The sequence below is a fragment of the Shewanella sp. 4_MG-2023 genome (assembly GCF_030548015.1).
Classification (GTDB): domain Bacteria; phylum Pseudomonadota; class Gammaproteobacteria; order Enterobacterales; family Shewanellaceae; genus Shewanella.
Genome location: NZ_JAUORL010000035.1, coordinates 1 through 48801 on the forward strand (window position 1 = coordinate 1; position 48801 = coordinate 48801).

General features: G+C 41.7%; 40 protein-coding genes and 2 pseudogenes. 20 read left to right on the plus strand and 22 right to left on the minus strand.

Features of this window, described 5'->3' with window-relative positions; translation table 11 throughout:
- Positions 1-83: 83 nt before the first annotated feature.
- Positions 84-260, plus strand: a pseudogene (locus tag Q4546_RS16320) (NAD-dependent malic enzyme); the annotation flags it as partial.
- An 89-nt stretch (positions 261-349) separates the two neighbouring features.
- Here the strand turns inward: Q4546_RS16320 and Q4546_RS16325 are convergent.
- The 5 genes from Q4546_RS16325 to Q4546_RS16345 all read right to left on the minus strand — a co-directional run bounded on the left by Q4546_RS16325 (position 350) and on the right by Q4546_RS16345 (position 6234).
- On the minus strand, positions 350-1288 hold the full coding sequence (locus tag Q4546_RS16325) for a Dyp-type peroxidase (RefSeq protein WP_102438520.1): 939 nt from the start codon (positions 1286-1288) through the stop codon (positions 350-352).
- 109 nt (positions 1289-1397) lie between these two features.
- The gene (locus tag Q4546_RS16330) at positions 1398-2426 is read right to left on the minus strand and encodes an ABC transporter ATP-binding protein (RefSeq protein WP_102438521.1); all 1029 of its coding nucleotides are present in this window, start codon (positions 2424-2426) and stop codon (positions 1398-1400) included.
- Position 2427: 1 nt separating this feature from the next.
- Complete coding sequence (locus Q4546_RS16335; protein WP_102438523.1) at positions 2428-4059, minus strand: iron ABC transporter permease; 1632 nt, start codon at positions 4057-4059, stop codon at positions 2428-2430.
- A 55-nt stretch (positions 4060-4114) separates the two neighbouring features.
- A complete protein-coding gene (locus Q4546_RS16340; RefSeq protein ID WP_102438525.1) occupies positions 4115-5134 on the minus strand; it encodes a Fe(3+) ABC transporter substrate-binding protein in 1020 nt (339 codons plus the stop codon).
- Between the two features lie 350 nt (positions 5135-5484).
- Positions 5485-6234: a ferredoxin--NADP reductase gene (locus tag Q4546_RS16345; protein WP_102438527.1), complete on the minus strand. Its 750-nt coding sequence runs from the start codon at positions 6232-6234 to the stop codon at positions 5485-5487.
- Between the two features lie 317 nt (positions 6235-6551).
- Between Q4546_RS16345 and Q4546_RS16350 the strand changes: the two are divergent.
- Positions 6552-8032, plus strand: a pseudogene (locus Q4546_RS16350) (FMN-binding glutamate synthase family protein).
- Positions 8033-8186: 154 nt separating this feature from the next.
- On the plus strand, positions 8187-8387 hold the full coding sequence (locus tag Q4546_RS16355; RefSeq protein WP_241900970.1) for a hypothetical protein: 201 nt from the start codon (positions 8187-8189) through the stop codon (positions 8385-8387).
- A 219-nt stretch (positions 8388-8606) separates the two neighbouring features.
- Here Q4546_RS16355 and Q4546_RS16360 read toward each other — a convergent pair whose 3' ends face one another.
- Both Q4546_RS16360 and Q4546_RS16365 read right to left on the minus strand, forming a co-directional pair.
- A complete protein-coding gene (locus Q4546_RS16360) occupies positions 8607-8855 on the minus strand; it encodes a hypothetical protein (RefSeq protein WP_102438533.1) in 249 nt (82 codons plus the stop codon).
- Between the two features lie 138 nt (positions 8856-8993).
- Positions 8994-10781, minus strand: a complete 1788-nt coding sequence (locus Q4546_RS16365; protein ID WP_102475321.1) for an ABC transporter ATP-binding protein/permease — start codon at positions 10779-10781, stop codon at positions 8994-8996.
- A 369-nt stretch (positions 10782-11150) separates the two neighbouring features.
- Between Q4546_RS16365 and Q4546_RS16370 the strand changes: the two genes are divergently transcribed.
- Complete coding sequence (locus Q4546_RS16370; RefSeq protein WP_102438537.1) at positions 11151-11324, plus strand: hypothetical protein; 174 nt, start codon at positions 11151-11153, stop codon at positions 11322-11324.
- Positions 11325-11366: 42 nt separating this feature from the next.
- On the opposite strand, the gene aroG is transcribed toward Q4546_RS16370, so the two are convergent.
- The 6 genes from aroG to Q4546_RS16400 all read right to left on the minus strand — a co-directional run bounded on the left by aroG (position 11367) and on the right by Q4546_RS16400 (position 17850).
- On the minus strand, positions 11367-12419 hold the full coding sequence (aroG, locus tag Q4546_RS16375; RefSeq protein WP_102438539.1) for a 3-deoxy-7-phosphoheptulonate synthase AroG: 1053 nt from the start codon (positions 12417-12419) through the stop codon (positions 11367-11369).
- A 339-nt stretch (positions 12420-12758) separates the two neighbouring features.
- Positions 12759-13997 (minus strand): lipopolysaccharide assembly protein LapB, encoded by a 1239-nt coding sequence (locus Q4546_RS16380; protein ID WP_241900971.1) that lies wholly within the window; start codon positions 13995-13997, stop codon positions 12759-12761.
- Between the two features lie 110 nt (positions 13998-14107).
- On the minus strand, positions 14108-14428 hold the full coding sequence (locus tag Q4546_RS16385; RefSeq protein ID WP_241900972.1) for a hypothetical protein: 321 nt from the start codon (positions 14426-14428) through the stop codon (positions 14108-14110).
- A gap of 119 nt (positions 14429-14547) precedes the next feature.
- Complete coding sequence (locus tag Q4546_RS16390) at positions 14548-15798, minus strand: ammonium transporter (protein ID WP_102438541.1); 1251 nt, start codon at positions 15796-15798, stop codon at positions 14548-14550.
- Between the two features lie 10 nt (positions 15799-15808).
- On the minus strand, positions 15809-16147 hold the full coding sequence (locus tag Q4546_RS16395; RefSeq protein ID WP_076539720.1) for a P-II family nitrogen regulator: 339 nt from the start codon (positions 16145-16147) through the stop codon (positions 15809-15811).
- 362 nt (positions 16148-16509) lie between these two features.
- A complete protein-coding gene (locus Q4546_RS16400; protein ID WP_303446626.1) occupies positions 16510-17850 on the minus strand; it encodes a polymer-forming cytoskeletal protein in 1341 nt (446 codons plus the stop codon).
- 233 nt (positions 17851-18083) lie between these two features.
- Here Q4546_RS16400 and Q4546_RS16405 point away from each other — a divergent pair, with 233 nt between their 5' ends.
- On the plus strand, positions 18084-18725 hold the full coding sequence (locus tag Q4546_RS16405; protein WP_303446627.1) for a response regulator transcription factor: 642 nt from the start codon (positions 18084-18086) through the stop codon (positions 18723-18725).
- A 176-nt stretch (positions 18726-18901) separates the two neighbouring features.
- Here the strand turns inward: Q4546_RS16405 and Q4546_RS16410 are convergent, their stop codons facing one another.
- Positions 18902-19180, minus strand: coding sequence for a DUF3081 family protein (locus Q4546_RS16410; protein WP_102438547.1), 279 nt, complete (start codon positions 19178-19180; stop codon positions 18902-18904).
- 289 nt (positions 19181-19469) lie between these two features.
- On the minus strand, positions 19470-22325 hold the full coding sequence (glnE, locus tag Q4546_RS16415) for a bifunctional [glutamate--ammonia ligase]-adenylyl-L-tyrosine phosphorylase/[glutamate--ammonia-ligase] adenylyltransferase (protein WP_303446628.1): 2856 nt from the start codon (positions 22323-22325) through the stop codon (positions 19470-19472).
- Between the two features lie 249 nt (positions 22326-22574).
- Here glnE and Q4546_RS16420 point away from each other — a divergent pair, with 249 nt between their 5' ends.
- The 8 genes from Q4546_RS16420 (at position 22575) to Q4546_RS16455 (ending at position 29398) form a co-directional block, all read left to right on the plus strand.
- Entirely contained in the window at positions 22575-23546 is a 972-nt protein-coding gene (locus Q4546_RS16420) for a hypothetical protein (protein ID WP_102438551.1), read from the plus strand.
- A 9-nt stretch (positions 23547-23555) separates the two neighbouring features.
- Complete coding sequence (locus tag Q4546_RS16425; RefSeq protein WP_102438553.1) at positions 23556-24455, plus strand: DUF350 domain-containing protein; 900 nt, start codon at positions 23556-23558, stop codon at positions 24453-24455.
- A 4-nt stretch (positions 24456-24459) separates the two neighbouring features.
- Entirely contained in the window at positions 24460-26235 is a 1776-nt protein-coding gene (locus tag Q4546_RS16430; protein WP_303446629.1) for a polyamine aminopropyltransferase, read from the plus strand.
- 81 nt (positions 26236-26316) lie between these two features.
- Entirely contained in the window at positions 26317-26730 is a 414-nt protein-coding gene (locus Q4546_RS16435) for a YjfI family protein (protein ID WP_076539733.1), read from the plus strand.
- Between the two features lie 11 nt (positions 26731-26741).
- Positions 26742-27431, plus strand: a complete 690-nt coding sequence (locus Q4546_RS16440; protein ID WP_076539734.1) for a PspA/IM30 family protein — start codon at positions 26742-26744, stop codon at positions 27429-27431.
- A 6-nt stretch (positions 27432-27437) separates the two neighbouring features.
- Entirely contained in the window at positions 27438-28094 is a 657-nt protein-coding gene (locus Q4546_RS16445) for a hypothetical protein (protein ID WP_102438557.1), read from the plus strand.
- 31 nt (positions 28095-28125) lie between these two features.
- Entirely contained in the window at positions 28126-28449 is a 324-nt protein-coding gene (locus tag Q4546_RS16450; protein WP_102438559.1) for a hypothetical protein, read from the plus strand.
- Positions 28450-28576: 127 nt separating this feature from the next.
- Positions 28577-29398 (plus strand): ion transporter, encoded by an 822-nt coding sequence (locus tag Q4546_RS16455; protein ID WP_102438590.1) that lies wholly within the window; start codon positions 28577-28579, stop codon positions 29396-29398.
- An 83-nt stretch (positions 29399-29481) separates the two neighbouring features.
- On the opposite strand, the gene Q4546_RS16460 is transcribed toward Q4546_RS16455, so the two are convergent.
- Positions 29482-30963: an inorganic triphosphatase gene (locus Q4546_RS16460; protein ID WP_303446630.1), complete on the minus strand. Its 1482-nt coding sequence runs from the start codon at positions 30961-30963 to the stop codon at positions 29482-29484.
- Between the two features lie 224 nt (positions 30964-31187).
- Between Q4546_RS16460 and Q4546_RS16465 the strand changes: the two genes are divergently transcribed.
- From Q4546_RS16465 to putA, 4 genes are all read left to right on the plus strand, one after another.
- Positions 31188-31871 carry a TIGR00153 family protein gene (locus Q4546_RS16465; protein WP_102438563.1) on the plus strand — a complete coding sequence of 228 codons (684 nt, stop codon included), beginning with the start codon at positions 31188-31190 and terminating at the stop codon, positions 31869-31871.
- A gap of 25 nt (positions 31872-31896) precedes the next feature.
- Positions 31897-33165 carry an inorganic phosphate transporter gene (locus tag Q4546_RS16470; protein WP_303446631.1) on the plus strand — a complete coding sequence of 423 codons (1269 nt, stop codon included), beginning with the start codon at positions 31897-31899 and terminating at the stop codon, positions 33163-33165.
- Positions 33166-33431: 266 nt separating this feature from the next.
- The gene (locus tag Q4546_RS16475; RefSeq protein ID WP_241903522.1) at positions 33432-34001 is read left to right on the plus strand and encodes a TIGR04211 family SH3 domain-containing protein; all 570 of its coding nucleotides are present in this window, start codon (positions 33432-33434) and stop codon (positions 33999-34001) included.
- 309 nt (positions 34002-34310) lie between these two features.
- Complete coding sequence (putA, locus tag Q4546_RS16480) at positions 34311-37499, plus strand: bifunctional proline dehydrogenase/L-glutamate gamma-semialdehyde dehydrogenase PutA (protein ID WP_303446632.1); 3189 nt, start codon at positions 34311-34313, stop codon at positions 37497-37499.
- A gap of 197 nt (positions 37500-37696) precedes the next feature.
- Here putA and Q4546_RS16485 read toward each other — a convergent pair whose 3' ends face one another.
- From Q4546_RS16485 to Q4546_RS16500, 4 genes are all read right to left on the minus strand, one after another.
- Positions 37697-38533, minus strand: a complete 837-nt coding sequence (locus tag Q4546_RS16485; protein ID WP_076540465.1) for a formate/nitrite transporter family protein — start codon at positions 38531-38533, stop codon at positions 37697-37699.
- Between the two features lie 327 nt (positions 38534-38860).
- Positions 38861-39751: a cation diffusion facilitator family transporter gene (locus tag Q4546_RS16490; RefSeq protein ID WP_303446633.1), complete on the minus strand. Its 891-nt coding sequence runs from the start codon at positions 39749-39751 to the stop codon at positions 38861-38863.
- A 308-nt stretch (positions 39752-40059) separates the two neighbouring features.
- Complete coding sequence (locus Q4546_RS16495) at positions 40060-40944, minus strand: LysR family transcriptional regulator (RefSeq protein WP_303446634.1); 885 nt, start codon at positions 40942-40944, stop codon at positions 40060-40062.
- A 249-nt stretch (positions 40945-41193) separates the two neighbouring features.
- Positions 41194-41475 (minus strand): hypothetical protein, encoded by a 282-nt coding sequence (locus Q4546_RS16500; protein WP_347230778.1) that lies wholly within the window; start codon positions 41473-41475, stop codon positions 41194-41196.
- 315 nt (positions 41476-41790) lie between these two features.
- Here Q4546_RS16500 and Q4546_RS16505 point away from each other — a divergent pair, with 315 nt between their 5' ends.
- From Q4546_RS16505 to Q4546_RS16515, 3 genes are all read left to right on the plus strand, one after another.
- Positions 41791-43143, plus strand: a complete 1353-nt coding sequence (locus tag Q4546_RS16505; RefSeq protein WP_368506623.1) for a Na+/H+ antiporter NhaC family protein — start codon at positions 41791-41793, stop codon at positions 43141-43143.
- Positions 43144-43332: 189 nt separating this feature from the next.
- On the plus strand, positions 43333-43977 hold the full coding sequence (locus tag Q4546_RS16510) for a hypothetical protein (RefSeq protein ID WP_133149374.1): 645 nt from the start codon (positions 43333-43335) through the stop codon (positions 43975-43977).
- 2 nt (positions 43978-43979) lie between these two features.
- The gene (locus Q4546_RS16515) at positions 43980-44693 is read left to right on the plus strand and encodes a pseudouridine synthase (RefSeq protein WP_368506622.1); all 714 of its coding nucleotides are present in this window, start codon (positions 43980-43982) and stop codon (positions 44691-44693) included.
- Between the two features lie 11 nt (positions 44694-44704).
- On the opposite strand, the gene Q4546_RS16520 is transcribed toward Q4546_RS16515, so the two are convergent.
- Positions 44705-46861, minus strand: a complete 2157-nt coding sequence (locus Q4546_RS16520; protein ID WP_303446636.1) for a S46 family peptidase — start codon at positions 46859-46861, stop codon at positions 44705-44707.
- Positions 46862-47068: 207 nt separating this feature from the next.
- On the minus strand, positions 47069-48274 hold the full coding sequence (locus Q4546_RS16525) for an amino acid permease (protein ID WP_303446637.1): 1206 nt from the start codon (positions 48272-48274) through the stop codon (positions 47069-47071).
- Positions 48275-48801: the final 527 nt, after the last annotated feature.

Consider the following 48801-nt stretch of genomic DNA (forward strand, 5'->3'; position numbering starts at 1 on the left):
GTCCAGATGAATTACTGCAACAACAAATTGAAAGTAATTTCTGGGAACCTGAATATCGCCGTTACAAACGCACCGCGTTCTAACTACTGCCAAGACGGGAAGACATTCAGCAAGTGAGCAAATATATTGCTTTTGCAGTGGCTAAAAAAGCTATCGAGCAAGAATTAGCCCTACCTTGTCCAGATGAATTACTGCAACAACAAATTGAAAGTAATTTCTGGGAACCTGAATATCGCCGTTACAAACGCACCGCGCTCTAACAGATAACAGACCAAAAAAAGCAATGCTGAGGCATTGCTTTTTTTATCGATAATTAACCTGCTACAGTCGGCTAATTTGTTATTTGCGTTTAATCATTGGCAAAACGGGCTAAAAAATCTAGCGAAGGCGCGAAGAATGATGAGCCGGTTAATGCCTTAGTAAACTGCATCAAATGATCATGATTACCATGGCCGTCACCATGCACCATACTGCGAAGCATTTCTTCAAAGTTGGTCGGCGTGCGACAGGTTGAAATAAACATTAACCCTTGTTCTTTAAGCGACCCAAATGGCATGCTCTGACGCAATATCTCCATTGAGTTACCTTGGGCATCTTTTAAATTAACTCGCTTAATATGGCTGGTTAACGGCTTATCTTCAGAGGCGTATTCAATATCATCTTGCTTGGTACGACCAATGATATCTTCTTGTTTTTTATTCGGTAAACGATTCCATTTACTTAAGTTGTGGGCATACTTTTGCACATGAATATAACTGCCACCTTTAAAGCTGGCATCCTCATCATCAACTAAAGCCACTTGCTGACGATTACGGCCTTTCGGGTTTTCGGTGCCATCAACAAAACCAGTTAAGTCACGGCTATCCATAAAGCGGAAGCCACGCTCTTCTTCAATCAGCTCAACCAAGCCTTCAAACATTTGGTTGATTTCATTGGCCACTAGATGAAGGATGTCGTAACGATCGCAACGAATATGCACAAATAAATCATATTCAATGGCAGGCGCATCACGATTTTCAGCTTGCATCGCTGGGAATGGACGCAAATGTTTAGGACGTTGTTCACTATAAAGTGAATCCCAATAGTTAGCGCCAATAGCTACAAAGCCATTAAAGGCACTATCTGCATATTGATCTGTGAGCTCATAGATGTATTGAGCAACATTGGCTAAACAAGGGCGTAATTGAGCTTCAACAGCGTCATTTGCATTAAACATCAAATAGACGCTATGCAAATTACCTTCGGCACAAACCCCTAACTGTTCGCGAGGCATATTCTGATTTTCCATGTTGGAATCAATCACCTTTATCAAATATAAGAGAGCATAATTGTAAGGTAATTGAGCAATTAATTCCTTGTGCTCAAGCTCAATTTTTTAACAACTTTGATACGCATCACTAAAAAATAACCAGTGAATGTGGCGAGATTGATAAATTGACTTTCAGACCTAAGGTCAGTTCAGTTAATTGGCTTCTAACTTCGAGCGTTTGTTGTCCTACCTTAACCCAATAATGACAAATTGTACCTAGAAAACGACGCTCAATAATTTCACCATGGCCTTGAGAAGCAGGTTGTAGATCAATCTGTTGCGGTCTAAGTAGCAACTGGCCTTGATAGTTAGCAGCTTGAGATAACTCAGAGGTACTTTCAATTAATCCCAGAATAGATGACACTTGCTGCTGATTTTTCACCATCACAGATAAATAATTACCCGCACCAAGAAAATCAGCCACATAACGCTCTTTAGGGTGAGCATAGAGGGTTTCAGCTAAACCGTGTTGTACAATGGCGCCATCTTTAAACAATGCCAGCTTATCAGCAAACACAAAGGCCTCATCTTTACTGTGGGTCACAAACACCGCACTGACATTACGCTGTTTTAATATTTGCCTGATCTCTAACATCATTTCATTTCGTACTTGGGCATCAATGTTAGAAAACGGTTCATCAAGTAATAATAATTCAGGCTCATAGGCTAATGCACGAGCAATAGATACCCGTTGCTGTTGTCCACCTGATAACTCATGGGGGTAACGCGACTCTAGCCCTTCAAGCTTGACCAGTTGTAGCATCTCTTCAAGCCGGGCTTTACGTTGACTATTATCCAGCCCATTGACCCCAAATAACACATTCTCACTGACAGTTAAGTGCGGAAATAAGGCATAGTCTTGGAAAATCATTCCAATGCCGCGATGTTCACTGGCAACAAACGTGTTGTCACCACTTAAACACTCACCATTTATTGAAATACAGCCCTGGCTGATGGCCTGTAAACCTGCAATAGCACGTAATAAGGTGGTTTTTCCGCAACCACTTGGGCCAAGCAGTGCAACGATTTCACCTTGTTCTAAAGTGAGATCGAGCCCTTTAAGAATCACCTGTCCTTGGTAGTCACTTTTTACATTTTGAATGGTCAATGTGGACATATTAGCTCTCTTGCTCCAATGAACGGTTTAGATAAATCAATGGCACTAACCCAACTAACACAATCACGATAGCAGCCAAAGCGCCATGTTCGAGTTGTTCATCGGAGACAAACTGGAATACATAGGTGGCGAGGTTTTCAAAACCAATGGGCCTTAACAATAGCGCTGCGGGTAGCTCTTTCATGCTTTCAATAAACACTAATAATGCCCCTGCAAAAATGCCTTTGCGTAGCAGCGGTAAATGCACTCGCCATAATAACTTAGTCGGCTTTTGCCCCATGGTAATACTGGCCATATCCAAGGAAGGCGAAATACGTTTATAGCTGTTTTCAATGCTGCCAATAGATATCGCCACAAAGCGAACGCAAAAAGCAAAAATTAGCGCGATAACGCTACCGGTAAATAACAATCCTGGGCCGCGCGCACCAAAATAGTCATAGACATCATTTATAGCAAAATCTAAATACGTTAATGGCACCAACACGCCAATAGCCAGCACTGTGCCTGGTATGGCATAGCCTGTGCTACTTAATCGTGAAGGTAATAGGTCTGCCCGACGGGGGCTTACGCGCCTAACAAACATCAACACTAATGCCAGTAGCACACATATAAAACTCACGACGAGGGCAATATACAAACTGTTGAAACTGTATTGCCAAAACTGGCTGTTCCAGCTCTGGTCAAAGTAGTCGATGGCGTAGCCGCTTAATACAATAAAAGGTAATAAAAACGCGAGACCAATCAGCAGGCTACAATAGCCAAAGGCGAGCCAAGCTTTAACACCTTTTAGCTGGTATCTGTCTGATTCAGTTAACCTAGACTGCTTTTGATATAACTCTTGTTTGCGTCTGGCAAATCGCTCAAAACCCACCATGGCAAAAATCACCAGCAACATAATGGCTGATAATTTTGCTGCTGCCGATAAGCTGCCATAACCCAGCCAAGTGTCGTATACCGCAGTGGTTAAGGTTGGCACCGCAAAGTAACTCACTGTAGCAAAATCGGCAGCGGTTTCCATTGCCACTAATGCCATCCCTACTGCAAGTGCCGGCCTTGCCATTGGCAGGCCTAAACGCCAAAAGCTTTTCCACGGGCTACAGCCCATAATTCTAGAGGCGTGCAATAGGCTGGAAGATTGCTCCATAAAAGCCGTTCTGGCTAATAAATAGATATAAGGAAATAACACCAATGACAGCATAATTGCTGCGCCGGTTAGGCTGCGAATATCAGGGAAATAATAATCTTGCGGGGACGTCCAGCCAAACACTTGCCTTAGCAACTTTTGTACAGGACCGGCGTAATCAAGCATGTCGGTATACACATACGCGACAATATAAGCAGGCATTGCCAGTGGCAATAGCAGCGCCCATTGAAAGTAACGTCTAGCAGGGAAATGACAACGAGCTACCAACCAAGCGGCTGGCACTGCAATCACTAAGGAACCGACACAGACCTTCAGCATCAGCAATAGGCTGTTACTAATATAGGTCGGTAAAACGGTGTCAATTAAGTGACTAAAAACAGCTTCGTCAGGGAGTGTAGCTTGTACTAAAAGTGCAAAAAGCGGCAAAATTAATATTACCGCAATTGCATAACCAGCGAACGACCAGCCTCTGGTTAAGCCTAAGATCATAAATACTTTCCAGTCTATGCCGCGTTATCGGTTAACGCGGCGAAATAAAGCATCCTTACAGATCAAATTTTACTTCATCAATTAGCTTCACTGCCGCTTGATGGTTTTCTGCTAGCTTAAAGATTGGAAGACTATCTGCATTGAAGTCCCCCCAAGAGGCTACCATGTCAGAAGGGGCAACATCGGCTTTTACCGGATATTCCATGTTGACTTCTGCGTAAAGACTTTGAGCTACATTAGATGATAAAAATTCCATCAATTTTATAGCATTATCTTTGTTTGGGGCAAACTTAGCTAGTGCCATACCTGAAACATTTATATGGGCACCGCGGTTATCTTGGTTAGGAAAGTTGATTTCCACTGATTCAGCCCAGCTTTTTTGCTTAGGGTCCTTAATCATCTTACCAAAGTAATAACTGTTACCTAAGGCGATATCACATAAACCTTCGTTTACCGCTTTAACTTGCGCGCGATCATTGCCTTGTGGTTTACGAGCTAAATTGGCTTTAAGCCCTTCTAACCACGTTTTGGTTTCAGCTTCACCGTGATGGGCAATCATTGAAGCAACCAGGGCAATGTTATAAGGGTGCTTGAAACTACGAGTACAGATTTTGCCTTTATATTGCTCAGAGGCTAAATCTTCATAATTAATATCTAGCTTACCTAAACGCTCTTTTGAAGAATAAACATTACGTACCCGCATGGTTAATGCGTACCAATCGTTACTCGGTGAGCGGTATTGGGCCGGGATATTGTGATTTAAAGTCTCGCTATTCACATCAACAACTAATTTTTTATCAACGAGTTCCATTAAACGAGAAAAGTCAGAGGTTAACACTAGATCTGCAGGAGATAAGCGCCCTTCACGAGCAATACGCTCAGCGATGCCATCTTTGGCAAAAACCACATTCACCTTGATGCCAGTCTGTTCGGTAAATTGCGCTAAAATGGGTTCTACTAGAAAAGCTTGACGATAAGAATAGATAGTAAGATCTTCAGCAGCGGTTGCTGAAATTGAACTTAGTGACGATACTGCTGCTAATCCTAACAGTGCCAGACGCTTAAACGACTTCATTCCAAATTCTCCTTGGCGTTGCGTTACTTTTTATCAGCATAATGGCCCCGTACAGGGGGACTTTCATAATACTAACGAGTAACTGCTTATAGAAATGATAACAGTTATCAATTGCGATAAGGGTAATAGATCACTATCTAAGGAGCAAGTATTGTTTAAGGATATAAGCTAACTAAGATTAAAATATATTTTTTAAATGTACTGCATTAATTACAGCTTCTGCGCTTTTCGCAGCAAGCGAATAAACAGTTTAGCCATTGATAATGCGAGTTACAGCAATGTTACTGCCGAAATACTAACAAGCTACAGCTCGCTAGTTACTCGCTAACGAAAGTCTATTTAAAAGCAGGCTACCAATATTTTTCGACGGTAATTTGCCCTGGTGCTCGACGTAGATTCTTCACTAACCCCTTTTCTATTAGTACCGTTTGCGCATCAGAAATCATTCCTGGATTACCACAAATAAGTACTTGTGAGTTATCTTGCGACAAGGTAACTCCAGCCGCTTGTTCAATGAGACCGCTACTTAACCCATCAGGGATACGACAAGATAAGCCGTCTTTATATTCTTCACGAGTGACAATAGGTATCAGTTCAAATTTTTCGGGATATTGTTGCTGCAGCGCTTGTAATTGGGGTAAATAAGCCAAGTCTGCAATCATCCGCACACCGTACACCAGCACCACTTTTTCAAACCGTTGCCACGGCTCTGCTGTTTCCATAATCGATATAAAAGGCCCCACGGCAGTGCCAGTTGCCAAAAACCACAAATCAGGGCCTTGAAGTGCCCCTGAGGGGATTTCATCTAAAGTCATAAAGCCTGATGCCTTGGTGGTTACTTCGATGTTATCGCCAATTTTAAGTGCCTGTAAATCTGGAGATAACTGACCATCTTCAACAGCGACGGCCAGCACTTCGACATAATCTTTACCGGGTGGGTTAACGATAGAGTAGGCTCTAGCAATGCGCTTATCGTCACGCATCTGACTCAGTTTAATAAACTGACCGGCAATAAATGGCTCAACATCGGCGCGAATACGCAGCGAAAACAACTTGTCATTCCAATCTATACGTTCAATTACAGTACCAGTTGTCCACATAGGGTAATTCCTTGATTTTAGATCTGCTATTTATCTACTGGCAGGGTCTTTAAACAACATTTGGCTAGACCTTACTGTATTAAACTATAGGTTTGATCAACGCCTTCGGCAATAGCTGGGTAAAACTGTTTTAATAGCAATCAAACTCTATCGCTTACTTATACTTAGCTAGAACAAGGTCAAATTTTTTGTCATAAATATCCCCCATCAGCCATACTGAGGATAGTCATAAATCTGCATATCTGGTTAAAATAAACGCAGATAATCACAGGCTAGCGTCAAATTTGCAGCAAACAGATCATTTTTAAGGAACAAAAATGCAGAAGAATTGGTTTATTTGGGGATTAGAAGTTTTTACGGGATTATTTCTTGCGTTTATCGCACTGTTCTTTATCGCGATAATTTATATGTATCTCGCAGATAAATTACAAACCAAGCAAGCGATTAGGCATAACTATCCAGTTATTGGCAGATTTAGATACTTATTTGAAAAACAGGGTGAATTTTTCAGGCAGTATTTTTTTGCCCAAGATCGAGAAGAATTGCCCTTTAATCGCGCCGAACGCAGTTGGGTTTATCGCGCTGCCAAAGGCATAAACCGCACCATTGCCTTTGGCTCAACCCAAAGCCACGATAAAACTGGCAGCATTATGTTTTTAAATGCGGCCTTTCCTAAATACGATTCTGATGAACATAATGACGCTGTCATCACCATTGGTACAAACTGTACTCATCCCTATGCGACAGCGAAAGTATGCCATATATCTGCGATGAGTTTTGGTGCGCTCTCGCGCCCAGCGATTACTGCGCTATCCCATGGCGCGGCCCAAGCGGGTTGCTGGTTAAATACTGGCGAAGGCGGATTAAGTGAACATCACCTTAAAGGTAACTGTGACTTAGTATTTCAAATTGGTACCGCCAAATATGGTGTACGTAATGAGCAAGGGTTATTGGATGATCAAAAACTTGAGCAAATCGCAGCCCATGATCAGGTAAAAATGTTTGAGATTAAGTTAAGCCAAGGCGCAAAACCCGGTAAAGGCGGGATCCTACCTGGCCTTAAGGTCACCAGTGAGATCGCCGCCATTAGAGGCATTCCTGTTGGGGAAGACTCAATAAGCCCCAATGGCCATCCTGAATTTAATCAGGTCGGCGATATTCTGGATATGGTCGCGCATATCCGTAATATCACCGGTAAACCCACAGGTATCAAAGCCGTCGTTGGAGACGAGCAATGGCTCATTAATTTATGTGAAGAAATACTGCTACGAGGCATTGAACACGCGCCGGATTTTTTACTTTAGACAGCTCAGAAGGCGGTACTGGCGCTGCGCCGCAGGCATTAATGGACCATGTGGGTTTACCGCTTAAAGAAAGCCTGCCAATTTTAGTTAACCTGTTAAAACACAAAGGCCTCAAACAACGCATAAAAATTATTGCCAGCGGTAAAATGGTGCTGCCCTCGCAAGTGGCGTGGGCACTGGCAACGGGGGCAGACTTTATTGCCTCAGCGAGAGGTAATATGTTTGCTTTAGGCTGCATTCAAGCATTGCAATGCAACAAAGACACCTGTCCAACGGGTATCACGACCCATAACAAAAAATTACAGCAAGGCTTAGATCCGCGCAATAAGTCGGCAAGAGTGGCAAGCTACAATCGCTCACTGCATTATGATTTAAAGGTTATTGCTCATTCTTGTGGGGTGAGTGAGCCAAGACAATTAACCCGCCATCATGCGAGAATAGTCACTGACAGTGGCGTATCTATTTCATTAGATAAGTTTTATCGGCAATACTGATTTGGACGCACATGATCCGCAGCACTTATACCAGTAGCCGTATTATAGCTATTAGACTTATCGCTAATTAATTGGCCAGATCTAATTTTGAACTAAGCCTCATTTAGGTATAAAATCGTGACTTAGAGCAAGCTTTTATCAAAAGGGTTTACATTTGAAAGTATCACATTCATTAATGACGCCAATGATGTCTGCAAAGACAATATCATTAACCTGTAATAACTGCGAAAGGATGTCAGAAATTGAAGGTGAGAAAATCTGTTTTAACCAAGGCGAAATCAGACGATTAACCCTTGATGCTAACGCAGAGTCAATCATTAAAATGGTTTGTAATAGTTGGTCTAAAAACGCTTAATAAGCCGTTAATAAATCGCACTATTTAAGTCTTTGCTATAACAGTGGTGAGCGCTAAAAGCATTCCCTTAATAGGCTAAATCCACCAAAGGTCAATAACAGATTATAGTTAGCAGAAAAAGCAATTAGATTGCTTTTTCTGGCTTGGAAACTTGTGGTAATTTAAGCTTGATGGCTATTTAGCTACTATATTCGCAGCTAAACATGACTAGTCGGTGATTTAAATAAAAACATCTTCGGCACTATCATCGGCTTTTAGTAAACTATCTTCACTGTTATTGTCATTGATTTTAGCCAAGGTTAAACCGCGAGTGGTAACAATCAATCCTGCGCACAACTCATCATAAACAGTTTGTAGTTCATCTTGATTCATTTCTCGATTTTCAAGCGTTGCCATAATTGCAAACCAATCAGTAGTCACTTTATGTTGTGTACCTTCTAAGGCTGCTATTAAAGAAATGTTTTGCACCCACGACCTCCATACCTAGATTTAATTACCAACTAACTTCCTACTTACCTATACGAACTCAATCCTTTCAAGGCAATTAATACTAATTATACACAAAAACGCCACTATCAAAGAGATAAAACTGCTAACAGCCACTTATCAGAGGGAGAGCGCCTGCTCATTTTGAATTTTCCATAGTTTGGCATAGACCCCATTAAGCGCTAACAAGGTGTTATGGGTCCCTTGTTCAGCCACCATTCCATCTTTAAGTACCACAATTTTATCGGCATCAATAATGGTGGATAATCGATGTGCCACCACCAAACTCGTATGACCTTTAGCAGCATCTTTTATCGCCGTTAATATTGCTTGCTCTGATTTACTGTCCAAAGATGATGTCGCTTCATCAAAGACTAGTATCGGCGCAGCTTTTAATATTGCTCTGGCAATGGAAACGCGCTGCTTTTCTCCGCCAGAAAGTTTAAGACCGCGCTCGCCGACTTTAGTATCCCAGCGCTGTGGTAATGACTCAATAAACTCAGTTAAATTCGCCAGCGCTACTGCACTTTTAACTTCAGCTTCAGTCGCATCAGGGCGACCATATTGGATATTTTGAAAAATGCTATCGTTAAACAAAACAGTATCTTGAGGGACGATTGCAATAGATTGCCGCAGCGCTTGTTGCGATAGGCCTCTAACATCTGTGCCATCGATACTAATAGCGCCAGAGTTTACATCATAAAAGCGAAACAACAGTTTTATTAAAGTAGATTTTCCGGCGCCGCTTTCACCCACCACTGCGACTTTTTGTCCCGCTGGTACAGTGAAGCTCACCCCTTTAAGAATGGGTCTGTTATCGTAATTAAAGTTCACATCATGAAATGACAACGCGCCAATCGTTGGCGAGATATCTGTGGCATTCGCTTTATCATTAATGCTGGGCACTTTATCCAATAAATCAAACATCCGCTCAATATTAGCCAGTGCCCCGCGTATTTCACGATACACAAAACCCAAGAAATTTAACGGGATAAACAGCTGCATCATAAAAGCATTAATTAATACAAAATCACCTAAGCTCATATTACCTGCGGTAACTTCTGAAGCGGCTAGCCACATCATCGCCGTCATCGCCACAGCGATGATTAACGCTTGGCCCGCATTTAAAGCAAATAATGATAGACGGTTTTTACGTTTTGCGACCTCCCACTGCTCTAGTGCAGAATCATAGCGATTTGACTCATATTGCTCATTATTAAAGTATTTAACTGTTTCATAATTTAATAAGCTGTCGATGGCGCGAGTATTCGATAAAGAGTCAGCCCTTGCAGCATCCCTAACATAGCCGGTGCGCCACTCAGTGGCCACAATTGAATAACCAATATAAGCAACCACGGCAACCAAGGTAATAAGCGCAAAGCCAACACCGTAGTTATAAAGGAAAATGCCAACCACTAAAGCAATTTCTAATAATGTCGGCACAATATTGAACACCATAAAGCGCATCAGAAAACTCACACCACTGGTGCCGCGCTCAATATCTCTTGATAACCCGCCGGTTCGTCTGTCTAAATGAAAATCAAGATCTAGGCGGTGCAAATGCTCAAATACGCTCAAGCCTAAACGGCGAATGGCTCTTTCAGTCACCCGACCAAACAAGGTGTCACGAATTTCGCCAATGACTACATTTAAAAAGCGCACCCCGCCATATGCAAGCACTAATGCAATAGGCACAGCAACAATAGCTGCGGTGCGTTGGCCATCTAAACTGTCGACTAAGTCTTTTAAAATAAATGGCAAACCAACACTAGCAAGTTTGGCAATGACCAAACACAACATCGCCAAAAAGATGCGACCTTTAAACTCAAATAAGTAGGGCACTAATAACCCAACGACTTTCCAATTAAGCTTGCCTACTGGTCCATCAAAATACGCCGACGGTCTCATTCATTACCACCAATGATTAAATTTAAGAATGTTTATTTCGAAACTAGCTTTTACTTTTGCCACCACACTAAGTTAACACTTAGTCGCCAATTTAGTGTGACTTGATTTGAGCAAGACTAAAGAATTTGTTTTAAGCAGCCAAAATTAAATCATCATAGCGTTTATTATCGACGCTAATAGCACTTTAGACTTACAGATATTATCATTTGCTAGTATCAAAGGTTATTTTTTAGCAAAAAAACACAAAATATTGCAAAATCAGCTTGGTTTACAGTTCTGCAACGAAAAAGAATTTGCTACTCTTTACTCGTTACTTGTTAGCGATTTCCATTAATCATTCACCTTTATTCCCAGTTCAAAGGACGCAATATGTTAGACGCAGCAAAAACGCAGGCTCCACCAATGCAATTAATTCAAACTTGGGTGTGGATGATGATTGAGTCTGGTAACCCTGAGCTTCAGGATAAGGGAAGAAATAATCTTATTTCTGCTTTTGGTAGCCTTGCAAAAGCCAATGAATATTTAGCTAATAGCAATAATTAAGGCGCTAAAAAGCGCCTTAATTATTGGAGACAAGCTGCACTGTTAGCCGCGGCGATTTAATACGCTTTGATTTAACGTGGCTAATAGCTTTTCAGTATCACTCCAGCCAATACATGCATCAGTTATGCTTTGGCCGTAACACAACTCCTTGCCGACCACGAGATCTTGGCGGCCTTCTTCAATGTTGCTTTCAACCATCACCCCAAAAATATTGTGATTGCCTTGGCTAATTTGCCCAGCAACATCTTCAGCCACTAGCATCTGTTTATTAAAGTCTTTACTGCTGTTAGCGTGGCTAAAATCAATCATAATGTTAGCAGGCAATTTGGCGTTCTCTAATTGAGTTTCAATAGCACTAACATGAGGTTGGCTATAATTAGGCTCTTTACCGCCGCGCAGAATAATATGGCAATCTGGATTACCTTTCGTGGATACAATAGCTGAGTGACCAAACTTGGTGACTGACAAAAAGTGGTGCGGAGCACTTGCTGCACCAATCGCGTCAATCGCCACTTTAATGGTGCCATCAGTACCATTTTTAAAGCCTACAGGGCTCGATAAACCTGAAGCAAGCTCACGGTGCACTTGTGACTCTGTAGTACGGGCACCGATGGCTCCCCAACACATCATATCTGCCACATATTGCGGCGTGATCATATCAAGAAACTCACCGGCGGCTGGTATGCCAGATTCATTCAAATCGACCAATAATTTACGCGCTGTTCGTAGGCCGTCATTAAGCTTAAAGCTATTGTCCATGTAAGGATCATTGATCAGCCCTTTCCAACCTACCGTAGTACGAGGCTTTTCGAAGTAAACACGCATTACAATTTCTAGTTGATCTTTAAATTGCTCACGTAGAGCAATTAAACGCTTGCCATAATCTAAAGCTGCGACGGGATCATGTATTGAACAAGGGCCAATAACAACAAGTAAGCGATCATCTTGTTTGTTTAAAATTCTATGAATGCTATCTCGTGCATTAAACACTGTTGCTGATGCTGCTTCTGACGCCGGAAATCGCTCTAAAATAGCAATTGGGGGCAATAATTCTTTTATCTCATCAATTCTAACGTCATCATTTTTGTAATACATAGTTTATACAACTCCAGCAAACAGTTATTTATGCCAACGTTAAACGTTGAGCAGTAAAGCATTACGGACAGCTTTATATTTCAAACACTAGCATACAATAAAACATCCAATCTACGGTTTTATCAAATTATTCAATTTAAATTACTGTTATTAAATAGCTTTCATATTCAAAATATAAAATATCTAATAAATTCATTCATTTCTAAAATTATCTTCAATTCAATTCGCTTTAATCTTGAGTCTGTTCCTTCGATTATTGCTATCAAAATATATCAAGCAATAAAAAACCACTTGCAGCTAACACGCTGTAAGTGGCTAAAGTAACTAGGCCTTATTATATTAATGGCGCATCATAGCTTGCAGCTTACCTTTATAACGATCTTGATTGGTCTCATCATGGCTAAGATCTAGCGCCTTTTGCATGGTTTTCTTGGCACGTCTTTGATCGCCTGTTGCCCAGTAGGCACGGGACAAACCAAAATAAAACTCATGGCGGTAATCCGCCCGTTCAACCGCACGTTTGTACCACACTAAGGCTTCTTGATATTGCTTTTCAAAATACGCCTCTTGGGCCATATCAAAGTAATAGAATGGGTTATTAATGCGGGCTAATTCAAGAATTTTATGAACCTGTTTCCACTCTTCTAGTCGCTCTTGCTCACCTAATATTAATGCAAGATTATACAGGGTAGTGATATTTTTAGGTTCTAACTGAAGCACATAGCGATAGGCTTTTTCTGCCCGTTCATCTAATCCTTTATGACGATAAATCACCGCCAGAGTGTTAATACTATTGACGTGATACGGGTCTAACTCAATAGCCCGTTTTACCAATGCATACGCTAAGTCGTAGTCACCGCGTACTAATGCTTCTGCTGCAACATTATTAAAGTACATTCCAGATAAGGTTTGTTTATTAATTTGCTTAACACGGTATGAGCGTATTGAGCGCTCAGGCAAAAAATCCACTAATATGTCCGAACCGTGAAGACTAATACTATTGGGAGCGTCACGGTGCAGTAGTTTCATATTTACGTGACCATTTACGAGGTAAAAACCTCCCCTTCTATCCCATATGGGTTCTACATCAATATCTTGAAACTTTACAGGGACATCAAGTACCTGTGCGATAGCAGTTGTCAGTACCACCAGCGACATGCAGTTACCCGCCCGCTCAAGGGCTGTCACGCTGGCCATTCGGGTGTAGTGATCTCGATATTCAAAGCCCCCCTCTTGAGCATTGATGTATTCAGCAAGCCAAAGGTTTACCGGTATTTTAAGGCCGTTAACGCCACCTGAGCGAGCAAAATCACGCTGTATTTCAGTAACTATCTCATCAGGTAAATTGTAAATCTCTGCTGTAGCGGGAATATCTACCTCATTAAAATAACTATCGTTAAATAAGCCACTGACATTAACCTTGGCTTTATTGATACTCGACGTGCTAGAGCAGCCTGAAATAAAAATCAATATTAGTAAATAAAAACAGAGATTAAGGCGTGAAAAACCAAAAGATTGAATTATTAATGAATTTTTCGAAGAAACGTCATCATGATGCAACATAATTCTACCCCACATAAAAGCCTATCATTAAGCATAGAAGTTAGTGGCAGAATTGCGATTTTGAAAAAGTTACAAAAGATGAATGTAAAAAGCTTAAGCCAGTGGCGAATATTTGAATTTCATTATTACTTGGCAACTGGCGGGTCAATTTGAATAAACACCTCTTGGTTTTGATAGGTGTATGGTCGGTAGGAATTACCGGCGCAATTAAAATAACGGTATGGCGCAGCGAATACCAAACAGCCATTCGGCAGAGCTTGTAAAATATTAATTTGCTGCTGCATTTTGAGCATTTGCTGCCATTGATAGTCCTGCTGAACTTGATTTCGTATTGCAAAAGCGTCAAATGGTTCAGATGTCTTTCTCACAACCACTTTTCCCGCAGTGGCGAAAAAGCTGATACTGATAAGTAAAGCAATCATCAATACTTGAAAGTAATTAACCATGTTAAACCTCATTGCACTTATTCACTCGTCACACTTGTTCACTTTTTAAGAGTCACAAAAAAGCAGAACCCTAAGGTTCTGCTTTTAGTTTTAACATGCTCAGTGTTTAAAGCAATCTATTATCCAGCTGATTTGATTGAAACAAACTCTGGGTAAGCATCAACACCACAGTCAGATGCATCCATACCGTTGTACTCTTCTTCTTCAGTAACACGGATACCCACTGTCGCTTTAAGGATAAACCATACTACGAATGAAGCTGAGAATACCCAAGCAAAGATAACTGCTGCGCCATATAACTGAGCACCAAAGTTTGCATCAGCATTTGATAATGGTACTAGCATTAGACCTAGGAAACCGGCAACACCATGTACAGAGATTGCACCTACTGGGTCATCAATTTTAATGCGGTCAAAGGCAACAATTGAGAAGATAACCACACCACCAGCGACGATACCAATGACACCTGACATTAATAGTGAAGGTGATAATGGGTCTGCTGTAATAGCCACTAAGCCCGCTAATGCACCATTTAAAATCATGGTTAGGTCAGCCTTACCCCAGACAACTTTACAAACTAATAATGCTGAAACTGCACCGAAAGCGGCTGCTGAGTTAGTGTTTACAAAAATCTTAGCCACTGCTGAAGCATTTTCTGCGTCTGAGACTAATAATTGTGAACCACCGTTAAAGCCAAACCAACCCATCCATAAGATAAACATACCTAATGTCGCCATTGGTAAGTTTGAACCTGGGATAGGATGAACTTCACCATTTGGGCCATACTTACCTTTACGAGCACCCAGTAATAGTACTCCTGAGATAGCTGCTGCTGCACCGGCCATATGTACAATACCACTACCAGCGAAGTCAACGAAACCAGCAGCAGAAAGGAAGCCACCGCCCCAAGTCCAGTAACCTTCAATTGGGTAGATAACCGCGGTTAATACCACTGCAAAGATTAAGAAAGACCAAAGCTTCATTCGCTCTGCAACTGCACCTGACACAATTGACATTGCCGTTGCAACAAATACAACTTGGAAGAAGAAGTCAGACTCCAGCGCATGATCTGCATCAGCGGCTTGTGAGCCAATTAATGAACCAAATGATGGTAACCAGCCACCTTCAGTGTTATCGACATACATGATGTTGTAACCCACTAACAGGAACATCACACAGGCGATTGAATATAAACATACATTTTTAGTTAAAATTTCTGTGGTATTTTTTGAACGAACTAAGCCCGCCTCAAGCATTGCAAAACCTGCTGCCATCCACATGACAAACGCACCTGATATTAGAAAATAAAACGTATCTAATGCGAAACGTAATTCGGTGACGGTTGTGCCTAACGTTGCTAACTCTTCCATTACATTCCCCTTATAGTGCTTCGTTATCTAGCTCACCCGTACGGATACGGATAGCTTGCTCAAGATCAGTAACAAAAATTTTGCCATCGCCAATCTTGCCGGTATGAGCCGCTGTCGTAATGGCTTCAATTAACATATCTAAGTTTTCTGCTTTAGTAGCAATTTCCAACTTCACTTTAGGAAGAAAGTCGACTTGGTATTCTGCGCCACGATATAGCTCAGTGTGACCTTTTTGACGACCGAAACCTTTTACTTCGGTAACAGTCATTCCTTCAATGCCCATGCTTGCAATAGCTTCACGGACATCATCCAATTTAAATGGCTTGATGATAGCGCTGACGAGTTTCATCTCGACCTCCAAAAGTGTGATTGTTATAAATTTGTTTACAAATACAATTCAATCATCAGGCCAATCATGTAAAACCATGATTCGTATAGCATTTTAAAATATAAGTTAAATAAAAAAGTCTTTTCATGCACTAATAAGGTGCAACTTTAATTTGGCGCGCACAACATTAGAGCGAAGCGTTTATAACTATTTGAATACTTGATAATAAGAATTACGCAGTTAAAAAAGTGTCAAAATGAACAAAGAAAAGCTGTGCGGAAGGGGGGGATGTTACTGATATAAAAATAAACACATTAAAGAAAGCATAAATAAAAAGACCTTCTAATGAAGGCCTTTTTATTTGCAGATTAGCTTTTAAAAATTTATAAGCTGCCAACCGTGTCAGTTGCTTCTGCTGAACTTGCAACCTCATCAGTCGTCTCTTCAGCGAGTAGATCTGCCATTAAGCTATCAACTTGAGGCTGACTGACCACTTCATCTTCAACTGCTACAACAGCCTCATTCACACTGGCAAGCAAGTCTTCAGTTTCATCAGCTAAAGCAGTTTCTGTCACTTCAAGTTCTGCTTCTGTTTCAGCTGATGCTGTTGCTTGCATTTCAATTGCCGAGTCAGGCGCATCATTTGCAGTAGTCACAATTTCAGACTCGTCAATATCAGTGGTAAGCGCAACACTAACTGAAGGCTCAAGTACTTCATCTGCCTTAGCAAGTTCAATTTGGTTTTCTGCTGGCTGTATTTGCTGTGGTTCAATATCAATAACCGTCGTTGCCGGTTTCACCACTGAAGCTGTAACAGACTTTGATTCAATCAATTGAGTCAATTCATCTTTTTTATAAACCGCGCCAGCAATTGCAGCAACAGCGATAGCCGCGACAAATAGCTTAGCACCTGAACCTGATGATTTCTCTTGAGCCTTTCTCGCCGCTTCTGCTGCAGCAAGTTGAGCTTGAGGATTCGGTTGCGGCTTAATCTCAAGTTTTGACTTAGGCTTAGGTTCTGCAACTGGCTTCGGGTTATTATGAGCATCTGTATTTACTTGAGGCTCTACTCGAGAATTTGCAGTTGCAGCGCTACTACCACTGGTCTGTGAATTAATTTCTGCAAGAGTCTGTGGTTTAATCTGAGTTGTGGCAGGTGCAGGTTCAGCCTTAACATCGACTTTCTTAGGTTCGGCTTTATTAACATCTGTTTTCACCTGAACCGCTACGGTAGTTTTTACTACAGGCTCTGGCTTAAGATTGTTAAAATGTCCCTTATTTGCAGCTTGAGCTATCGGCGCCTCTGCAACAGGCGCTTCAGTCTTTGGGAAAGCATAGGCTTCTGTGACTTGTGCTTCTGGCTTATCTTCAACAGTTGCTTGGGGTAATACGCCTTCTTCAGGGCCCTTGGTTCTGGCACCTAAAAATTGACCACCATCATAAATTTCCATTTTATGGCTAGATACATCACCTTCAACTACACCAGAGCTTACAATCACTAAACTGTTGCAATGTAATTTACCTTTAAATTCACCACAAACTCTTAATTCTTGACAAAAAAGCTCACCGTCAATTTCGCCACCAACTTCAATTTTAACTTGGTCTGTTGAACGAATAACACCTTTAACTTTACCGGCAACCAAAGCAGGTCCCTGTACAGTCATATCTCCATCCAATGAAGTATCAGGGCCAATAAAAGTAACCCCATTTCCTTTGTTATTCATACCAATCAGTTTCCTTTATTATTAATTTTCGACATATACTAAACCAACTTTATTAAAACAACAAATAACATTTCTTTTACATAAGTTGCAGGCCAATTCCGAGCTTTTCGCTTTAAAAGTAAAACTTAATAGTTTAATGTATCGGCTATTAGTAAAAGAGCCTGTCTTTAATATATAAATTTGCTATTGAACGGATTTTCAATAGTAGCCCAAATAACAGGGATGTAGCCGAAATGATTTTTTCAGATGTGATTTTTAAACAACTTCCAGAACCACAGGCCCTGCAAGTATCTAAAATCTCAGGATTACTCAATATTGAAACCGCCTTCTATGACTCACTAAACTATGCCTGTAAAGCTGCCGATAAAAGGCCAAAATTTCTTATTCACTATTTAGAAGCCCCTCATAAACACGTAGAAGCCCCTCATAAACACGCCTATTTAATTTCAGCTGATATTCTTACAACAGGTAAGCATTTAGTCTTTTGCCCTCAACTAGATACTGAGTGTGAAACTTTACTTATCTCTAATGGATTCCATGGCGCACTCCCATTGGCCGCAACTGAAGTTGACATTATTGAAGCCCTTAAAAGCATTAATGCTAATAAGCTTTATTTCAGCCACGATGCCATGTCACGTTATATTCAATCAAAGAAACGACAACCCAATACCCAACGCCAGAATGAATTACTGTCATTAACGACCAAGAAAGAGCAGCAGGTATTAACCCTGATATGCCAAGGCTTAACCAATGATGAAATCGCTGCCAATTTAGGCATATCGATTAATACAGTAAAAATGCATATTCAGAATATGTTCAAAAAAACCAAAATATCCAGCCGTGGGCAGCTTTCTTACGCCTTTGCACAAGTTTAAAAATTTAAATGTATATAATTAGCTCACTGCTAATTTGTAACGCTAGCTGTTAAATGGTGCGAGTTAACAGCTTTGAGAATTAACTACAGAAAATAACATTAATTGCACTTAGGTAAGCTTTAGCGTGCAGCAAAGCGCAACTAAAGCGCAAAATTTTTTTGATGACATAGTGCTGTTTATACTGAGTACTTCATCACCTCAGCAAAACGCGCCATAAAATTATCAAACGCAGCATTATCTGGGTAATCAAATTGATATTTATTATGGAAATAAATCGTTAAAGAGGTTCGGCCGTCACTAAGAATAATTGTGTAGCCATCAAAGCCTGTTTGCGCATTTAAGCCACATAGTTCATAGCTAGAGTTGTCGCCATCTGCAGCGGCCAGCTTTTGCCCCATGTCGGTTATCTTATTAAATACTTTTAGCGCTTCATATATATCAATGGCATTTTTCATCACTACATCCTTACAAAGAAAACCTGTTCACTAAACACCTAATAGACAAAGCAATCAATACGAATGCGCGCTTAAGGTGGCTCAAAACAATCAGTGTAAAATAATGCAGTAACAAGACTGTGAGTTAGTCCTGAGAAAGACAAATTTTATATGAAGATGGTGTATCAAATTGAATCAGTGTGTGAATGCCGTGCTGCACCGCTTTTAATTTATATAAAACGGTGCAGGTCACTATTTTCCCGCACCGTTATCCTAACAAAACCAAAAATCTACGGTTTTAGACAAGACGTTAAAGCTCTTCACCTAAAATGTGCTGATAAATATTAATAATTTCGCTGACCTTGTTATTGGCTTTATCTGCATCGATTTCGCCTTTAGCGCGCTGAAGAGTCAGGCGATGACTTTCATCCCGTAGCCAACAGTAGGTTTGAGTCAGGTATTGAGCAGTCATCACAGGTAAAATCTCAAGCTCGGCTAATAGCTGAAAAATGCGCACATTATCAGACCATATGGACAACTCTTTATTTTTGTTAGCGTAGGCTAACACTAAATACTGGGCCATAAACTCAATATCGGCAATGCCACCCGCACTCTGTTTTAAATCGAACTTACCGTTTGATGCTTTCAATAAATGCTGGCGCATTTTAATGCGCATATCGCGAACTTGTTTCGCAAGTTCAGGAAGCTGGCGCTGATGCGATAGCACCTCTGTGCGAATTTCACTAAAACGTGCCGCTAAGCGATGATCGCCATAAACAAAACGTGAGCGCACCAAAGCTTGATGCTCCCATGTCCAGGCCTCATCTCGCTGGTATTCGCGATACTGTTCAATCTCGCTAACCAATAAGCCTGAAGCGCCAGAAGGTCTTAAGCGCATATCCACTTCATAGAGCTCACCTGAGGTGGTTCGGGTAGCAAATAAATGCACAATGCGCTGCGCAAGTTTTAAATAAAAATGGCCATTATCAATCGGTCTTTTACCATCTGTAGCGCCTGCGCCTTGATGGTTATGTAAAAAAACCAGATCTAAGTCAGAGCCATATCCCAGCTCAATGCCACCTAATTTTCCATAACCAATAATAGCAAAGCCCATTTTCTCAGAGCTTGTACCTGCAGGTATGCCGTGCCTTGAGGAAATTTGATGCCAGGCTTGTAATACCACTTGCTCAATGATGGCTTCTGCAAGGTAGCTTAAGTGATCGCTCACCTCCATCACAGGTAGCACGCCAGTAATATCAGCGGCGGCAATTTTTAACTGTTGTGACAGCTTAAACTGGCGCAACGCTTCCATCTGTTGTTCCATGTCATCTTCTGGAACGCGCAATAGGTACTGCCTTAACTCACTTGGGTAGTCATCCAGCGGGGTGGTATCGTAAAGCTGAGCCGGATCGATGAGTTCATCCAGTAACATCGGAAAATTCGCTAACTCTTCGGCAATCCAGGGGCTAGCACAACAAAGGCTAATGAGCTGCTGACGGGCGCCGGGGTTCTCACACAATAATTCAAGATAAGTGGTACGGGTTAAAATTTTATCTAACACCCCTGATACCGCTTTTAATGCCACGCTCGGGACTGGTTGCTCTAATAATTCATCCAACAATTTAGGCATTAATTTTTCAAGAGTTTCACGTCCCCTGGGGCCTATTGAGCGTTTTAATACATTGCTGCGCCAGTCATCTAAGCTTGGCCATAAACTATCATCTTCAACATCATGCTCTTCAAGTAACGCTAAGGCATTTTCCTGATCATGAATTTGCCATAACTGGCAAGTCCAATGCTCGCTTGAGTCCTGTTCATCTTCGCCACCGACAGTATCTTTAAAGTGGCGATGAATGTTGCCCATGGCATTGGCAATTTTTTCCCGCAAGCTGTGCTCATCGCTCTCGCCCATGGCATAGCATAGTCGCTGCCAATCAGTGGCATTATCGGGCAATGTTTGGGTTTGCTTATCATCAAGGGCTTGAAGTAGGTTTTCAACTCGGCGCAGTAAAATGTAGCTGTGTTTTAGCTCATCAACGGCCAAGTACTCTAACTGACCTAAGTTATATAAGGTATCAATTGCGCCAAACAAACTTTGCTGTCGCAGTGAAGGTTCTCGTCCGCCACGTATCAGCTGAAAACTTTGCACCACGAATTCAACTTCGCGGATCCCGCCAGCTCCCAGCTTTATGTTGTCTGTGAGCTGTCTGCGTCTAACTTCTTGTGCAATAAGTCGTTTCATTTTCCGTAGCGAATCAATGGCTGAAAAATCGATATAGCGACGATAAATAAAAGGCCTTAATAAGTCATGTAAGTCATCACTATATTGCGTCCAAGGCCCGAGTACTCGCGCCTTAACCATGGCGTAACGCTCCCAATCACGACCTTGCTCTTGATAGTAATCTTCAAGACCACTGAAACTGACCACTAACGGGCCACTTTCACCGTATGGACGCAGGCGCATATCGACCCGAAACACAAAGCCATCAACGGTGATTTGATCTAATAAACTGATCAGTCGTTGACCCATTTTGATAAAAAATTGCTGGTTAGCTTGAGCGCGGCGACCACCGATGGTTTCACCATGTTCAGGAAAGGTAAAAATCAAATCGATATCAGAGGAAAAGTTCAGTTCTCGACCACCAAGCTTACCCATACCGAGAATAAGTAACGGCTGTGGATTGCCCTCTTCATCTGTTGGGGTGCCGATTTGCTGACACATTTTAGTGTAGAGCCAATCGCGAGCACCTATCACCAACGCTTCAGCTAAGTTAGATAAATCCAGTAGTGAATCTTCAACATCGCAATAATTTAAAAAGTCTCGCCAAGCGATACGTACCATTTGGAAGTTTCGAAATTGACGTAGCTGTTTTTTAACCTGCTCTTCTGAGCTTGATGAGGCTAAATTAGTGTGTAATTCACCAGTAAAAGACTGTCTATCGAGCTGAGTTAACTGACCATCGAATAGCAATTCAATCCACTGGGGATTACGGCACAATTGCTCGGCAATATAATCACTCAAACCTAACACTAACTTTAATTCAGCTTGTTGTGACAGGGTTAGTTTTTCAGTGATTTCAGGCCATGTTTCACAAAGCCTTAACCAGTAACGTGCTGCAATTTCATTAAGCTCTGCAGACAAGACGTTGTTACTTTGGTTGTGCATGTTTATCCGATCCCTTTGGCAAATTACTAAGACTTACACATTTCAATTCGACATATTATGTCAAGGTGTGTTATACAATAAAATCAACGATCGCATAAATAGCTAGTCGATATTGTACCTTCGATTAAGACTACTATATCCTTTACAACAGTAATACCGAACCATGTAAATATTTAGTCAGTTTTAAGCATATAATTATGCGACTTGATACTATATTTATATATGTATTTTATACTATTTGGAGAACACATGGCTGGCATGCTTCCTCGTGTCCTTGCAGTATTTTCAGCGCTGATCTTGTGCATAACATTATCAGGTTGTGGTGATGACAGACCTGAAAAAATTACGCAATATCAGCAGCTGTCACAGCAGCGATTGACTCAACTCGATTCAATGCTAAACGCAGGTGAGCTTCGTAATGCCACCTTACTGACACAATATACCAGCTTACTTAAAAACAGTAAGCCTGATCTGGTGCCGCTACTTGATGAACTGGCGCGTGATGCGACCTCAAGTGGCCCTATGTACCAATCACTAAAACGCAGAACCAGTGAACTGGCCGATTCTGCCAACTTCGTTGATTTAGATCAGCAGCTCGAAGAAGCGCAAAATATTTATCAAGCAGCTGATTCAAGTTTGTTTAATGACATGCTTTCCGATCCCGTTAATGTGGTGGCTGATTTATCAGGTGGACAGCTGGCAAGGGTTAACGCCATCAGCCGTGAAGCCGAAGCAATGGCCAACGGTAGCGAAGATTTTGGTGCAGGAAGCCAGCTAGTGGGTAACCCCGCTTATGGTAGCTGGCAAACTAATTCAAGCGGCATGTCATTTTGGGCCTGGTATGGCATGTATTCGATGTTCTCTAACATCATGAATCCTGTACGCTATGACCGCTGGTCAAACAATCGTGGTTACAGCTACTACAATGATGTCGGTCGCTACCGTTATACGTCTCCTAAACAGGCGAGCGCGCAAAATCGTACATTTGAGAACACCAAGAAAACCTTTAATTCTCAAGGTAAGCAATTTAATAGCCCGTATGCGAAATCACGTACAGGCTCAACCAGCTTATCAAGACAAAGTACTGCAACACCTAAAGCCAGTACTGCCGGAACCAAAACAGCACGTAGCACAAGTAAGTTCCGTTCAAATTATTCCAAAGACAGCAGTTTCCGTAATTCAACTAGCCGCACCACACGCGGTGTACGCCGAGGCAAATAAGGACTAACCATGACATTTTTAAATGACTTCGGACTCACCCTAGATTTAGCGATAATTTTAGCGATTGATCTGACCATCGCGGTGATCTTACTGGCGCTAATGCGCTACTTACAAGGCTGGAGCGTGAGAGTAAACAGCCGCGCTGAACTCGCAGAGCGTGATAACTTTGCTTTTGGGGTTAGTACTGCGGGTGCCGTTCTGGCATTAGGGATTGTACTTTCAGGGGCGATTACAGGTGAAGCTGCTGATTCGTATATTGTTGAAGCCATTGGCATGACAGCTTACGGCTTATTTGGCTTACTTTTAATCAAGTTTGGTCGAGTACTACACGACAAAATTGCCTTAAATGAAATCGATAAAAACAGCCAAATTATCAATGGTAATATGTCGGTTGCCATCGTTGATGCCGCCGCTGCTGTTGCCACAGCAATTATCATTCGATCGGTATTAATGTGGGCAGAAGATATTACCTTAGATACTTTCATTGCTATCTTTACCGCCTTCTTAATCTCGCAATTAATGTTAGTGTTATTAACTCGCTTTCGTGAGCACCAATACGCTAAACGTAATCAAGATGCCTCAATGCAAAAAGCACTAGAGCAAGGCCAAATAGCCGTTGCGATTCGTCACAGTGGTTACATGATTGCCATGGCATTTACCTTTAAAGCGGCCAGTCACTTTATTATCTATGATCCAACTGCTTACTTAATGAATATCGTCGGCTGGTTAACCTTCTCGATAATCATGCTGGTAGTGTTGTCGCTATTACTTGCTGTGGTTAAAAAGCTAGTCTTAGCTCAAATCAACCTTACTGACGAAGTTGAGAAACAACACAACGTCGGTGTGGCTGCAGTTGAACTAGCAATTAGTGTTGCTGTTGCACTCATTTTAGCGGCGTTAATGGCATAAATAGATGAATAATACTTTGCTTGAACAGAGCCAGGAGGGCTGCGACAAGCAAAATAGTCCTTCTCAAACAGGCACCTTGCCTCCAGCGAATAAACGCAGCCTTGCTTGGTTTGATGATGCCCTATTGTTGGGCATTATGGCCTTACTGGCAGGCTGTGGTCTTATTTACGAATACCTACTTTCCCACTATGCAGGCCGCATTCTCGGCGCCTTAGAAGCTGCTATTTACACCATGATAGGCATTATGATTGTGTCTATGGGCATTGGCGCCTTTGCCGCTCGTAAAATTCGCTGTGCCTTCACCGGCTTTGCGATGCTTGAACTTATTGTGGCATTTTGTGGATCATTAGCGATTTTAATTACCGCCGCCGTGATTGGATTTGGCCAGCAATTACCGTTAATTATTGCCAACACCTTAGGCCTGCCACCAGATCATTTACCTGACGGCGGTTTTATTGGCGTATTACAAAATCTTAGTGAATATTTACCCTATATCTGGGGGGTTATTCTAGGTTTGATGATCGGCATGGAGATCCCGCTGATTGCCCGCGTACGTCAATCCTTATCTGAAGAGCACTTGCTGCACAATGCCGGCACCATTTATGGCGCTGATTATGTCGGTGCGGGTGCTGGCGCGGCTATTTGGGTACTGTTCATGCTGTCGTTAGATATTCAGCTCGCAGCAGCGCTCACCGCCAGTGTTAACTTGTTAGCAGGCTTTGTGTTTATTTGGCGCTTTTGGCAGCAAATCTGCTGGGCTAAACTGATCCTCGCAGGACATTTTATCGCCACAGGAGTATTAGTGCTACTGGCACTGCACGGCCCCAGTTGGGAGCAAAATTTCAATAACCTGCTATATAAAGACAAAGTGGTGTATTCAGAAGCTACCCGTTTTCAGCAGTTAACCTTTACCGAGCGGCTGCGAGGCAAAGGTCAAGCACCAGTGTATTCGCTATACATTAATGGTCGATTACAGTTCTCCAGTATTGATGAGCACATCTACCACAGCTTTTTAGTTCACCCGACACTTGCAGCCAGTGCAAGGCAGGATAATGTGCTAATTATTGGCGGCGGAGATGGCTTAGGGCTTAAGCAAGTTTTCAAATGGGATCCAAAATCGGTCACCTTAATGGATTTAGATGAACAGCTCGTCGACTTGTTTAGAGAGCCCCATGAGAACATGCCAGAGCGTGTTAGCAATGCCATGTTAGCCCTTAATGGCGATGCACTAAATGATCCTCGCGTTAAGCTTATTTATGATGACGCCTTTAATGGCATTGATAAACTGATTGCTGACAATCAAAAATTTGATGCCATTATTGTGGATTTGCCAGATCCGAGTCACCCTGATTTAAATAAGCTTTATTCTGATTTATTTTATCGAAAACTGGTCGAGCTATTGAGCGCTGATGGGGCAATGACGGTACAATCGACTTCGCCTTATCATGCCCAAAATGCCTTTATTTCTGTAGGAAAAACCATTGAATCGGCAGGGTTTTCGGTCGAGCAATACCATCATAACGTGCCAAGCTTTGGTGAATGGGGCTGGTCTATCGCCACCTTATCAGGACAAAATGCCAAGCAACGTCTAGCCCATAACGAGACGTTGCCCATTAATGAGCAATGGCTGACTCCTGGGCTTATACATGGCGCATTTGAGTTTCCTGGCACATTTTATAATGATGCTGACACTATCAAAGTGAATAGAATTGGCTCATTACAGCTATACCATTACCACTTAGCATCTTGGTCTGACAACCAAGGGATGAATCTTTTTTAACCAACTCAAAAATAGTCTTGACATAATATGTCTAAGTGCTATCTTTGAAACCTAAGACATAATATGTCAATAAGGACGAATATGAATATCCATAAGATTGCTAACCATTTGACAGAACTTGGCGACCTTAGCCATACCGGTTTGAAGTTTGATTGTTTTCCAATTGATGGTGATGTTGAAGTATTACAAGTCAACGTTGCTGGCCGTGAAGAATTACCGGTATTTGTATCGGTAACTGACAATCAAATCTTATGTATCAGTTATTTATGGGATGAGAGCGAAGTAAAAACTGAAACTCGTACCCAAATGTTTGAAACTATGCTTGAACTAAACATTCCAATGCCTTTGTCATCTTTTGCAAAAATTGATGATAAATATGTGGTTTACGGGGCGTTATCAGTCACCTCAAGCATGGAAGAGATCGAGCAGGAATTATCAGTATTGTCTGATAACTGTTTAGAAGTCATCGACGAACTTGTCGAATTTTTGAAGTAAGGAGCCATATCATGGGCATTTTAAATAAAATTTTAACGGCATTTCGTGGCGGCGCAAATGAAGTCGGCCAAACTATTGTTGATGCAAACTCTACTCGTATTTTTGAACAAGAAATTCGTGACGCAGAAAAGCATTTAACTAAAGCAAAACGTGAGTTAACTGACGTTATGGCGAAAGAAATGCAAGCAAGCCGTGAAATCGATCGCCTGAAACGCAGCATCACTGAGCACGAAGGTTATGCAACTCAAGCACTTGAAAAAGATAACGAAGCGTTAGCTATTGAAGTTGCTGAAAAAATCGCTCAGTTAGATCAAGAGCTAGCAGAACACGAAACAGCGAACAGCAGCTATTCTGCACATGCTTTACGCTTAAAAGAATTAGTGAAGAAAACCGAGCGTCAATTAACTGATTATCAACGTCAGCTAAGCATGGTTAAAACCACTGAAAGCGTACAAAAAGCCACCGCGACTATTACTGATTCATTTGCATCAAGTAACTCAAAGTTAATGAATGCAAAAGATTCACTAGAGCGTATTAAAGCTCGCCAGCAACAGTTTGATGATCGCCTACAAGCATCAGAAACCTTAGCTGAAGAGAATAGCGACAAGTCTTTACACGCTAAGCTAGCAGAAGCAGGAATTGGTGAGCAAAAGTCTAGTGCTAATGCTGTTTTAGAGCGTCTTAAAGCGAAAAAAGGTTAATTGACTATGGGATTTCTGCGTGGCCTATTTGGCAAGAAAGAAGCCCCTAAACGTCAGCTTGACCATGTGAACAAGCTACTCAAGGGAGATATGATCTCCCTTGATGATAGTTTTGCCTTACCTGAGCAACTACGTGGGCAGCAACTTAAAGTTGAAGCGATTCATACTTATGAATATGAACGTTCACAACAATGTGAGTGGTTACTTCGCGGTCACAGTGGCACCGCTATTTTCATGTCTTACATTGAAGAAGATGAAGCTTACTTAAGTTTCTCTGTCAAAGTAAATCGCTCTATCGTTGAGCAAATTTTTGATCTCGATGAATTCTCACAGTTATTTGAAGAGCCCGGTAATGCTGAGCTCAAAACACTACCGCTTTCAAATGAATTAGACAGTGAATACGCACGCTGGTTAAGTGATGCTTATCATCAAGTTGAATTTGCCACTTTTGGTTATTTCCATCGTCAAGATTACCGTGGTCAAAAGCCACCTCAAGATGATAGTAATCAACAACGAGGCGATGGCTTTGAAAGCTACTCATTAGTTGATAGCGATGAAAGCCACGCTGTGGATGTCGAAGTTTATGAAGGTGGCGATACTGAAGTCATGTTGACGCTATATCGTCCATTAACGGATATTCGCGAGTTTTGGCCGGCAAGCTAAGTTAAAGCGGTTTTAGGGAGTTAAACCAACCATGAGTAAAGGTAAATCGTTACCAGAAACCTGGATAAAAAATCAGCAAGCGGCCAAGGCAACCCAAGTCGCGTTTGATTTAGATGAAAAGTTTCAGTACCAGATCCGAAAAGCCGCCCTTGATGCAGGGGTCAGCCCTTCAGATCAAATTCGCTCAATACTTGGTTTAAGCGTCACTAAGCGCCCAAAAAGGCCCAGATTAACCGTATCGTTAAGCCAAGATGATTACGTCTTACTAGCCCAGCGATACGGGTTAAATTCAGATGCACAACTTGAAATTAAAAAGCGCGTTTTAGATGATTTAGTGCAATTTGTAGACGAATAGCTGATGTTTGGATTTTAAAAAACACGCCTTGTTTAAGGCGTGTTTTTTTTGGCTGCAATTAAGGTTTACGCCATACCCCATGATTGGTAGCATCACTGCACTGCTTTTGCAAAACGGATTTGTATCGATGATAGATAAAAAACGCTGGTCATTAAAAACCTTAAATGGTCCCAGCCCTTTCGAACTGGCGATGATGGTGTTATCGCTTTTTTCAGTCTTTATTGTGATTATGCTGACTTTCAGCAAAATAGATCCTGAAACCAGACGGGTATTATTGTTTATTGATACCAGTATCTGCCTCTTGTTTATGTCGCGCTTTTTTTATGAACTTTTTAAAGCCCCAAGTAAGAAGTTTTATTTAAAACATCACTGGATTGATTTTGTTGCCAGCATCCCTGCAATTGAAGCACTGCGTATCGCCCGTGTTTTCCAAATATTACGGGTGATCAGATTAATTCGTGCCACACGCACACTAATCATTCCGCTATTAAGACAAAGCAAACAAACCACCTTAGCCGGGTTATTAGTGGCAATGGTGTTTATTTTGGGCGCAGCTTCCGTGCTAATTTTATTAGTTGAAACTGGGGTTGAAGGCGCCAACATTCAAACTGCCGAGCAAGCCATTTGGTGGGCATTAGTGACCATATCAACCGTGGGTTATGGTGATTTTTATCCAGTTAGCACAATTGGCCATATCATTGGCGCGATTGTAATTATTAGTGGCGTGAGTTTTTTTGGGGTGATTTCTGGTTACATGGCATCGGTTTTTGTCGCGCCAGACAGCAATGAACGTGAAGAGCGTGAAGAAACTAATAAACAGGATATCAAATCTGCTTTAGAGCAAGCATTGGAGCGTATGGAGCAAAACCAGCAACAAATGGAAAAAAACCAGCGTCAAATGCTTGATGAAATAGCCATTTTAAAACAGCAGCTTATAGACAAGAATTAACCAGTACTCACCACATTCGGATTATTTCATCTATAAAAAAATAAGGCCTATCAACTGATAGGCCTTATGTTTAAATGTTTAGCTTACCAGTATGGCTGGTTTTTTAAGGCACTTTTACGAGAATGCTCCATGGCAAACAGCAAACTAGCCTCTTTATCTTCAAGCCAACGGCCAATATCCACGTCGGTCTCTGCAGTCAGTTTAGCCAACAATTGATAACAACCTAAGGTTTGAATACCTAAGGCTAAATCTTGCCAAGGCGCTCTGAATGCTTCGCGGTCTTCTGCTTGATACAATTCACCATAAGCAAACCCCACCAAGATACTTTCATCTAAGCAATGGGCCACTTTTTGATAATCAAGGCTATCCATTGCCGCGCTCATTGGCATTACATCTACAATCCGCTGCCATGAATCTTGTTGTAAACGATTAGCAAACACACCCAATTCAGGATAATCCACTAAGCGGTGGGAACCATTGGCAGTTTTTAATAATAAATCCACTAATTCAAGCTGTAATTGACCGTATTCAGGTTTAAGCCAAAAAGCCTCGAGATTATTATCAGCAACAAGCTTAGCCGCACTGGCTTTAGCTAATGCCTTTAGCGGCGCTTTATTAATGGATTTACCGAATAAGTTTTGACGCTCATCAATAATTAAACTGAGGCTTTGCAGCGGCTCAATAAATTGTAGTTGTTGCTCTAACGTGTCGAAGTAACTGAGCACTTGTGAATTCAATAATCCAAATTGGCTTAGAGTCAGTCGCAACAATCGAATACAAGCCCGCAGTTGCATCCATAATTGTGCTTGCTGAGAAATTTCATCACTATCAAGCAAGATTGATTCAATGATCTGCCAGCGTTCGATGCCCGACTCTAATAATACTTCCAAGGTTTTTGATAAACTTTTATCGCTGAGTAAGCGAATATAATCGATGCTCTTTAATGATTGCGCTTGTGAGTGACCTGAAAGTAAATAGCCGCGCTGGGCTTTACTCGCTTTACCTAATCTCACCGGAACATGACGAGCAACGTCAATAGCCAACTGCAATAGCGCTGACGTGTCACCAGCTAACAGTTCAAACTCCACTTCACAAATGGGATCGGCTTTGCCGTTAGCCAGGACATTACCGGTATCAAATGCAATCTCAACTAAACTATCGCCAATATAAACATGCCATGATTGACGGCAAAAATTAGTTTCAAAAATACAGCTGATTTCAGCTTGCAGCTCACTAACCAGCATTTCTTGCGGCCAAATGGTGTCAGGAAATAATGCCAGTTCGGGGAAATCTTGCTCAATAGCCACATTATATTCGGGCCGAGAGTGAATACCGCCAATAACTTTGCCCGCAGTTTTAATGGTTTGCTCGGTATACTTTTCAGTTTGGCGTACCCTAAGCCCCATCAAATGTTGTCTTAATTGTAATTGAGGTGTATCAAAGTATTTGTTTGATAACTGACAAGTTTCTTGAGGGGTAGCGCCGTCCAATTCATTCAGTAATTTTACCAATAAATCATGGTATTGTGGCTGTATAAACAGCTTAAGTTCTATCTCAGAGTCCATTGACTTCTTTTTCACCTTGTCATTAAATCTTCATTAATGCGTCATAATTAGTTCATAATGTCACATTAGTGTAATAAAAATCCCTTAGGATAGCGTTACTCAGTTCTATATACTGACTAATATCAACTGTAGATTAAATTAAAAACACAGTTTCATTATGTGGACGCTTGAGGTAACATGCGCCCGCTTTTCCAAAATTGGAATCATTAAATAGGTTAACCGCAATGCCAGTAAACTCTATTTTAGGAGTGTTTGCAAAATCACCCCTTAAGCCCTTAGAACAGCATATCGACAAAGTTCATGAATGTGCAGTACTACTTGTACCATTCTTTGACGCAACGACCTCAGGTGACTGGGATGAAGCGGTCAAAGTCCGTAAGCAAATAAGCTTACTTGAAAATGAGGCAGATACGCTAAAGCGTGAGATCCGCCTTACCCTTCCTAGTGGGTTGTTTATGCCAGTAGAGCGTACTGACTTGCTTGAGTTATTAACTCAACAAGACAAAATCGCTAACAAGGCAAAAGACATCTCCGGCCGTATTATTGGTCGCCAATTAGTTTTCCCTCAACAAGTGCAAGCACCGTTTAAAGCTTACCTCAAACGTTGTTTAGATGCTGTCTCTCTTGCTAAGCAAGCAATTAACGAACTCGATGACCTTCTCGAAACAGGTTTTAGAGGACGTGAAGTCGAATTAGTCGCCAAAATGATCAATGAATTAGATCGTATTGAAGCTGATTCAGATGATTTGCAAATCCAAGTACGTCGCTTACTACTAAGCTTGGAAGCAGATTTGAATCCTATCGATGTCATGTTTATGTACAAGATTATCGAATGGGTTGGAGGCTTGGCAGATTTAGCCGAGCGTGTAGGCTCTCGCCTAGAGCTAATGTTAGCTCGCAGTTCATAACTAAAAAGGTTATCAAGGAAACAACATGGTTGATGTATTAGTCACCAATGGCCCAATGCTTATTGGTATTGCGGCTGTATTTGGATTTTTGATGGCATGGGGTATTGGCGCAAACGATGTCGCTAATGCTATGGGAACCTCTGTGGGTTCTAATGCTATCACTATTAAACAAGCTATTATCATTGCAATGATCTTCGAATTCGCAGGTGCATACCTTGCGGGTGGCGAAGTGACCAGCACAATTCGTAAAGGGATTATTGACGCGAGTTATTTCGTCGATTCACCTGAATTACTGGTTTACGGCATGATAGGTTCTCTACTTGCTGCAGGTATTTGGCTGATCCTAGCCTCAGCGCTAGGTTGGCCTGTATCTACGACTCACTCTATTATTGGCGCTATTGTTGGCTTTGCTGCAGTAGGTGTTAGCGTAGATTCTGTTGAATGGGGCAAGGTTGTTGGCATTGTCGGCTCTTGGGTTGTGACTCCTGCGATATCCGGTTTCATCGCCTTTATGATCTTCCAAAGTGTTCAAAAACTCATTTTTAACACTGATGATCCGTTAGCCAACGCTAAGCGTTATGTACCTTTCTACATGGCTTTTGCAGGCTTTGTGATGTCACTTGTGACTATTACTAAAGGTTTGAAGCATGTTGGATTGCACTTCTCAACTGCTGAAGCCTATGGCTTAGCCGCTATTGTTGCCGTTGTTATTGGTATCTTTGGTAAGATTATGATCGGCCGCTTAAACATGAGCACCGAAGTTAATCGCCAAACTGAATATGCAAATGTAGAAAAAGTATTTGCTATCTTAATGGTAGTTACCGCTTGTTGTATGGCATTTGCTCACGGTTCAAATGACGTTGCTAACGCCATTGGCCCATTAGCAGCTGTAGTTTCAGTTGTTAACAGCGGCGGTGAAATTGGCTCTAAAGCGGCTTTAGCTTGGTGGATTTTACCATTAGGTGCGGTTGGTATTGTGATGGGTCTAGCTATCTTTGGTAAGCGTGTAATGCAAACCATTGGTAAAAACATCACTCACTTAACCCCAAGCCGTGGTTTTGCTGCTGAACTTGCTGCAGCATCAACAGTTGTTATTGCATCAGGTACCGGTTTACCTATCTCGACAACTCAAACACTAGTTGGTGCGGTATTAGGTGTGGGTATGGCTCGTGGTATTGCCGCAATTAATATCGGTGTAGTACGTAACATCGTTGTTTCTTGGGTTGTTACCTTACCTGCGGGTGCGGCATTATCTATCCTGTTCTTCTTCACCATCAAAGGGGTATTTAGCTAATAACTCGTCAGTTATTAAGCTAACCACGCAAAAGCCGGTCATATTAATGTCCGGCTTTTTTGTTTCAAATAGCAAACTTTCGTTAATCAGCGGGCTAATTATTCGCTTCATTTAGCCAAAGCATAACGTTTTACGCATAATCCCATTAGATTAATCAGTAATATCGCTTATTTGAATAAGACTTTTGCGTTCTTCCTTGCAATCAAGTCGCTAAATAAATAGCATGACGGGTAGTTCTAATGGTATGGAAAAATAACGTGTTAAGAATGTTCACAATGGTAGTATTACTACTGCTCTCAAATGGCTTAATGGCGCAACAAGCGACGCATTTCATTACCGATGATGTCGATATTTACATGCATAGTGGTCCAGGGACTCAATACCGTATTTTAGGCACCATCGAAGCAGGCCAATCAGTTACCTTATTAAACGAAAGCCAAAACGATTACAGTAAAATTCGTGATCATAAAAACCGTGAAGGTTGGGTGATTTCTGAGTTAGTTAAAAAAGGCACCGGCCTTAGAAACCGTTTGCCAATTGTTGAAGCAGAACTCGCTAAAGCTAAGCAAACTTTAGCGCAGCTAGATCAAAGCTCTGAGTCTGTAACCCAACAGCTAACAGCAGCTAACCAACAGATTTTATCTCTAGAATCAGAGCTTGCTAGCGCATCTCAACAGCGCGACCATGCGATTAAAGAATTGAATGCGATTCAAGATAATGCTCAATCAAGAATGTGGCAACAAGGCGCATTAATTGCTGGATTAGGCGCCTTAATCGGTATTTTCCTAGTCTATCTACCAAGACCACAACGTAAGAAGAACAGCCGCTGGATGTAGTCCTAGCTCAATTACGCGACTTATCTTACCTGAAAAGCCAATGCCATTGCATTGGCTTTTTTGTTTCTGCTTTTTGAGCTTACGCTGGCAACAAAAGCACAACATTTACCCCCTCAAAAAAGTCGTTATTTTGCCTGCAAGAGGTATAAAAAACACCTAGGCTATATTTCATCATCACAACTGACACTAAATCTTGCTCAACATCACATTTTAATCGTATACTCGCCTCGATTTCGTACATTGTATACAAAATAAAAAACATCATAATAAACATCTTGTTTACAAAGTTAGTAAACAGCTCAAGACGGAATGAAAATTATGTTCAATGCCAGTGAAGTCCTAAACGGTCATTACAATAATGCTAGCTTAGATGAGCTATTCTCAGCCATAACTAATAATTACATCGTTGATGAAGAACTGTATTTATCTGAGCTTATTAAATTAGTGCCATCGTCTGATACTGAAATTAAGCAAATCACTGATAAAGCCCATCAACTGGTCTTGAAAGTGCGCCAATTTGAAAAGAAAGGCCTAATGATTGGCATTGATGCTTTCTTGCAGCAATACAGCTTAGAAACTCAAGAAGGCATTATCTTGATGTGTCTTGCTGAAGCATTATTGCGTATCCCTGATGCCGCTACTGCAGATGCCTTAATCGAAGATAAGCTCTCTGGCGCTAAGTGGGATGCGCACTTAAGTAAAAGTGATTCAGTGTTAGTTAACGCATCCACTTGGGGCTTGATGCTCACAGGTAAAATCGTTAAGTTAGATAAAAACATCGACGGCAAACCTAGTAACTTGCTAAACCGTTTAGTTAATCGTGTTGGTGAGCCTGTTATTCGTCAAGCAATGAATGCCGCGATGAAGATTATGGGTAAACAGTTTGTGTTGGGACAAACGGTTAAAGAGGCCCTTAAAAACAGTGTTGCTAAGCGCCAGCAAGGTTACACCCACAGCTATGATATGCTCGGTGAAGCCGCGTTAACCGCTAAAGATGCACATAAGTATTACACTGAATATAGCCATGCGATTGCTGAATTAGGCGCACAAGAATACGATCTATCAAGCGCTCCTCGCCCCACAATCTCAATCAAATTATCGGCGCTGCATCCACGCTATGAAGTCGCCAATGAATCACGTGTACTCAGTGAATTATATGACACTGTCATTAAACTCATCGTGCAAGCGCGCGAGCTCAACATCGGTATTTCAATCGATGCCGAAGAAATGGATCGCCTTGAATTATCACTCAAGTTATTCCAGAAGCTATATAACGCCAACGAAACTCAAGGTTGGGGCTTACTGGGGATTGTGGTTCAAGCCTACTCAAAACGTGCCCTGCCGGTATTATGTTGGTTAACTAAGTTATCCCGCGAGCAAGGCGATGAAATTCCAGTGAGACTAGTAAAAGGCGCTTATTGGGACAGTGAGTTAAAATGGGCTCAGCAAGCTGGCGACGGTGGCTACCCACTTTACACTCGCAAAGCCGGCACGGACGTATCATATTTAGCCTGTGCTCGTTATTTACTCTCTGACGCCACTACAGGCGCCATATACCCGCAATTTGCCACCCATAATGCCCAAACAGTTGCCAGTATCAGTGCGATGGGCGCGAATCGTCACTATGAGTTCCAGCGCCTACATGGCATGGGTGAAGAGCTCTACGACACTATGCTGGCTGAAAGTGGCGCAAAATCCGTGCGTATCTACGCGCCTATTGGTGCCCATAAAGATCTACTGCCTTATCTGGTAAGGCGCCTATTAGAAAACGGCGCTAACACCTCGTTTGTTCACAAATTAGTGGACCCGAAAACCCCTATAGAAAGCTTAGTGGTGCATCCATTAACCACTTTAAAAGCTTATAAAACTTTAGCTAATAATAAAATTGTTCTGCCGGAAGATATTTTTGGTATAGAACGTAAAAACTCTAAAGGATTAAACATGAACATCATTTCTGAGTCTGCGCCATTTTTTGCCGGCGTTGACCAATTTAACGATACCCAATGGACTGCTGGGCCATTAGTCAATGGCGAGACCTTAAGCGGCGAAACCAAAAATGTACTCAGCCCATTTGACACCACTAAAACGGTGGGACAAGTAGCTTTTGCCAATAATCAGGCAATTGAAGCTGCATTAAGTTCTGCCCATGGCGCTTTTCATCGTTGGAGTCATACCCCCGTTGAACAGCGTGCATCTGCACTGCAAAAACTGGCTGACTTACTTGAAGAGAACCGCGAAGAGCTGATTGCCCTTTGTACTCGTGAAGCAGGTAAAAGCTTACAAGATGGCATTGATGAAGTCCGTGAAGCAGTAGATTTTTGTCGCTACTATGCTATTCAAGCCAAGAAAATGATGGCGGCGCCAACTTTGCTTCCTGGGCCGACGGGTGAATTAAATGAACTATTCATTCAAGGCCGCGGCACCTTTGTTTGTATTAGCCCTTGGAACTTCCCATTAGCGATTTTCTTGGGCCAAGTTACTGCGGCGCTAGCTGCTGGTAATACCGTGATTGCCAAACCCGCTGAGCAAACTTCATTAGTAGGTTACCGCGCAGTGCAATTAGCTCATGAAGCAGGCATTCCTGTCGATGTACTGCAGTTCTTACCAGGCACTGGCGCTACTGTTGGCGCAGCGATCACCGCTGATGAACGTATTGGCGGTGTGTGCTTTACTGGTTCAACCGGCACTGCTAAATTGATTAACCGCACATTAGCTAATCGTGAAGGTGCTATCATTCCGCTCATCGCTGAAACTGGCGGTCAAAATGCGATGATAGTTGACTCGACCTCACAAGCAGAACAAGTGGTTGCAGATGTGGTTTCATCGTCATTTACCAGTGCAGGCCAGCGCTGCTCGGCATTGCGAGTGCTGTTCTTACAAGAAGATATTGCCGATCGCGTGTTAGATGTAATGCAAGGCGCAATGGAAGAACTCAGTATTGGTAACCCAAGCTTTGTTCAAACTGACGTTGGCCCTGTGATTGATGCCACTGCAAAAGCGAACCTAAATGCCCATATTGATCATATCTCGCAAGTTGGTAAGTTAATTAAGAAAATCGACTTACCCGCAGGCACTGATAATGGCCACTTTGTGTCGCCAACAGCGGTAGAAATTGATTCAATTAAAGTGCTTGAGAAAGAACATTTCGGGCCAATTTTGCACGTTATTCGTTATAAAGCCGCTAATTTAGCCGCGGTTATTGACGAGATAAACAGCACCGGCTTTGGTCTTACTTTAGGAATTCATAGCCGCAATGAAGGCCATGCGTTAAATCTTGCAGACAAGGTTGATGTGGGTAACGTCTATATTAATCGTAACCAAATTGGCGCAGTAGTGGGTGTACAGCCTTTTGGCGGTCAAGGTTTATCAGGTACTGGCCCCAAAGCAGGCGGACCACACTACCTTACTCGTTTTATTACTGAAAAAACCCGCACCAACAATATTACTGCCATTGGCGGTAACGCGACGTTATTGTCCCTTGGTGATGCTGAAGACTAATAATTAGCAGGTTTGAAACCATAAAAATGCCCGCAGCTGCGGGCATTTTTTGTTCAAGCTATTTTATTTAGGTTAATAGTGTTCAAGCTAATAGTATTTACCGATAAAACCATCAACGGCTTACCATTAAGTAAGCAGGTATCACTTGAATCGCCATAACAAAGCCCAATCGAGACAAGGATAGGCCTTAGCACTGCTTATAAAGCTAAGCTTTCTTTTTCAGCAGCAGTTTTACGCTCAGGGCTTGTCTTAACATGGGTTAAGTACAAAGGTAAGCCCACGAGTAAAAAGCCGCCGACTAAATTACCTAATGCCGTTGGGATTTCATTCCACAATAGGTAGTCGCTAACAGTAAAGTCACCGCCCATGATCATTGAAAATGGAAATAGGAACATATTAACGATTGAATGCTCAAAACCCATAAAGAAGAACAGCATCACAGGCATCCACATTGCAGCCATTTTGCCGCTCACTGAGGTTGAGATCATAGCGCCTACCACTCCCATAGACACCATCCAGTTACACAACATGCCGCGAATAAAAATAGTAAACCAGCCTGCCACGCCATGCTCTTGATACCCTAACGTACGTGACTCACCAATTGAGCTCACTTTAGCCGCTAATACTCCACCGTCAGTGTTGTAACCATAAGTCAGGATATAGGATGCAAAAAATGCCACGGTTAACGCGCCGGCAAAATTCCCCACAAACACTAACCCCCAATTCCTAAAAAGTTGCTCCCAGGTACATCCCGGTCGCTTGTTAAGGACAGCTAAAGGCACTAAGGTAAATACACCTGTCAGCAAATCAAACTTCATCAGATACAACATAATAAACCCAACCGGGAATAATAATGATCCGACTAACAAGCTACCTGTTTTCACGATAACGGTAATGGCAAAAAAAGCGGCAAGTCCCAGTATCGCGCCAGCCATAAATGCCCTAACTAATGTATCTCGTGTCGACATGAAGATTTTTTGCTCCCCAGCATCTACCATCTTGGTAGCAAACTCCTTTGGCTCGATATATGACATAGTGCATTCCCTATAGTTATGTAGTTGACTGCTAATAAGCCAACTTCATACCAAGGTTGATAAATGCTTATAAATCAACGCCATAATCTAATTAGATTTTTAAAAAATGGTTGTAAGTAGTGCAAGCTGCACCTAGATAGCGCAAAAAAGCCATTATTGAAAGGCCGTATTTAGCATCAAGTTTGTCTCGCTAAATGAAGCGTAATGAGCAAGTTAGTGGTTGTTGCGGCGGATAAGTGAGTCTTCGTTAAGACTCAAATGGTACCAATAATCGAATATGGTTATTGTAGTGACTAGCAATAGCTTGATGACTAAATGGTTAAATGGTTAAATGGCAATATTCATTTTAAGCTCTAACTTGTATGGCAGCGCTGATAACTTTTGCTTGAGATTTTGCTGAAATACTTTGATATCACCGGTCTTTATAATTGACTCTTCACTAGGTACGACATTGATATCAATTCTAAGCTCATTTCCCACTTTGACGACACTGCCTAAATGCAGGGTTTCTTGGCTATCAACTTCTTTCATGCCTTTGGATACTTCTGCAATCAGTTCTTGTTGTGGTGCCATTTGCAATAACTCTTTGACCGCTTGACTCACCATAGAAAAAGGAACTTTCAAAAAGTAAGCTGAAATTAATATCATCATGAGTGGATCGGCATAACCTGCATATTGAGCCAGCGAAGTTTGCGTTAAGCCCCATGCGATAACAAACCCCAGCGTAATAGCCATGCTGAGCAAAGTATCCATCTGCCACTGCTTAGTTTCTGCTTCAATTAACCCTGAGTGCGACTCGCGGCTCATTTGGGTTATTTTCCACCAAGCAAAACCACAACCAAGGGTATTTATCAGCCCGAAAACACTCGCGACACCAATGTCTAACGGCTTGACACCTTGTATTAAACTATCGATTGCCCCAAACAGTGAATAAATCACTAGACTCATAATCACTAAACCTTTGATCGCAATAACAATAGGTTCAAACATCGCCTTACCATTGGGAAAACGCTTATCTTTCGGGGAATGGATAAGCTTAGCGGCGAGCAGTGACAAAATAGTTAACAGCAAACTAATTAACGAGTATAAACCATCAAAGGCTATGACTAAGGAACCCAATATCAGCCCAACCGCCAAGCCGCCTACAGCAAACATCAGCGCAAATACTGAAGACAGTATCAACACTTTTTGCTCTATTGCTTGAGATGGCACACACATATGAATTCCTCATAAAATTAATCATTTACCCGTATAGGTAATTGAGTACAGTTTGGCATTCTGTATTAAATCAGCAATGACAAACTCAACGTCTGTGAGGTTATTTTGATAGTAATATTATTATAGCAAGGCTATTCAATGACTTAGTTTAGTAACCATCTGTCAATTATATTGACAGTGAGTGCTTGGCATGAATCCGAAATAACACGAATAAGCTAATACAAAGGTGATAGCTGGTTATTGAAATGGACCAGTTGAACAGTTTGATTTAATGACCCATCGAGGATGGGCTTATCATGAACACAAGATTAAAAAGCAAATAGATAGTCATTTAACTGATCGGCTAACCAGTTTGTCGCGGGATGCTCATTAAGGCCACTTGCTGCAAACATGCAATAGTCTTCCTGCAATAAACCGTAAGTATGCTTAATCACCGCAATGGATTGCTGCCTCAATAAATGTTTAATCAAGGGCTCAGGCATTACACCCCAAGCATCTTCAGTTTGAATGGAGCTAAGAATGTAATCAAAACTTGAAAAACCAATATAGTTACGGGAAAAAGGCTGTAATTCAGGATTGGACTTTTCATTTAAATATACCATTGATGCTTGCATGGCGCTGCGCAAGTCTTCATCTGACACTCGGCGTTTTGCTGCCAAGGGGTGCTCATGACGGCACACTGACATCATGCGAATTTTACCTAAAGGATGTGATGTCACCATGGCACTATCAGTGCTTTCATAGTCAATTCCAAAAGCAAAATTAACTTGCTCAGTTTCAACTAAATTGGCCAGATCGCCGGTGGAGGCCAGCACAATATTAAATGAGGTTGCTGGAAAGTGATTATTAAGCTGATGAGTCAACTCTAACCAAATATCGTCAGGTAAAGAGTCGTCACGGGCAATCCATACTTCTGCAGCAAACTCACCTTTAACTTGACGACAGGTTTGGCGGATCCGCTGCGCCGCTGTCAGCATACTTTGGCAATCTTTATAAATAGCCTTACCTGCTTCGGACAATGTGACTTGGTTACCGGTGCGATCAAATAATGCGGTATCGAGATCTTTTTCCATCGCTTTAATCGCCATGGTCATTTTGGTGCGATTCTGTTCTGTTTGTCTCGCCGCTTCTGACACAGAGCCCAGCTCTGCGACCAAACAAAAAGCTTCAATTTGCGAAAGTGTCAGTGCCATTATTATTCCTATAGTGAGGCTACCTCGCTAAGATAGCCTATTGCTTTGTGCCACAACAGTACGCTTTATCAATTTCGCTAGTCAGTTATCGGTTATCAACATAGCTTAGGCAATGCTAACCATCTTAAGGGAAAAAATGAAATCTAAAATTACAGCGGATATGGGAGTTTGAGGCAGGAAAGTGAGGTAGTAAAAGGCAGCTTGATAACAATCCTAATAACCATCAAGCCCTCACAGGCAATATTCGCACTATTGACTATCAAACAAACCGTTGCGCTTTAAACCTCGATGAACGTTTTTACATAACTTGGCAAATTTTTCTAAATCGCCAAAGCTCGGGGTGGCATTATTGTCCAGCGATGATTGCCAATAACTCACTTCACTATCAACAATTTCAAGCAGTTTTTTGGGACAGCCAATACAGCTACTATTAAAACCACATACGGCTAAAGCAGGATCATCTAAGGGAAAGGTATCTTTAACTTGGTTTATAAGTTGCTGCATTGCAGTCATTCTATCTGGTTTCATCATCAAGGGGCTCTTGCATCAATGAACGCCGATAATATTGCAGCGGCTGTTAAAGGTCAAAATACAGCCACCAAACCGTCTCAAGGTTAATGAGATGTATACTTTATTGTGCTGCAAATACAGTTAGCATGTGCCATTAAAGTAAAACCAACCCTAGAAGCAAAGAAGTCTAGACGTCTAGATTGACACTAATTTGTAGATCTCCTATGCTGACTATCATTGCACAAGCTATCATCATTGAAACTGAAATAACATGGATTGCTAAAGTAACTCGCAGCCTATTGGTGCAGCACCAATACCATCAATGAATTGAATAAGATAATAAGAGAGACTCACTTGACCACACAAACACAAAAATCGGCCACCAGCCCAGCCTCCTTTGTTGCTTTACTGCCACTATTTGCTTTTTTAGCCTTATTTATTGGCGCTGGGGTTTACTTTCAAAGCCAAGGTGTAGACTTTGCTTTTTATCAGTTACCTAGTGTTATCGCGATTTTACCGGCGATTATCTTGGCGTTATTACTGTCTAAGCAAAAATTAAATCAATCCATTGATACTTTCATTGCCGGTATTGGTCACAGCAATATTATTGCTATGTGTCTGATTTATCTATTGGCAGGCGCCTTTGCCTCTGTCGCTAAAGCGACTGGTGGTGTTGATGCTACGGTTGCGCTGGGCTTATCAATGATCCCATCGAACTTATTATTACCCGGCTTTTTTGTTATTGCTGCCTTCATTGCTACCGCGATGGGCACCTCAATGGGTACCATTGCAGCGGTAGCGCCGATTGCATTAGGCGTTGCTGATCAAGCGCAAATTGATTATGCATTAATGGCTGGCGCAGTATTATCTGGTGCATTATTTGGTGATAACTTATCTATTATTTCTGATACCACCATTGCCTCAACCCGTACTCAGGGCTGTGAAATGAAAGACAAGTTCCGTGAGAACTTAATTTTCTCGCTGCCAGCATCAGCAATTGCCTTAGTGTTATTTGCTATTGCGGGTCAGGGACAAGCTGACATTGCCGCCCAAGAAATTGACTTCATTAACGTTATTCCTTACCTAACGATATTATTTTTAGCAGTATCAGGGGTTAATGTGTTTGTGGTACTAACCGTAGGCATACTGCTAGCTGGCGCTACAGGCCTGTTCACTATGGATTATAGTGCGGTCCAATTTGGTCAAGATATCTATGCTGGTTTCACCAACATGCAAGAAATCTTCATTCTATCTATGCTTGTTGGCGGTTTAGCTGCGCTGATGACACAACAAGGCGGTTTAACCTTTGTAAGCCAGAAGATTGAATCTTTGATTGCCCGCTTCTCTAAAGCCAAAGGTGACGCATCACCCCGCGCTGCTGAACTAGGTATGGCAGGTATGGTTGCAGCAACCAATGTGTGTGTCGCTAACAATACGGTATCGATTGTGGTTGTCGGTGACATTGCCAAAGACTTAGCCAGCAAGCATGGCGTTGCACCTAAGCGCGCGGCGAGTGTTTTAGATATTTTTGCTTGTATCATTCAAGGGTTAATTCCCCATGGCGCTCAAGCACTATTGATAGCATCAACCTTTGCCATTAGCCCATTAGCTGCTATTTCACACGCTTGGTATTGTATGATTTTAGCTGTGGTTGCTATTTCAATTGTGATATTGCGTAAACGCGCTTAATTCACTGTCAAACCAACGGCATAAAACCTGAGAACAACCGACTTAATGATGGTTGAACTCAGGTTTTATTTTATATAAAAGAGCGGTTTAAAAGTGTTAGTCTAAAGTTAACATTTGCATATCAAACAACCCATGAGCCAATCAATTCAGTTTAATAAACATTACGATTTACATTTAATGATTATTTTCATGTCTTTAGCGACTGCTGTAATTAGTGGCCTTGGCATTGGGGCGGCGTTAATTGCTGAAGTGTCTCGTTTGGGTATTAACCCACTGAGCATTAGAGCTGATACCTTAGGTGACTATATGAGTTCACCGTTAGCCATTGTTTACAATATGTCATTAGTCATTGCTGGAATGTGTTTAATACTGGCTATGTCAGCGCGCTACTTTGTCTTTGAAGATGGCTACAGCCGAGGTATTACCGTCACTGGCGCTACCTTAGGCGTATTAATTGTACTCATTGGTATCTTTCCAATTAACTTTTTAGAGCAACACCGTCTGTTTTCAACCGGTTATCTCATTTGCACCTTTTTGCTGCATTGTTTTTGCTTTATGGAATACTTTCGCAAGCGTAGCGCTTTAACCAGTCCATTATTCGCTCTAAATATTATTGGGTTAATATTTTCAATAATATTGATGTCTTTGCTTAACTGGTCGACATTAGATTTTGATCCATGTAGCCATGCTACCAGTGACATTTGTTGGATGTCCTTGGTGATGTGGGTACTAACTCAAACCAATATTTTGTGGTGTATGGTGTTAGCCATTGATATGAAAAACCGTATTAAGCAGCAACATCACCTTGCCAACTTATCGCTTGTAGGAAACTAATTTTGGCCAATAATATGCGCTTAGAGCAGTATTTAGCTCACTGCGGAGTCTGCTCAAGGCGCCAAGCCCAAAGGCTTATTGCCGCAGGTAGAGTGTGCTTTAATGGTCAAATCGCCTCAGCGTTAGATCGCGTCAGCCCCAATGTGGTAAACCCCAATATTTTACTAGACGGTGAAACTATTGCGCCACTAGAGAGCAAACAATATTGGCTATATCACAAACCCGTGGGCATTGATTGCCGCTTATTACCTGAGTTAGCCTCCAGTTTAATCCATCACTTACCCGCTTCACCCCGGCTGTACCCTGCAGGAAGATTAGATAAGGACTCGCGCGGATTATTACTACTGACAAATGATGGCGCGCTAACTCATCGACTGATGCATCCTGATTTTGGCCATGAAAAAGTCTATCAAGTCACGGTAAATAAACCACTTAAAAATGATTTTGCCACGCTAATGAGTGCAGGAGTCTGCTATCGAGATGTGACCACTAAACCTTGTAAGGTCTCTGTCATTGGCGAGTGCCAATTTGAGATCACCTTAACCCAAGGGCTTAATCGACAAATTCGCAGAATGTCCCAAGCGCTGGGCTATCACGTTGTTGATTTGCTAAGAGTGAGCATGATGAATTGTCAGCTTGCTCAGTTGCCAGAAACAAAAATGCGGCCCCTAGAGGCCGCAGAATTAGTCACACTGCAGCAGCTACTTAAGTTGTAGCTGCTTATCAATTATTTTACGATGTCCATTTCTTCAAGTAAGTTGTCAGCATTATCTAAATACTTCATCACCCACAGCATGTAACGGCTATCCACTTGGATTGAGCGGTTAGTTTGAGGATCATAACCCCAGTCACCAATGATGCTTTCGTAAACGCCATCAAACAGTAAACCCACTAATTCAGCGCGGCCATTCAAAGTTGGAGAACCTGAGTTACCACCAGTGGTATCTAAAGTCGATAAGAAGTTAACCGGTACAGAATCGATTGATTTCATGTAGAAATCGCCGTACTGCTTTTGCTTAATAAGCTCAAGTTGCTTAGTCGGTGCATCAAATGGAGCTGCACCAGTATCTTTCGCAACAATACCTTCAAGACGAGTAAACGGCGCCGCCACTAAACCATCTTGGGGCGAGTATCCTTTTACGTTACCAATCGTGACTCGTAAGCTTGAGTTAGCATCAGCGTAAACCGGTTTACCTAGCTCACGATTATAGGCAATGACCGCATCCATATACTGTGGACGCACTTTCATTAAGTCTCCAGCAAGTTGTTTTTGCGCTTGTTCGCGTTGCATTTTTTCATCAAAGGTCATCACCGCATATTGAATAAACGGATCTTTCGACTGATTAAACTCAGCTACCGACTTATTCATCCAAGCTAAGCGGACGTCTTTATCTGACAGTGTGGTATTGGCATACATGCTATCAAGGGTTTTCATTAGCTTGGCTTCATCGAAGTTTTTACCAATCGAGAAAGCCTTATCAAAATCAGCTAAACGCTCAGAGGTTGGCAAAGCGGCATAACGCTTGAGTAAGTCTGCTAACATGGCTTTATCAACGCTGGCAGCATAACGACGGTCAATACGCTCCATACTTGAGGTAAACTGAGTCATGTCGCGTTCTTGATAGCCAGGCTCACGCTGCATATCCGGTAACGCTTTTTCATGAGCTAAACGATATAGGCGCTCAGCGGTGTTCTTCATGGTTGAATAACCCATGTAACTCAGCAGTAAGTCACGTTCTTGGCCTTGTTGGTCTAAGGCAATTAACTTATCTAACTGAGCTAATGTTTCACCATATTTCGCCTGACGCTTGCTATCTTTGCTAATCCACTTAGCTAATTTTTGCTCTAAACTTTTACGCTCATCTAACATGGTAGATTTACCGTAAAACTCAATCATCGAAGTAAAGTTTTTAGCGTAATTGGCTAATCCTGCAATTGAGCTTTCATATTTAATTCGCTCATCACTGCCTTCTGGGGCTGTGTCTTTGATGATTTCAATTAAACGTTCACGCAACACTTTACCTTGCGGATAAGCCCACTCAAATTGGTTTTCGATTTCATTCGCGATGCGATAACGGTTAGTACGGCCAGGGTAACCTGCCACCATAACAAAGTCCCCTTCGCTTACGCCTTTTGCAGACACTTTAAGAAAGCTTTTAGGCTCGTATGGGACATTATCTTTACTGAAATCGGCAGGCTTACCATCTTTACCGACGTAAGCACGGTAGAATGAAAAATCGCCAGTGTGACGTGGCCACATCCAGTTATCGATATCGCCGCCATATTTACCCACACTGGCTGCAGGATTATAAGTTAGGCGAACATCGCGGATTTCCATCTGTTTAACTAAGTAATACTCAAGACCACCATGAAAACTATAAACCTTACAGCGGTAACCATCTTGCGCTTCACACTCTGCGACTAATGATTTCTCTTTTTGCTCAATGCCTTTGTAAAAGTCATTACCAGTTTTGCTCATTTCACCGTCTTTTATTTTAGCGGTGACATCAGTAACAGCTTCAGTAACATAAATACGTGAACCCGGTGTAGCAGGTAATTCTTCTGCATAAGTTTTAGCTAAAAAACCATCTTGTAACAGGTTGTTCTCTGGGGTTGAGTTGTACTGAATAGCGCCATAAGCACAATGATGATTAGTAACAACCAAGCCTTTAGGCGACACAAATGATGCTGTGCAGCCACCTAGGCTAATCACGGCATTCATTGGAAATTCGGTTAATTTTGAAATCGATTTGGCATCAATCTCCAATCCTTTTGCTTTAAGCTCATCAGCCATTGCAGGTAGCTGATAAGGCTGCCACATTCCTTCGTCTGCTTGGCTGGCAAATGTTGCCAAAATTGCAGCGCTTAATAACCATGTTTTCATTATTATTCCATTTTTAATAAAAGAGCCCCAAATTGCCTGTATTTTAATGCGGTCACAATGTCATATTGAAGCAACAATGTTCAGATTTAAGGCATAAAAAAGTCAGGCGGATAGCCTGACTTTATCATATTGTTTCTACAAAGAAATAGTCTTTGAAAAATGCCGTTACAAAGCTTATCGACAACACAGCTTCATTTATTGGCTTTTTTAGCTTAAAGCCACCATCAACTGAGCAACAACAATCAACAAACCTAATAGACCTGCGATAGCTAACGCAAGCTTGCCACCACACACTTCATAGCCACCTAATTGTTGCTTACGCAGTTTTAATGCCATGACTATCGGCAAGAAAATAATCATCACTACTAATGGAATTGCAGCAAAACCTAATACTTGGAAAAAACCATCAGGGTAATACAGCGCACACAGTACCGGTGGTACGAAAGTGATTAACCAAGTTTTAGCACGGCCTGCTTTATCATCTTTTGCTCGGGTTAACTCGGCAACATAGTCAAACAAGCTCATGGTAACGCCTAAGAAAGAAGTCACGAGTGCAAGATTGGCAAATAAATCAATAAACTGACTGACAACCGCTGAGTTAGCTACAGCTTGTAATGCATTAACTAGCGCAGGTAATGACCCTGCAAAACCATTTACCGTTTCACCGCCTAAGGTACCTAAAGTGACCAATATCCATAAGATATAGCAAACTAGCGGGATGGTAGAACCAATCAATAACACTTTTCTTAATGAAACCGCATCACCTTCTAGGTAGCGCACAATCGTCGCAATACAAACGTGAAAACCAAATGAGGTAAATACCACAGGAATAGCCGCTAACCACAGTTGGTCTAGTTTATCGCCTTCGGCGACATTGGCTGAAAAATTACTTAATGATGCCACAAGGTTCACTTCTGGTAGCAAAAATGCCACCACTAGAACCAGTAACACGATCATCGCAGTAAACAGCACACGAGAGACTTTATCAATCCACTTCACGCCAACGGCAATTAGGCCACCAAATACTAACGTAAATAGCAGTACTGACACTTGGTTATTTAAATCGACACCTAATAATGGCTCTAAGCGAGATTCAAGTAGCGATGATCCTCCCATTAGATACACCATGGTCAGGGCAAATAACAAACTTAAAAACGATCCGCCTTGAATAAGTTGACCAACCTTGCCTAAGGTTTTGCCAGTAATGGCGTGGACGTTATCACCCACACCAGTACGTAAGTTAATTTCTAACATTAATAAAGAGGTATAAGCTGATAATCCCCAGATAACTACCAGCAATAAAATCGCAGGCATAATACCTAGCGCTGCGGTAGCAAGTGGTAAAGCTAACATCCCCCCACCAATAGCAGTTCCTGCAACAATGGCGATTGAGCCAAGTATTTTTAAGTTCAAAACATGAGTCCCGTATGGTTTTTATTTATTGGTCGTTTTACCAAGTCTTATTGATATGGTCGATTTCGACAGTAGCAGAAGGAGATTATCACTAGCAAGAGACTTAGGCATTTAAAGGCCTGCACGCGCGTTAATAAACAATTACGCAACATATTGATAATTACTTTAACGCAAGGATTTTGCAATGGTGTAGCATTACAGCTATACAAGAGGATTTTGAGGCTAGCAAACAATTTGAAGAGCGATATTAATTGAGTAATCACATATAAAACTACCCATCAACAAATGAAATGATGAGTAAACTGACTATGCAGGTAAACCAGAACAAGATAAATAAAAAAGGAAGACCTAAGTCTTCCTTTTACATAGTTAACAACAGGTATTTACTTATCTAATACCTTAACAATCAAATTACCAGAGACTGTAACTAATTTTGTGTAACTGCTTATTAACACGTACTCTATAGAGAGTCAAGGATAGGCAGATACTCATGAACAAAAAAGATATTGAAGCTTTTGCTAAAGAAG

Coding starts and splice junctions, on each gene's coding strand:
- Q4546_RS16325 (WP_102438520.1), bottom strand. CDS start 1,288: ATGGAAAATCAGAATATGCCTCGCGAACAGTTAGGGGTTTGTGCCGAA.
- Q4546_RS16330 (WP_102438521.1), bottom strand. CDS start 2,426: ATGTCCACATTGACCATTCAAAATGTAAAAAGTGACTACCAAGGACAG.
- Q4546_RS16335 (WP_102438523.1), bottom strand. CDS start 4,059: ATGATCTTAGGCTTAACCAGAGGCTGGTCGTTCGCTGGTTATGCAATT.
- Q4546_RS16340 (WP_102438525.1), bottom strand. CDS start 5,134: ATGAAGTCGTTTAAGCGTCTGGCACTGTTAGGATTAGCAGCAGTATCG.
- Q4546_RS16345 (WP_102438527.1), bottom strand. CDS start 6,234: ATGTGGACAACTGGTACTGTAATTGAACGTATAGATTGGAATGACAAG.
- Q4546_RS16365 (WP_102475321.1), bottom strand. CDS start 10,781: ATGAGACCGTCGGCGTATTTTGATGGACCAGTAGGCAAGCTTAATTGG.
- Q4546_RS16370 (WP_102438537.1), top strand. CDS start 11,151: ATGTTAGACGCAGCAAAAACGCAGGCTCCACCAATGCAATTAATTCAA.
- aroG (WP_102438539.1), bottom strand. CDS start 12,419: ATGTATTACAAAAATGATGACGTTAGAATTGATGAGATAAAAGAATTA.
- Q4546_RS16380 (WP_241900971.1), bottom strand. CDS start 13,997: ATGTGGGGTAGAATTATGTTGCATCATGATGACGTTTCTTCGAAAAAT.
- Q4546_RS16385 (WP_241900972.1), bottom strand. CDS start 14,428: ATGGTTAATTACTTTCAAGTATTGATGATTGCTTTACTTATCAGTATC.
- Q4546_RS16390 (WP_102438541.1), bottom strand. CDS start 15,798: ATGGAAGAGTTAGCAACGTTAGGCACAACCGTCACCGAATTACGTTTC.
- Q4546_RS16395 (WP_076539720.1), bottom strand. CDS start 16,147: ATGAAACTCGTCAGCGCTATCATCAAGCCATTTAAATTGGATGATGTC.
- Q4546_RS16400 (WP_303446626.1), bottom strand. CDS start 17,850: ATGAATAACAAAGGAAATGGGGTTACTTTTATTGGCCCTGATACTTCA.
- Q4546_RS16405 (WP_303446627.1), top strand. CDS start 18,084: ATGATTTTTTCAGATGTGATTTTTAAACAACTTCCAGAACCACAGGCC.
- Q4546_RS16410 (WP_102438547.1), bottom strand. CDS start 19,180: ATGAAAAATGCCATTGATATATATGAAGCGCTAAAAGTATTTAATAAG.
- glnE (WP_303446628.1), bottom strand. CDS start 22,325: ATGCACAACCAAAGTAACAACGTCTTGTCTGCAGAGCTTAATGAAATT.
- Q4546_RS16420 (WP_102438551.1), top strand. CDS start 22,575: ATGGCTGGCATGCTTCCTCGTGTCCTTGCAGTATTTTCAGCGCTGATC.
- Q4546_RS16425 (WP_102438553.1), top strand. CDS start 23,556: ATGACATTTTTAAATGACTTCGGACTCACCCTAGATTTAGCGATAATT.
- Q4546_RS16430 (WP_303446629.1), top strand. CDS start 24,460: ATGAATAATACTTTGCTTGAACAGAGCCAGGAGGGCTGCGACAAGCAA.
- Q4546_RS16435 (WP_076539733.1), top strand. CDS start 26,317: ATGAATATCCATAAGATTGCTAACCATTTGACAGAACTTGGCGACCTT.
- Q4546_RS16440 (WP_076539734.1), top strand. CDS start 26,742: ATGGGCATTTTAAATAAAATTTTAACGGCATTTCGTGGCGGCGCAAAT.
- Q4546_RS16445 (WP_102438557.1), top strand. CDS start 27,438: ATGGGATTTCTGCGTGGCCTATTTGGCAAGAAAGAAGCCCCTAAACGT.
- Q4546_RS16450 (WP_102438559.1), top strand. CDS start 28,126: ATGAGTAAAGGTAAATCGTTACCAGAAACCTGGATAAAAAATCAGCAA.
- Q4546_RS16455 (WP_102438590.1), top strand. CDS start 28,577: ATGATAGATAAAAAACGCTGGTCATTAAAAACCTTAAATGGTCCCAGC.
- Q4546_RS16460 (WP_303446630.1), bottom strand. CDS start 30,963: ATGGACTCTGAGATAGAACTTAAGCTGTTTATACAGCCACAATACCAT.
- Q4546_RS16465 (WP_102438563.1), top strand. CDS start 31,188: ATGCCAGTAAACTCTATTTTAGGAGTGTTTGCAAAATCACCCCTTAAG.
- Q4546_RS16470 (WP_303446631.1), top strand. CDS start 31,897: ATGGTTGATGTATTAGTCACCAATGGCCCAATGCTTATTGGTATTGCG.
- Q4546_RS16475 (WP_241903522.1), top strand. CDS start 33,432: ATGTTCACAATGGTAGTATTACTACTGCTCTCAAATGGCTTAATGGCG.
- putA (WP_303446632.1), top strand. CDS start 34,311: ATGAAAATTATGTTCAATGCCAGTGAAGTCCTAAACGGTCATTACAAT.
- Q4546_RS16485 (WP_076540465.1), bottom strand. CDS start 38,533: ATGTCATATATCGAGCCAAAGGAGTTTGCTACCAAGATGGTAGATGCT.
- Q4546_RS16490 (WP_303446633.1), bottom strand. CDS start 39,751: ATGTGTGTGCCATCTCAAGCAATAGAGCAAAAAGTGTTGATACTGTCT.
- Q4546_RS16495 (WP_303446634.1), bottom strand. CDS start 40,944: ATGGCACTGACACTTTCGCAAATTGAAGCTTTTTGTTTGGTCGCAGAG.
- Q4546_RS16500 (WP_347230778.1), bottom strand. CDS start 41,475: ATGATGAAACCAGATAGAATGACTGCAATGCAGCAACTTATAAACCAA.
- Q4546_RS16510 (WP_133149374.1), top strand. CDS start 43,333: ATGTCTTTAGCGACTGCTGTAATTAGTGGCCTTGGCATTGGGGCGGCG.
- Q4546_RS16520 (WP_303446636.1), bottom strand. CDS start 46,861: ATGAAAACATGGTTATTAAGCGCTGCAATTTTGGCAACATTTGCCAGC.